Below are 57,671 nucleotides of genomic sequence, written 5' to 3'. Positions count from 1 at the left end.
ATCCATGGCCGGATCTTCTACTTTTAAACCACCGGCAATATTAAGGAACACATCTTTTACACCAAAATGAAAACCGCCGCGCTTCTCCAGCACCGCCAGCAACAGTTGCAGTCTTCGAAGGTCCATTCCACTGGTGGTTCTTTGCGGAGTGCCGTAAACAGATTGTGTTACCAATGCCTGTATCTCTATAAGTAATGGTCTTAACCCTTCTATCGTTGCGGCAATAGCAGTACCACTCAGGTGCTCTTCTTTTTGTGTGATCAAAATTTCGCTTGGATTACTCACAGCTCGCATACCACTTCCTGTCATTTCATAAATGCCCAATTCTGCCGTACTGCCAAAACGATTTTTCAAGGTGCGCAGAATACGATAAGCATAATGTCGATCACCTTCAAACTGCAACACGGTATCTACCATGTGCTCCAATATTTTTGGACCGGCAATGCTGCCATCTTTGGTGATGTGGCCAATTAAAAAAACCGGCGTATTTGTTTCCTTCGCAAATCGCTGGAGCTCGGCCGCGGTTTCCCTGATTTGCGAAACGCTTCCTGCCGATGATTCAATAAATGGTGTATGCAATGTTTGAATAGAATCGATAATGATCAGCTGCGGGCGCAATTTTTTTATTTCCTGGAAAATGATCTGAGTGGATGTCTCTGTCAGCAAATAAAAATCTTCATTGCTGGCCTTCAACCTGTCGGCACGCATTTTAATTTGCTGTTCGCTTTCTTCGCCGCTCACATACAAAATGGAAATGCCCTTCATATGCAAACCATTTTGCAGAAACAATGTGGATTTACCAATGCCCGGTTCGCCAGCCACCAACACTATGCTTCCCATCACGATACCACCACCCAGCACCCTGTTGAGCTCTCCATCTGTTGTAACAATTCTTTTTTCTTCGCTGCTTATTATTTCGTTCAGCGGAACTGTTTTATTTTTTCGTTCACCGTTGTAAGATTTCCAATCATCGTTTCCACCCTTCGACTTTTCCTTTTGCACCAACTCTTCCACAAAAGTGTTCCATTGTTGGCAAGAAGGACACTTGCCTAACCACTTTGCACTTTCATATCCACAGTTCTGACAAAAAAATGCTGATTTCGTTTTGCTCATGGAATAAAGATCGGGAACAATTTGAAAATTTGAGAATTTGAAAATGTCTTAAGTACGTGCTTTTGCATTTATCATTTAGTGTGCGAATACTTGGAGAGTTATTTTGAAAAAGGAAAAATTGCACAAAAGGAATTTTCAAATTCTCTCATTTTCAAATTCTCAAATTAACATGTCATCAATCAGATGAAATTAATGCGATGACATTAAACAAGAGAAACTTTCATTGATGAAAGATGAGTTTTGTACATCAACTTTAATTCAAAGCGAAAAAAAATTCAGGAAATCATCAACTCAAAGAGAGAAACTTTTGTTTTTGAAGAAGAGAATTTGTGAAGAATAAAACTTGAGTTTTTATAAAGTAAAAGGGCCAGCAAAACTGCTGACCCCTTACTTACTAACCCATTAAATTCTTGCACTAAATTACAAATTAGCGCCACATAACAAAATTATTTTTTGACCCTGTGAATAACTTTTACGTTTTTAAAAGCCTTATTTTTCGTTGCAATTAATTGGTTTACAGACGATTAAAAATCTGTCAAAATTTATCCGAAACCACGTCTTTGTCAAAATGGCAATTTAATTTTCGCTTCATGACAAAAAGGCGTCAAAAATTCAGGTCACTAAAATGGCAGTCTTATTGCTCATTTATTCATTAAAATTTAAGAGAAAATGACACCTTCTATCATGATTGTTTCGATCGGATTTGTGATTCTTAGTATGCTGATTTCCTTAGTGTTGAAGAGTAAGTTTGCCTCTTACAGCAAAATCCCTCTTTCCAGTGGATTATCGGGTAAAGAAGTGGCAGAAAAGATGCTTAAGGAAAATGGAATATATGACGTTCAGGTAATATCTGTGGCTGGATTCCTGTCAGATCACTATAATCCGGCCAATAAAACCGTAAATCTGAGCCCGGATGTGTACAATGGGGTGAATGTTTCGGCGGCGGCGGTTGCCGCCCACGAATGCGGCCACGCGGTACAGCATGCGGCAGGATACGCCTGGTTGGGACTGCGGTCAAAACTTGTTCCTGCTGTGCAGGTCAGTTCAAGGTTGGTCCAATGGGTACTTTTGGCCGGAATCATCCTGATTAACCGGTTTCCGCAGCTTTTACTGGCTGGTATCGTCCTTTTTGCGATAACTACGCTGTTTTCGCTCGTTACCCTTCCGGTGGAGTTTGACGCAAGCAGAAGGGCTCTTGCGTGGCTCAACCGCACCAACGTGACCACCCAAACGGAATACCCCAAAGCCAAAGACGCCTTAAAATGGGCCGCGATGACTTATGTAATTGCCGCTCTCGCATCATTGGTAACGTTAATCCAGTACATTATGGTTTATCAAAATAGAAACAGGTAGGTTTATTTAGTTGAGAGTGGAGAGTGGAGAGTTGAGAGTTCTTTACAGTTAAAGATTCGACACTTAAGCCTAACTGGCGTATCTTTAACGATTGTATTTTTCTCAACTCTCAACTCTCAACTCTCAACTCTCAACTCCTAAAACCAACTCTTCTTCTTACTACTCCTTCCACCCAGGCCCAACGCACCAAGCAAACTCCTGGTGATGATGCTGGCGGCCGTTCTGCCTACTTGTTTGGTGATGGGATTATCGAGCACTTCGTCTATCACTGATTTTTCTTGTGGCGCCTTCTTGCCGGGAGCAGGAGCTGTTTTACTTTTTTCTTCGGCTTCGTTCAGTTTTGCCGTCAATATTTCGTAGGCGCTTTGTGAATCTATCGCCTGGTTGTATTTTTTAACCAGTTTAGATTGGCTTATGATATTGTCAATTTCGGCCGGCGTGAGTACATCCATGCGGCTGCGCGGCGAACACAACATGACTTGTGCAAGCGGTGTAGGAATACCTTTTTCATTCAGCATTGTTACCAGCGCTTCGCCTATACCGAGTTGCGTGAGCAGATCATCCGTTTTATAAAATTTTGTTTCGGGATAGTTCTCCGCGGTTTGCTTGATCACTTTTCTATCCGCAGCTGTAAAGGCACGCAAGGCATGCTGCACTTTCAACCCAAGCTGACCAAGAATAGACGCTGGAACATCCATTGGATTTTGTGTACAGAAAAATATACCAACGCCTTTTGAGCGGATCAGTTTGATGATGGTTTCTATTTGCTGTAACAACGCATCACTTGCTTCCTGGAAAATCAGGTGCGCTTCATCTATGAAGATCACCAGCTTTGGTTTGTCCATATCGCCTTCTTCCGGGCAACTTGCATACAACTCAGCCAGCATCTGCAACATAAACGTAGAGAACAGTTTCGGACGATCCTGTAAATCAGTAACACGCAAAATGCTTATCATACCACGACCGTCGCCGCTAATGTGCATTAGGTCATTTACGTCAAAACTTATTTCACCAAAGAATGTGTCTGCTCCTTGTTGTTGGAGTTCGACCACTTTGCGCAAAATAGTTCCTGTGGATGTAGTGGAAACTTTTCCGTAAGCTTTTTCCAATTCTGCTTTTCCTTCGTCACTTACATATTGCAACACTTTGATAAAGTCTTTCAGATCAAGCAAAGGCAATTTATTATCATCACAGTATTTAAAGATCATTGCTACCAGGCCGCCTTGCGTATCATTCAGGTCCAAAATCTTACTTAACAAAACAGGACCGAATTCACTCACGGTTGCTCTTAACCGAACACCTTTTTCGTTGCTCAACGTCAACAACTCCGCGGGATAAGCAGAAGGCTTGTATTCAAGACCCAGTTTTTGGTAGCGTTCTTTCAATTTGTCATTCTCTGTTCCTGCTGCCGCAATGCCGCTAAGGTCTCCCTTGATATCCATGAGCAAAACAGGCACGCTGTTATCGCTAAGTATTTCACTGATCACTTGCAGGGTTTTTGTTTTACCAGTACCCGTAGCACCGGCAATCAATCCGTGACGGTTCATTGTTCGCAGCGGCAAAAAAATATCTGCGCCCTGCACCACTTCACCATCCAGCATTGCCACTCCAAGTTTTGGAGCATCGCCCTTAAAAGTATAACCATCTTTTATCGCTTGTAAAAACTGAGAAGCATCTGCCATAACAAGTAATTGAATGATTGATTTATTGAATTATGGAAGAAAAGGTAGGAAGAAAAATGCTTCAAAATATGCGAAGAGAAAAAAATCATTCGAACAACGCAAATGACAGTAACTGAATAACCGATTAACTGAATAACTGAGTGTTCATATTCGAAAAGCCTGTTCGACTTTCAACCACTCAGTTATTCAGTTATTGAGTTATTCAGTTATTCTGGCTGCAACCCCAATAGCGCTTCCAGATTCGCTTTATAATTATCACTCAACGGAATTTCGTGTTGTGCTACTACAACAAGTCCACGTTTTATGGCGGAAATTTTAGGAAGGGAAACGATATATGATTTATGTATCCTGGCAAATTGATGCACGGGCAGTTTTTCTTCCATTGCCTTCATGCTCATGCGGGTGAGAACGGGTTTTGTATTGGCCAAATGAATGCGTATGTAGTCTTTCATGGCCTCTACAAAAATAATATCGTCATTATTAATTCTTACCTGGTTGTATTCTACGTTTACAAAAAAGTAATCGCGTTGTATAATGGAATTGCTGAACAATTGCCTGTGCTGAAGCTGGTAAAGATCATATGCTTTGTTGCAGGCCTTTAAGAATCTTTCGAAAGAAACAGGTTTCACCAAATAATCCACCACATCAAGATTGAAGCCTTCTATTGCATAGTTTTCATAAGCAGTAATCATAATGGTAAGCGGTTTTACCGATAAGCTTTTCAATAATTGAAAGCCCGTTACGCCGGCCATCTGAATGTCGAGAAACATAAGATCTACTCTCTCACGTTTCAGTACATCCATTGCTTCCATCGCGTTCTTGCAACGCTTTACCAGTTTTAAAAAAGGTATTTGCTTAATGTTATCTTCCAGCAGATCGAGCGCTAGTTTTTCGTCGTCTACTGCAATGCAATGCATCATCTTAATTGAAGTATTAGGTTAATGTAAAACCAGTTATTGTTGTTACTAATTGTGAGCTTGTGTTCATTTCCATACAATAAATTCAACCGCCGTTCTACATTTACTAGACCAATTCCGGAGTGCTTATCGTTGCTTCCCTGGTTTGCCGGATTGAATTTATTTTTTACTTCAAAATGCAGTTCACCCGCCCGCTCTTCCATTCTAATGTGAATTTCCGGCTTGTCTATAAAGCCAATACCGTGCTTGAATGCATTTTCAACAAAGGGTATGAGTAACATGGGTTCGATAAGATAGCTGTCGAAACTTCCGCTGCTGGAAAATTCTATGTGCACACTATCTGCAAAGCGCAGTTGCTGCAAATCAATATAGTTCTGAAGATACTCCCGTTCCTTGGTCAAACTTACTTTATCTTCATCGGATTCGTACAACATGTAACGCAAAAGATGTGATAATTTTATTAAAGTTGGCTCCAGTTGCGTTGATCGTACCCTTGCAAGTGATACGGCGCTGTTCAGCACGTTGAACATAAAATGCGGACTCACCTGTGAACGCAGAAAAGATAGTTCAGTTTTCAGATGTTCCGTCTGTCTTTCCTTTAAGTTTCGCTCATTTTTAACATTATCAATAATGAACCGGTAGGTAGTGCTGATTGCCAAAATAAACAGGGTAGGAAACACAGATATAAAAAACGGTACGCGCCACGGAATGCTTTCTACATCTTCATAACGGTTTACCATTAGCATGACCAGCAACACCACTGCAAACACTCCGACGAGACTAACTATATACCACGCCACTTTTTTCTTTTGCAGTAGAAATGGAATGAGGATATAAGCATTCAAATAAAACACCGCTATGAGCAGCAATCTAAAAACCGCCTGAACGCTTGGTGGTTGCGGCACACGGCGCACGTGTGTTGTTGCTGCTTCAATATTCGGACGTAAAAAAAACGGGATAGAAAAGATCAATACCCACGACGTTACGTGAAACAGCACCGCAAACATGGGCTGCTGGTACCACTTTAATCCGGGCTTATATTTGAGCGTAAACACAGGAAGTTTTGAGTTTTGAGTTGAGCAGAATTACTACCGCTGAATGGAGCGTCGCAACGGCTGTTTAATAGTTGTACTACTGTCTGGCCAACAAAATGTTGCTCTTTATGCCATGCAGCTTTTTTACTTTTTATTTTTTACTTTTTATTTCGCTTTAATCCGCCACCCACACCATCATCAGCGGGCGAAATAATTTTCCGTGCACCTTAAGATGAATTGGCTTTTCCTTTTCAAAAACAAATGGCAATGTCGCGGCATCTCTTGCCAAAATGGAGATAGGACCATCCAAACGCATGTTGTGTTTGAAATCAACTTTGCCGTTTCCGTACCACTTGAACACAGCCTCTTTTGCGCTCCACATTAGCGCAACAAGTTGCAAATGCACATGTGGTAAATAGCTCCAGTTATCAAGTGTCTGCCTCTCATTTTCATTCAAAAATTTGGAAGAAATAGTTTCCAGTCTTGATGTTACCAGCTCTACATCTATACCCACACGTCTCTTGGTGCTTACAATAGCAGCGGCAAAATTGCCACAGTGGGAAATGGAAAAGTGAAATTTCTCGTCGGGCAAAAATGGCTTCCTGGTATCTGCTATTTCTATCTCGGACAAAGGAAAATCGGCAAAAAGCGTAGGTAACAAATAGCGCCCTGCAAGGTGTTGCAGCCGCTTGTAGGGATGCGAAACATCTTTCTTTAATGGTACTTTTTGCAGGAAAAAGTCTTCTGGTTCTTCTATGCGCCAAATACCCAATTTGGTATTTTCGTCTATAATTTGTTGATAAAAAAGAGGCATAATTTCAAAAATGACGGTTACTTTGCCGCTTACAAATTGACAATAAAAAACTGACATTCAAAAATGATACTCTCCGATACCAGAATACTGGAAGAAATTGAAAAAGGAACCATCAAAATAACCCCGTACGACAGAGAATGCCTTGGCAGTAATTCCTATGATGTGCATCTTGGAAAATGGCTGGCAAAATATAAGGACGAGGTGCTGGATGCCCGCAAACACAACCAGATTGAGTATTTTGAGATCCCAGAGGAAGGTTTCATTCTGCAGCCACACGTATTTTACCTCGGCGTAACGGACGAGTACACGGAAACACATGCGCATGTGCCTTTTTTGGAGGGGAAGTCTTCCACCGGCCGCCTGGGTATCGATATCCACGCAACAGCGGGTAAAGGCGATGTTGGTTTTTGCGGTAACTGGACATTGGAGATTTCGGTAAAACAACCAGTGCGCATTTACAAGAACATGCCCATCGGCCAATTGATCTATTTCCCGGTAGATGGTGAGATCGCAGTAAAATACAATCAAAAACAAAATGCGAAATACAGCGGCCAGCCAAACAAGCCGGTTGAAAGCATGATGTGGAAGAATAAATTTTAAAAAATGAACAATCCGAACGACGAAAAACACATGCTAGTTCTTAGAGCTAGCGAGGATATTTCCAATGCTGAAATCGTTAACATTTGTAGTCAAATAGCCCAATACGGTATTAAAGCAGATATCGAGGAAATTGACGGTTTAGAAAAACTAACGACAGTTTTTAAGTCTGGAAAACAATATGACTACATATATCTTGCAACTCATGGTTGTGAATCCTCTTGGGGAAACATCTCCGGTTCGGTCAGCATAACTTGGATAGAATTTGCTGCTCTCACTTGCATTACAGACGTATTAAAACCTGGAGCGATTTTTTTACATTCATGCTGTCGAGGCGGTCTAAATCAAGTTGCTTGGCAAATGTTTGCTTGTTGTGAAAAAATCGAATTCGTTTGCGGTCCAAGACATAATCTACTTGCTGTTGATTTGACAATAGCCTTTAACTTATTTCTTTACAATTTGGAAATAAAACGCATCGATCCCGTTAGGGCAGCCGAAAAGGTGTTGGATGCAACTGACATTCGATTAACTTGCTTCGACAAGGTTGAAACGGTTTCAGATATTGCTTACGTCAATCATTCGAAACAAATAACAAATTCAATCGACCAAGCACTCACTAAATTCGGTTTCGTTAACTTACAAGTTCAGGCTGAGGTAATCGACAACGTAAAAAATTAATCAATTTTCTGGCATAATACATTTTTACAGCGCTTGCATGCCGTACTTTTTCGTGTACGCGATTATCATTCCCACCACTTCATTATACGACATCATTCCTACAGGTTGTTCGTTTGCTTTTAAATATTGTCCATACATTTTTGTGATCAATGGCTCAAATGGGTTGGCATATTGTGCATAGAATTTTCTCAGCTCCAGAAAATCATTTTTCACGCCCGGCAGCAATTCCTTTTTCAACCTATTGCCAATAACGGTATCGCGACGCAGCAGATCACGCATGCAGTAGCTGTACAAATCAAAATACAGGGAGTATAAAAATGCAGAATCAGAAGAAGCTTTTGCTGAAAGAAATCCCGCGAAATTCGCTTCGTTTTCTTTGGCGTAACCCATTTGGTGGCCCATTTCATGGCAAGTTGTAAATGGCTGTACAAATAACGGAACGGTCGTGTTTACCTGTGCTTCTCCGCTGAATGGATTGTAGTAACCTGTGAACCCAAAATAATCTCCGAAATAACTGTAAATAGAAGGCTTTACAGATTTTGTCTTGTAAGTAAGAAACGGATAATCTTTCGATGTAGCATCATATGCTTCGAAGGCTCGCTTAAAAAGCGTCCGCTTTTTGTGCATATCATTTCTCGTTTGCAGGCTTGCATTGTACGTGCCATTCAAACGATGAATGATAGTATCTGTAAGCGTTGTGAGATCTTCGGTCGAATATTTCTTTACTTCTATCTGCAATTGGTCTGTAATGCCAAGACGGTTATAGTTTAGCCCCCAAGCAAGGTTAAAATAAACATACACTACCAGCCATGCATAAACGAAATCCAAAACAAGTTTATAAAAATATTTCCGGGTTAATTCTTTTCTGAAAGCCGAACGAATGAATCTTACAAACATCACCACCAAATACAAAGCAATCACTCCGTAAAAAATATCTCCAATGCTAAAAGGAATCCAGCCTAAAAGGAGCCGCTGTATCCTTGATATGAAGGGATAAAAGCCAAGCGAATAATATTTCTCGACAAATGCAGGAAATAAACTAATGACCTTAATAACGATTGCCAATGCCAACAAAACGATCCAGCCGATTTTTCTTTTTAATGCCATGTTGATAAAAGTAAAAAATCAAAAGTAAAAAGTAAAAAAAGCAACTGTTAATAACAGATAAATACATGAAGCGTCAAAAATATTGTACCATTCTTTATAAGACAACCATCACGCAACTAGAGCACGGGGCGGGATAAGGTGACTTTTTTCATTTTGACTTTCGATTTTTTACTTTTTACTTTCCTATCTTACAACTATAATCTGCTTGCCATGAATCTTGAACTGAATAAGAATGAAGATGCTATGCAATTGGCCGTTAGCCAGCTTAAACACCGTTACGAAAAAATAACATTGGGAGGCGGTAAAAAAGCGATTGAAAAACAGCACGCAAAAAATAAATTAACAGCCCGCGAACGAATCGATTACCTGGTCGATCAAGACAAACCATTTACAGAAATAGGCTCCTTTGCGGGTTACGAAATGTATGAAGAAGACGGCGGCTGCCCTGCCGGCGGTACCGTTGGCGGTGTGGGATATGTAAGCGGCAGGCAGTGTGTGATCGTTGCCAACGACCAGACTGTAAAGGCCGGCGCATGGTTTCCTATCACGGGCAAAAAGAATTTGCGCCTGCAGGAAATTGCCATGGAAAACAAATTGCCGATCATTTACCTCGTTGATAGTGCAGGGGTTTATTTGCCCATGCAGGATGAAATTTTTCCCGACAAAGAACATTTTGGCCGCATTTTTCGCAACAATGCGCAAATGAGTGCACAGGGCATTACGCAAATATCTGCGGTGATGGGCGCTTGTGTGGCGGGTGGCGCATACCTGCCTGTAATGAGCGATGAAATGCTGATGGTAGAAGACAATGGCTCGGTTTTTCTTGCCGGCCCTTATCTCGTAAAAGCGGCGATTGGCGAAGATGTAGATGCAGAAACGCTTGGCGGCGCCTCGATGCACACTTCTATCAGCGGCATTGCGGATTATAAATTTAAAACAGAACAGGAGTGTCTTGACTACATCAAAAGCCTGATGAGCAAGCTGGGACATAATCCAAAAGCGGGCTTCGATAGAATTGCCGCAAAAGAACCCGCCAAAAATGCAAGCGATATCTTTCAAATCGTTCCACTGGGAAATGCAAAAGCTTACGATGTTATAGAGATTATTGAAAGGCTTGTTGACGATTCCCAATTTGAACAATACAAAGAAGATTACGGTAAAACGATTGTATGTGGCTATGCCCGCATCGATGGATGGGCAGTTGGCATCGTTGCCAATCAACGCAAGATCATAAAAAGTGCGAAGGGCGAAATGCAGATTGGTGGCGTGATCTACAATGACAGCGCTGATAAAGCAGCTCGTTTTATTTTAAACTGCAATCAGAAAAAAATTCCTTTGATCTTTTTGCAGGATGTAACAGGCTTTATGGTAGGTAGCCGCAGCGAACACGCCGGCATTATTAAAGACGGCGCTAAAATGGTGAATGCTGTCGCCAATTCTGTTGTGCCGAAAATCACCATAATTATAGGCAACTCGTTTGGCGCAGGTAACTACGCCATGTGCGGAAAGGCCTATGATCCACGTTTTATTTATGCATGGCCCAATGCAAAAATCGCTGTGATGGGCGGAGAACAAGCGGCCAAAACATTATTACAAATACAGGTTGGCTCATTAAAAGCAAAAGGTGAAACGATTACAGCGGAAGCAGAGAATAAATTGCTGAATGAAATAAAAGGCAGGTACGAAAAACAAACAACGCCTTACTACGCAGCAGCAAGACTATGGGTAGATGAAATCATCGATCCGCTGGAAACAAGGTCAAGAATTTCAGAAGCGCTGAATGCGGCTAATCACAATGCAGACATACCTGCATTGAAGACGGGAGTCTTTCAAGTATAAGGAATTGAAAATTGAAAGTTGAAAATGAAAATCTATTCGGAATGTAGAGCCGCCATTTTCAACTTTCAATTTTCAATTACCACTCCCTATCTTCGCTGCCATAACATTTTTTACATTGAACAAAGAACTAGTCATATACACGGATGGCGCTGCACGCGGAAACCCAGGACCAGGAGGGTATGGAGCAATTTTGAAATGGGGAGATACCGAGAAAGAATTTTCGCAGGGCTACCGTTTGACAACCAATAACAGGATGGAATTGCTGGCTGTAATTGTGGCATTGGAAAATCTGAAGAAAGATGGTTTGCCGATTACCGTTTACAGCGATAGCCAATATGTGGTTAAGGCAGTTGAACAGGGTTGGTTAAAAAAATGGATCGCTACCAATTTCGCTGGAGGCAAAAAGAACCGCGATCTCTGGATACGTTTTCACGAGCTAAGCAAAAAGCACCAGGTAAGATTTAAATGGGTGAAAGGACATGCGGACAATCCTTACAACAACCGCTGCGACATTCTTGCAACAACAGCCGCAGATGATAAAAGAAATTTATTGGTGGATGCGGAATATGAAGCGGAAAACAGGAGATAATTGAAAATTCCTGCCCGACTGAAGTCGTTCGGGCGGGGAAAGTGAAAAATTGAAAATGGGTTGATGCTGTTTGGCTAGCATCCTTTAGTTAGCGAGAAGGCTTCGACAAGCTCAGCCTGACAACGCGAAAGGACTGTCAGGCTGAGCTTGTCGAAGCCCGTCCGAACCGGCTTCATCCGGGCGGGCCTTGTTAAACAGGAACGGTGATTGCAAAACATTTCTGAAATAAACTACATTGAATCTCAAATTGCTAATTTCAAATCTTTCATATGGCAACAAACAAAACAACACAAACCGACGAAAGCGTGTTGGCTTTTATTGACCGGATTGAAGATGAAACAAAGAGAACTGATGCGTTAACTATAGTTAAGTTATTTGAAAAGCAAACTGGTCTTAAGCCAAAAATGTGGGGACCGAGTATTATCGGGTTTGGTGGCTATGCCTATAAATACGACAGCGGCCATGAAGGCACTGCTCCATTGCTGGGCTTTTCTCCAAGAAAAACCTCACATGTATTTTACCTCAGTGCTGGTTTTGAGGGCCGGGAAGAACTTTTGAAAAAATTAGGAAAACAAAAGACCGGCAAGGGCTGCGTGTATGTGAACAAACTGGCCGATATCAATCAGGATGTGTTGAAAGAAATGATCGATGCTTCTCTGGCAAATATTCACGGGCAGGTTAAAAAGAACAATTGGAAGTTGATATAATTTTCTGAACGAGGCTTCGACAAGCTCAGCCTGACAGCTTCAACGGAGTGTTAGGCTGAGCTTGTCGAAGCCTTCTTGGCAACACAACGACTTAGTCGGATACGCGCAGCAACAAAAAAAGGGAAGCGATGCTTCCCTTTTTTTATATTTTATTATCTCAACAATTATTCTGCGAATGCAGTGTGTTGAGCAACGTTCTTTTTTGTCAACAGGTAGTGGCTGCCGAAAAGTACAGCACCAAAAACCAATGTTCCTAATACTTCACCTTTAAAGAATGGCAAAGCATCAGTGTAACACATCATCAACCCAGCGAATGTTTTTGGACGCTGAAGACCTGCTCCTGCTGCCCAAACCAAAAAGTTGGACGATAAAAAGAACAAAACCGGAGCCAGCAAAGAGAACCCTAAAACATTAGCAATGGTCACGCGTTTCATTAAGAAACCAAGACAAGTTAACAATGCAAACAATACATAGTTAGCAATTTGTCCTTCGTAAAAACCAGGGATCGGACTTACTCCAGCGCTATACAAAACCTGGTATAATACATCTGATAAAAACATGGAGAACAATGGCAGAGCCAATGCCCATTTCTTATCCTTAATGACTGCACCACCGAAAATAGCCATCGCGATTTGCGGCGTAAAGCCCCATGGACGGCCCGGAATAGCGCGGTAAACTGCAGCTATCACAATCATTAGAACCAATGACCAAACTAAAGATTTATTCAATTTCATAATTATTGCGCTTGAAGTCAACAAAAATAATAAAAAAGCCTGTGAATCGGAATTAAATGCCATTGTTTATACCCCTGGTACAAATGCTCTGTATATTTCGGCGTTTTCCAAAGCTTTTACTGTTACGGTAGCGCCGGCAAATGTCACAAATGCCTCCCCTTTTTTCAGTGCAACTTTCTTTTCTTCATTGCTGATTTCTACGCAGCCGGAAAGTACCAGCACAATTTCAGCGCTTGTAGCATGCAAAGAAAATTCTTCATTGCTCTCAAGGCTCACGGTGCTGAGTTGAAAATCAGGAGCCGGAGAAACGAATACCTTTTCTTTTGTAGCAGTTGCTGAACCAGAAATTACGTTGGGAACAACTTCTTTGAAGCTTACATGTTTCATCAATTCAGCCACATCGATGTGCTTTGGCGTAAGACCACCGCGCAAAACATTGTCGCTGTTTGCCATGATCTCTACATTCTGTCCTTCAAGGTAAGCGTGTAAAATGCCTGCATCCTGGAAAATAGCTCCGCCTGGATGTATGTGAACAAGATTTAATAAATAAACGGAGAAGATACCCCGATCAATATTATTGCCTTCGTTGAAAGTTAGCGCCGCACGTGCCGCCCAAAAATCAGCATTGTCTTTTTTCAGCTCATTGTTCTTGTATTGTGGAACAATGCGGTCAAGCAGTGGTTGCAAATGTTCGTTTACTTTCTGCTGATCCATTTGCATTACTTCTTCGTACAGTTTTGCATAGTTATTACCTTCAAAATACGGCAACAAAAATGACAGCTCTGGAACAGATGATAATGTTTTACGCATAAGTTCTGGCGTTTTAAAGCCATGCAGTAAATAGAACTCGCTCAACGCCGCCATTAGTTCAGGCTTGTGGTTATCATCTTTATAGTTGCGGTTTGGCGCATTTAGTGCCACACCTTTTGCGTTTTCTTTTGCAAACTCTTCTACCGCCGCCTTTTTTGTAGGATGCACCTGGATAGATAACATGTCTTTTACATCCAGAATTTTAAGCAGGTATGGAAGTGCTTTAAAATTGTTGTACACTTTTTCGCCAAGAGCAGCAGTATTTGCTGCGATGTATTCATTCAGCTTTGAAGGCTGCGCACCTTCAAGTTCTGCCGGCGCGTTAACATGCGCGCCCAACCAATATTCTGCAAAGGGCTGTTGTTTATCATTTGCCACGCTCAACAACGCGGGTATGTAGTCGTAACCGCCCCATTGATAATGCTGAATTTTTCCGGTTAGCTTATAGAAGTTATTTTTAGTGCTCATAGTATTATTTTTCGCGCACCAAAGAAAACAAAAAATTGTATGTCATATCATAATGAACTGGGAAAAACCGGAGAATTATTTGGAGCAAAATTTTTGGAAGATAAAGGCTTCACGATTATTGAGCGTAACTGGCGCCACGGGCGTTACGAAATTGACATTATCGCTTCGTTAAAAGACACCATTCATTTCATCGAAGTAAAAACAAGAAGCAGCAAAACGTTCGGCTTGCCAGAGGAAAGTGTTTCTGCCGATAAAGTCAAACGATTGTCTGTTGCAGCAAATGCCTATTTGCAAATGAATACAGGCTGGAAATGGGTGCAACATGATATTCTCTCTATCACCCTCGTTAACGGACACGATCCGCAATTTCATTTTATGGAGGATGTTTGGGTGGGCGCGGGAAATGTGCGGATTTGATGTTCTGTAGAGACGCGTAAAAACGCGTCTCCTGAAATACAGCGTTTCCGAAAGTTTGCAGCGTCGTTGATTGCGCGGAGATGCGTTTTCACGCGTCTCTACGGAGATCATTCCAATGCCTTATCCAGCGCACTTTCCAGCGATTGTAATTTTTGCAGCATTTCCCCTTCTACAATTTGTTGATTGGTTTGCGGAATTTGCAGTGTGGCGTACCAAACCATAACCATGGCCACATAATCCTGCATGTCTTTACCTGCAAAGTTCGTTTTGAACTCAACAATTTTATCGTTGATAATTTTTACAGTGTGCCTTACCGCTTCTTCATCTTTTGTATCGATCTTAATACGATAAGTTCTGTCGCCGATGACTATGTTGATGGGAATGAGTTGATCTGACATCTTGGGAGGAATTAGAAATTAGGAATCAGGATTTAAACGAGTGTAAAATGCATTTCTTGTCTGAATCCCTACTCTTGTAACATGGCTATGCATTTATCAATTTCCTTGAGGTATTGATTGATGCGTTTTTCGAAGTCCTTTTTATCTTCTTCGCTCATACCGCTTTTGGCCGCTTTTAAAAGCGATACCTGTTGGTTGAGCTCATCTATTTGTTGATGTTGAATACTCTCTTTTTCCTTTAACAGGCTCAATTGCAATGAAAGCTTTTCATTTTCTTTTTGCAATGCGCTGTATTGCTTCACCAATTGCTGAAGTTTTTCTTGTATGCGCCTGATGTGTTCCTGTAGTGGTTCCATAGTTGGTGTCGTAAGAGAGTTGTTAGTTGTTGGTTATTAGTTGTTAGACATTCTGTGCTCATATAAAAAGTATGTTTCCACCTTTTCCTGTATGCAACACCTTAAGTCTAACAACTAACAACTATAAACTAACAACTCTATTTTCTAATCTCAGCCTGCAGTTCCTTTTCAACAGATGCCATGATCTTGCTCATCATGCTGTCGATTTCCTTATCGGTAAGTGTTTTTTCTTCGTCAAGGAAACTGAAACTTACGGCCATTGATTTTTTATTTGTACCTAGCTTATCGCTTTCAAATATATCAAACAAACTAACGTTTTGCAATTTGGAAGCCTTCGCATTCTTCACAGCTTTTTCCACAGCTTCAAATGGCAAAGATTTGTCCACAATGATGGCAAGGTCACGCTGAACAGGTAGTTGCTTTGGTAATTCCGTGAAAGAGATTTGCTTTTTCGCAACAATTTCACGCAACAATTTCCAATCGAAATCAGAAAACAACACTTCCTGCTTGATATCAAATCTTTCGCGTGTTTTCTTTGCAACAGTGCCCAATGAAAGCAAATGTTTGCCATTTACTTTTGCTGCAAGGCCTTCAATTTTTCCATCGTTCAATGCTTCAAATGTAGCATTCTCAATTCCTGCCAATTTCAAAATAGATGCGGCCACACCCTTCAATCTGTAGATGTCAGATTTAACCGCTTTTTGTTTCCAGCTATCTTCACTGGCATTGCCACTGATGAACAAGGTAAGATGCTCTTGCTCGTCATAATGACCAACGCCTGAAGTAGAGTATGTTTTACCGAACTCAAAAAAGCTCAGGTTATTGTTTTTCCTGTTGATATTGTGCGCTACGCTTTCCAAACCTGTTTCCAGCATAGCAGGACGCATAATATCCAACTCAACGCTTAGGTTATTCATGAGTTTTACGGTGTGTTGCAAAACTTCTTCAGAATAATATTTGCTGTTTGTAATGGAGTTTGTCATGATCTCGCTAAAACCTTGTCCTACCAGGTAATTAGCCACTTTCGTCCTGAAAGACTCCTTCACGCGATCTGCTTCTACCGCCGGGCTAATGGTAATTGCATGCGGAATGGTTACGTTATCCAATCCGTCAATGCGCAAAATTTCTTCCACGATATCGGCAGGAATGGAAATGTCCGGTTTGCTGTAAGGAACCAAAAGGAAAAGTTCGTCGATGCCATCTTTTACCACTTCAAAACCCAGAGCTTCCAGTATTTTTTTAACTGTATCGCTGTGGTAGCTTTTACCGCTTAATCTTCTCAGGTAGTGATATTTGATAGAAACCGAAGTCTTGTCTTTGGGCTGCGGGTAAACGTCAACAAGGTCAGATGAAATTTCGCCGCCTGCAACTTCTTTAATCAGCAAAGCTGCTCTTTTCAAAACATTTACAGTCGCCGAGATGTCCACGCCTTTTTCAAAACGTGTGGCGGCATCTGTACGCAAGCCGTGACGGAACGATGTTTTACGAATGCTGGTCGGGTTGAACCATGCGCTTTCAAGGAAAATATTTGTTGTCGTTTCCTTCACACCGCTTTTCAAACCACCAAATACGCCTGCAATACACATTGGTTCTGTTTCATTGCAGATCATCAAGTCCTCGCTGCTTAATTTTCTTTCTTTCTCATCAAGTGTTACGAAAACGGTATCCTGCGGCAGATTTTTTACAATTACTTTTTTGCCGGTAACTGCATCCGCGTCGAAAGCGTGCAGAGGCTGTCCTGTTTCGTGCAGTACAAAGTTGGTGATGTCAACAATGTTATTGATTGGTCTCAAACCGATGGCTTGCAATTTGTCTTTCAGCCATTTCGGAGATTCTTTGATGGTAACGCCAGAAATGCTTACACCAGCGTAACGCTGGCAAGCCGTTTTGTTTTCTATTGTTACAGAGATCGGCAGATTATGATTTTCTACTTTAAAAGCGTTTACTGAAGGCGCTTTTACACGCTGATCACCTTTGTCGTGGTGCGTTAGGTACGCACATACGTCGCGGGCAACCCCCAGATGGCTCATTGCGTCCATTCTGTTTGGCGTAAGGCCTATCTCGTAAACAAAGTCTGTGTAAGGCTGGAAGTATTCAGCAGCAGGCATTCCTACTTTCACAGTAGCAGGTAATACCATAATTCCCGCGTGGCTCTGGCCCATGCCCACTTCGTCTTCTGCGCAGATCATCCCGTAGCTTTCCACTCCGCGAATTTTTGCCACTTTCATGGTCAGCGGATCGCCGGTGGAAGGGTAAATAGTTGTGCCAACGGTTGCCACCACTACTTTTTGTCCCGCAGCCACGTTTGGTGCTCCGCAAACAACCTGCAGAGGATCGCCGCTTCCTATGTTTACTTTGGTAACTTTTAGTTTATCGGCGTTTGGGTGCTGCTCGCATTCCAAAACTTCGCCTATTACAAGACCTTCAAGGCCGCCTTTTACAGATTCGTATTTTTCCAAACTTTCAACTTCTAGTCCTATGGAAGTGAGGATCTTAGACAATCTTTCCGGCTCCAGGGATACCGGTAAATATTCACTCAGCCAGTTATAACTTATCGTCATCGTAGTATTCTCTTTTTCGAGGGCTCAAAAATACGGAAAGAGAGAGGAAAGGCAATAACTGAATGACTGAATAACTGAATAACTGATGTTTAACGACAATCCTGCGCTAAAAAGCTCAACCGGGCCAATAACCGAATCATTGAATTATTGAATAATTGAAATTCGAACGCAAAGTCGCGCCTGAAACCTCAGTTATTCAGTTATTCAGTCTATTCAGTTATTATTTCAGGCTTATCATCGAAGTCAGCGGATAGCGCAAATTCCTGTACCCCATCATGTCCACTTTTACGCTTCCCACGCTGATGGGGCTTTCTACTCGCAGTGGAATATGGTTGCCGTCGTCGCTTACCCAAACGTTCATTTTTTCACCGCCTTCGAATATGGTGCCTTTGATGAGGAGCGGTTTGAACTTGATGGCATTGAAGGTGCCGTATTTCGTTTTTATTTTTTCCTTTCCTAAATAACGAACATACAGGTTGTACACTTCGTTGTCCAGAAACATACTGAAAGGAATTTTATCTTCCGGTTTGTATTTGTTGAAATCTATATTGCGGGCATAATAAATGGCGCTGATTACGTCCTGTATGCATGCGGGCACTTTAAACACTCCATTGTTGGTAACTGCGGTGTTCGCTGTTTTATTGAAGGTTACATTTTCGTATTTTTTATAACCACCCTCGTTTATGTTCCGTATGAATTTTAAAGGTTGCAGCGTTGCCGTATCCACATAACTTTCGTACCTGTCGCGCACTTTAAAAAAATTGTCATAAAAACTGTATGTGGAGCCATCCCCTACAACGTGGTAAACCGGTCTGTTATTAAATTTTTCAAGTGAAACATTAAAGTTTGCTTCCCCTGCCGCCACATATACGCCAAGTGTATAGTATACTTTATAGTTTAAATATTCACCGGTATTAAAGGCTGTATTCTTCAGGCCACAAAAATCATCACCCGCATTGAGTGCATTAGTAAGAGGTAAAACAAATAAGGTTATCAGAGCAATTAAAAAAAATTTACGCATCTGCCGGTTTTTTATTTGATCCCAGGCTATTGGTCCTTGCCTGAATATATTTTGATTCCTAAAATTAATAAACTACCCACTATCGCCGGAACTACAAGGTTAATAAACCAAATACCAATGGTTCCCGCAATTACGCCCACATTATTTGTGGTAAACAATCCAAACAATTGTATGCTTAGCTGACCGCGAATGCCAACTTCTGCCAATGCTATAGTCGGAATAAGGGCCAAGATCAAAAACATTACACTCACGGTCCACGCAATTTGCCAGCTGTTCATGTCAACATCCATCAATTGCAGTATCAATATATATTGAAAAATGAATACGCAATAACGGATGAATGACAAAGCAAAAACTCTTAACAATCTCGTAACACCCAACTCTTCTAAGATAGCGATTTGATGAATTCGCTTTCCTATGCGAGGTATTTTTTCTATCGATTTTGTTAACCACGACAGACGGAAGTATAATAGCAAACATAATACCGTTACAACAGATCCGCCTGCCAAAGTAATTCTTATCCAAAACTGATAAGACGGCCAACTCTTAGATATATTGTGTGGCACAAAGTTTAAAAAGTAAACAAGTCCAAAACAGCCCATCATGAATGTAATGATCAATTGGCTGAAACTTCCGGCAATGGCAAGTGAAACAGCCTGGATGCGGTGCCCTTCTTTTACGTACAAAACCCTTCCGCCATATTCACCGATTCTGTTAGGTGTGTTGATGGCAAATGCCACGCCCGACAATGAAGCTTTCATTGCGCGCCACCACGTTGTTTTTTCAAGCGTGAGCATTAGTATCTGCCACTTTCTTGCTTCTATTCCCCAATTCACAAATGTGAGAATAAGTAACAGGTAAAGTTTCCATGAATCACTACCTGTTAAGGAGAGTTTCATGTTGTGTAATGAGAGTCCAAGATCGGGCTGATTTTTAATTTGTCGGTATAAAGAATATGACAACCATACAAACAATATGGGACCTAAAAAATAATTGACAAACTTTTTGATATTTTTGTGGCTATATATCGACATTCTCTTCAAAAATAAACTCCTATTTGCAAAAGGCTCCGAAAATAATTTTAGGTATAGATCCTGGTACTCTGGTAATGGGATATGGCATAATACATGTTACCGGTAACACTATCCGTCTTGTTGAGATGGATGTTCTTTCTTTAAGCAGCAAGAAACATATGTACCATCGCCTGGAAATGATTTACCGCAAAGTTGCAGAAATTATTGTTCAGCACAAGCCGACTTCTTTTGCAATTGAGGCGCCCTTTTATGGTAAAAACGTACAAAGTATGCTCAAGCTGGGACGTGCGCAGGGTGTGGCCATTGCCGCCGCTATGCAAGCCGGGCTTGAAGTTTGCGAATATTCTCCCAAAAAAGTAAAGCAATCCGTTACCGGAAATGGTAATGCGGATAAAGAACAAGTTTGGAAAATGGTGCAGCGTATTGTCACTATTGAGGATAAGCCTAAGTTTTTTGATGCTACCGATGCGCTCGCTGTTGCAATTTGCCACCACTATCAAACTTCCAACCCACTTATGGCCGATGCGAAAAAAATGAAGGGTTGGGAAGATTTCATTAAACAGAATGCGGATAGGATTAAGATAATGTAGGGTGCTACACCTGAGTTCACCACTAAGGCACTAATGACACTAAGCCTCACTAAGAGATAATTCATTTTTTAACCGCGAAGAAAGTACACCCTGACTGAAAGTAAATTCATAAAACGCAAAGGAAACGAAGATATTATCAACTTGTCTTCGTTTCCTTTGCGCAGAACTTTGAGTCCTTTGCGGTTACAGTTCCTTCACAATCTTTTCCTGTATTTTCTTAAACTCTTCCGGAGACAGTTTCAGTTTTGCGTTCGCGAAGTTCATATCATTTGCACTGTTGATGGGAATAAGATGTAAGTGCGCATGTGGCACTTCAAGACCTACAACGCTTACGCCTATACGATTACAAGGAACGGCTTTTTCTATTGCGTGTGCAATGCGTTTTGCGAATATGAGGTATTCACTCATGTACTCATCAGCCACATCAAAAAACTTATCTGTTTCTACTTTTGGTACTACGAGCGTGTGACCTTCCACCAGGGGGAAAATGTCGAGGAATGCATAAAAATTATCGTTCTCTGCAATTTTATAAGAAGGAATTTCGCCGGCTATTATTTTTGAAAAGATGGTCATGGTGACGTGAGTTTGAGTGTTGTCCAAAATTAATCGTGAAAGGTGAATCGTCAATCGTGAATGGGTGGTTTATTTTCGCTGTGCGAAATTAGCTTGGACAGGTCTGAGATTCACCGGCGATAACAAAAAAGCTTGTCACTATTGATGACAAGCTTTTTTTTGTTTCATTTGTTGAATGAATTAATTTTTCGGAGGCCAATTCACGTTTCACGATTGACGCTTCACGATCATTATAACATTCCCTTAATCGCTTCTACCAATTCTCCTTTTGTAATCGGAACGCCCATGATCTTGTTGTAACCTTTGGCGTCGATCAGGAATTGTTCGCGGATGATTTTTATTAATTGACCATTGTTGATTTCTGGTATCAATACTTTATCAAACTTCTTGATGAGATCACCAAGATTTTTCGGGAACGGACGAAGGTATTTTATGTGCGCATGACTTACTGCATGGCCTTCGGCTTGAATTTCCGATACGGCACTCTTAATCGCACCATATGTGGAACCCCAGCCTAGCACCAGCACTTTACCTTTTTCAGGACCGCTGTCTAGTTGTTGGTCTGGAATATAGTCTGCAATTTTATCTACTTTCTCCTGGCGAATCTTCACCATCAGCTGGTGGTTCTCAGGATCGTAGCTTACGTTACCAGTAATATTTTGTTTTTCCAAACCTCCGATGCGGTGCTCTAAACCGGGTGTTCCGGGAATGGCCCATGGACGAACCAGTTTTTCATCGCGCAGGTATGGTTGGAATTTTTCTTCTTCATGACCAAGTTCTGTTTTGAACTTCACTTTTATTTCCTGCAGGTCATCAGCTTTTGGGAATTTCCAAGGCTCGGCACCGTTGGCAATATAACCGTCGCTTAGGAAAATAACCGGTGTCATGTGTTGCACTGCAATTCTCACCGCTTCGTAAACAGTCGCAAAACAATCGCTCGGTGTAGAAGCAGAAATTACAGGCATCGGGCATTCGCCGTTACGTCCGTAATACGCTTGCAACAAATCACTTTGTTCTGTTTTTGTTGGCAAACCTGTGGAAGGGCCTCCGCGTTGAATGTTCACAATCAGCAAAGGAATTTCCAGCATCACTGCCAGTCCCATTGCTTCTGTTTTCAATGCCATACCGGGACCAGAAGTTGTTGTTACACCTAAAGAACCACCATAAGCAGCACCGATCGCGGCGGTAATACCGGCAATCTCATCTTCTGCCTGGAAGGTGCGCACGCCAAATGACTTGTGACGGCTCAACTCATGCAAAATATCTGAAGCTGGTGTGATTGGATATGTTCCCAGGAACAAAGGCAACCCGCTTTTTTGCGAAGCCGCTATCAAACCCATTGCTACAGCCTGGTTGCCCATGATGGAGCGATAAGTACCGGGCTGCATTTTCGCTTTTTCTACACGGTAGGTAGTAGTAAACGTTTCTGTAGTATCACCAAAGTTGAAACCTGCCTGCAACGCTTTGATGTTGCTATTCAGGATAACTTCTTTTTTACCGAATTTATCTTCAAGGAATTTGATCGAACTGTCCATATCGCGGTTGTACATCCAGTAAAGGAACCCAAGCACAAACATGTTCTTTGCACGGTCCTTTTCTTTTGTACCCAGTTCATATTCTTTCAGCGCTTCGCGGGTCATTTTGGTTACATCCATTTTAATAACCTCATAACTGCTCAGGCTGTCATCGTTGATGGGGTTTACACCGTCAGGATAATTGGCAAGACGCAAATTTTTCGCATCAAAACCATCGGTGTTTACGATTATTTTACCGCCTTTTTTCAGGCTTTTCAAATTTGCTTTTAGGGCCGCGGCATTCATGGCCACCAGCACGTCGCACTCGTCGCCGGGCGTAAATACACGGTCGCTGGAAAAGCGCAACTGGTATCCACTCACACCTGGCAAAGTACCTTGCGGCGCACGTATTTCGGCTGGAAAATCGGGGAATGTGGCTAAGTCAATTCCCATCAGGGCCGTATTGTTGGTAAACTGCGTTCCTGTCAGCTGCATCCCATCTCCACTGTCTCCGGCAAACTTTATCACTACGTCCTGTAATAATTCTTCTTTACGACTCACGTTTCAAAATTTTCGCAAATTTACATAAGAAAGGGACGCGAAGGGATGATTGCGCTTACGGAATGCGATAAAAAAAGTTGTTAGCTGATGGTTGTTAGTTGTTAGACCCTTTAAAAAGAATATTCTTTGTAAAACATTAACAACTAACGTCTTAAAGTCTAACAACTATTAACGAACAACTATTTCCCCAACGCTGCAATAATCTCTTCTGCATGCTGCTTATTCTTGGGGCGCAAAAAGATCTTTTGGATCTTGCCCTTCTCATCTATTACAAAGGTGGTGCGATGAAGCCCCATGTATTTGCGGCCATAAAGTTGTTTTTCGCCCCACACACCATATTTGTCAATAATGGCGTGATCTGTATCTGCAATTAGCGTAAAAGGAAGCTGATGTTTTTCCCTGAATTTTATGTGTGATTTTTCGTCATCCGGACTTACGCCGATGACTTCAAAGCCTTTTTGTTTTAACAGGCTATAATTGTCACGAAGATTGCATGATTGTACGGTGCAGGTGGGCGTAAGGTCTTGCGGGTAAAAATACAACACCACTTTTTTGCCTTTAAAATCTGAAAGTGAAACCTTTTTACTGTCCTGATCAATTCCTGAAAATGCGGGAGCTTTATCTCCCTCTTGTAGTTGAATCATAGGGCAAAATTCAATTAAAAATTAATAATTAAGAATTAATAGGTGCTGCATGCGAATATTTTTTAAACAGACTTTATGCTAATAGTATGCGGACTGCCGCCTTCTTAATTATTAATTATTAATTATTAATTGCTGTTTACTAGCTTGCAGCAAATACAATCACCATGAAACGTATATTTCTTCTTGTGTTGCCCGTTGCGCTTTTTTCCTGCGGCAACAGTACTGAGCAACGCAAAGATGGATTTTCCCAGGCGCCTACAACAAAGGAAGATTCTTTGTATGAAGAAGTGATGAAAGGGCATGATATCGGAATGGCCGCGATGGGAAAAATAAAGGGTTATCAATCCCAATCGCAACGTGCACTTGACAGCGTTGCGAAATTGCCAAATCAAAAGCTGGCAGAAGCTTACAAACAAAATGTATTGAGCGTTCAGCAAGCACTCAACCACGCGGATAGCAGCATGAATGACTGGATGGAAAAATTCAGTCCCGATTCTTTTGAAAATGACAAGGCGAAAAGAGTGGAGTACTTAGAATCTGAGAAAAATAAAGTGAATGATGTGAGACAAATGATTTTAGGAAGTTTGAAAAAGGCGGATTCATTGTTTAAGAAATAGGAAATTGCCACAGAAACACAGAGAACACAGAAAATAAGTTCACTTTATCAAACTCTTTATTCTCTGTGCCTCTGTGGCAAAAAAACTACCAGCCGTCGCCATCCAGCATATTGCCTATGCCTCCGAGTATGCTGCCTTCTTCTTTTCTGTTAGTTGTGCCGTAGCTAAGAACGCGGCTTGCCAGCCTGCTTATTGGTAGTGTTTGAATCCACACTTTTCCCGGACCGCGAAGGGTCGCGAAGAAAAGACCTTCTCCACCAAACAATGTGTTTTTTATACCACCCACAAATTGAATATCGAAATCGATACCTTGTGTGTACGCCACCAAACAACCGGTATCTAGTCTTAGCAATTCACCTGGCTGAAGCGTGCGTTCAAACACGTGACCTCCGGCGTGAACGAAAGCCATGCCATCGCCTTCCAGTTTTTCCATAATAAAACCTTCCCCGCCGAATATGCCGGTGCCCAGTTTGCGCTGGAACTCGATGCTGATGCTAACACCTTTTGCTGCACACAGGAATGCATCTTTTTGAGCAATAACTTTATTACCTAGTTGCTGAAGATCAAGTGGAATAATTTTTCCTGGATATGGTGAAGCAAAACTTACATGCTTTTTGCCCATGCCCACATTTGTAAATGCTGTCATAAACAAACTTTCGCCAACAAGCATTCGTTTGCCCGCAGAAAAAAGTTTACCGAGCAAACCATTGCCTTGTTGCTGCGAACCGTCGCCGAAAATGGTTTGCATTTGAATGCCATCTTCCATCATCATAAAAGCGCCGCTTTCGCCGATTGCGGTTTCACCCGGATCAAGTTCTATTTCTACATATTGCATTTCTTCTCCGTAAATGCGATAATCAATTTCATGATTGCTAATAGCCATGTTTGTAAAGTTTAAATGGTAGGTTAAAGGTATTACAAAGAAGAATTAAGTTGGGGGTTGAAAGTCAAAAGGAAAAATTAAAAAGTAAAAAACATTTCCTCATCGTACTCCAAACATCGGACCCTGCCTGGGCATAGATTTTTAATATTAACCTAAAAGCAGTCATGCCAGAAGGACCTTCCATAGTCATATTCAAAGAGGAAGTACAAGGGTTTAAAAGAAAAAAGATCATCGCTGTGAGCGGCAATACAGCAATTGAAAAAGAAAGAATGCTTAATCAAACGGTTGTTGATTTTAAGAGCTGGGGCAAACATTTTCTAATCTGTTTTAAAGCGTTTTCATTACGCGTTCACTTCATGCTGTTTGGCAGTTACAGAATCAATGAAAAAAAGGATGCACCTGCGAGACTGAGTCTTCAATTTACCAATGGAGAAATCAACTTCTATGCATGCTCAGTTCAGTTTGTAGAAGGAAATGTAAATGACACTTATGATTGGTCGGTAGATGTAATGAGCGATGAGTGGGACCCAGTCAAAGCAAGAAAAAAGTTAAAAGCAAATCCTGATATGCTGGTTTGTGACGCATTGCTCGACCAACATATTTTTTCAGGCGTTGGCAATATTATCAAGAATGAGGTGCTATTTCGCATTAAGGTTCATCCCGAAAGCAAAATCGGAAACCTGCCGCCTAAAAAACTCTCCGAACTTATTAAAGAAGCACGCGTTTACAGTTTTCAATTTTTAGAGTGGAAAAAAGCATTTGTCCTTAAAAAACATTGGCTTGCTCATACAAAGAAGATATGCCCTCGTGACCATATTCCCTTCATTAAAAAACATTTGGGCAAAACACATCGAAGAACATTTTATTGCGAAATGTGCCAGGTAAGGTATTGATCAGTCATCAGTAAAATTTCACGCAAAGGCGCAGAGGGGCAAAGGCACAAAGGCTATAGAAAAAAATCAGAGTAAATCAGCTAAATCAGTGCCATCTGCGTGCTGGCTGTTATTGCATGTAGTGCAGCCTCAATTCTCTCGCCAAATTCAGCGACGCTCCTTTTGCGGCATTATTTCCCGCATTGCAAAAAACCACTATGGCAAGATCCTTTTCTTTATGTACTTCGATATGTACAAAAAATGTAGTGAGGGTACCGTCGCTCTCGGCAATGTGATTGCCATCTACTTCCAAATTTCCCCAACCCATGGAATAATCAGGATAAGCATACTGCAGCAATTGGTAAGCACGCTGAGGCATAAGCGCTTTTTTGTTCTCTAATCCACGAAGATTATCGATGGCGAATTTCGCGTAATCCTGTATTGACAAATTTGCATCAATAGGTTCTAAGCCGGGAGTGATCAGCAGTCCCCACCAATCATCCGGAGGCACACCCTGAAACACACCTGCAATGTTTGCATGTCCCCATGTATCTTTAGCATCATTTCTGTTGGGAAACCTGAATTTCACATTTATGCCCAACGGTTTGTTTACATATTCCTCCATTAACTGCTTGTAAGGTTTCCCGCTAACTTTTTCCAGCATGGCGGCGGCAACAATACTGCCGGCGTTGGTATATCTAACGGGCTTTCTGCCTACAGAATCTGCGAGACCTCTTTGTTTCGTTATCCACGATAAAAAATCTTTGCGTTGTGTTGTCCCATCTTGCCCCCTCAACACGGGCATTTTACGTATTTCATCAACAGTATTAAAAGAAATTAATCCCGCTCTTTGGGAAAGTATATCTGCCAACGTGATGTTACTATATTCTGCCCTGGCGGTTTTCATTATGTCGGGAAAAAGCGTTGCCAGTTTTGTGTTCCACATTATTTTTCCGCTTGCGACAAGTTGTGCGGCGATGTAAGCTGTTAAACCTGTTGTATTATTTCCAAGATGATAGCGGCTTTTAACAGTGGCCGAATCGCGTGTGCGAAGTTTCTTAACCCCAACAGCCGCCATTTCTATGATGCTGTCAGAACTCATTACCGCGTATGCAAGGGAAGGAACAAAACGACTTTTTCTGATGGAGTCGGCCACTTGCGCCATCTCTTGCGCCTGTGTTGATAAAAAGCCAAACAAGAAAAGTACGGGCAGAATTTTTTTAGTCATAAGTGTGTATTCACCGGGTAAAGACAGTGAATGGCAGAACCAAATTAAACAAGCGGAGGATAAAAAGCAAATGCTGTAAAGCCGAACGCTTAATGCCTAACGCTTAACGCAGCGAGTAGCACTGCGCGTTAAGCGTTAGGCGTCTAGCGTTAAGCCTAATAGTCTGTCTTTATATTTTTATTAAATGGTAGTTTCAACTGGTACATCAGCTTCTCATCGGTTTCATCATCCAATACATCGAGACCGTAGCGAAGGGTAGATGGGTCGGTGTATGCAAATGTGCCAAACAGCCTGTCCCACAATGAAAAAATGTTGCTGTAGTTAGTGTCTGTATAGGGCCGCATATAGTGGTGGTGCACTTTATGCATATTCGGGGAGACGAAGATCCAGCTTATAGGCCGGTCGATCCACTCAGGCACAATAATGTTTGCATGATTGAAATGGGTAAACAAAGCAGCGCAGCTTCTGTAGAGAAAATACATCCATATCGGCATACCCATAACAACAATTCCAATGATCATAAAAAACTCACGAAACAGCCACTCGCCGGGATGATGCCTTGTGCCTGTGGTGACATCCACCTTCGTATCGCTGTGATGGATCATGTGAAATTTCCACATCCACTTTACGCGATGCATGAGCCGGTGTGGTATGTATTGGCCAAACAAATCGCCAATCAATAAGCACACAACAATCACCGCCCAAACAGGTAAATGCAGCCAATGAACGAGGCCGAACTTGTGTACTGTAACAGCATCGCATACGCGAATGGTAACAAGCCCGAATATCAGGTTTAATATCAGTGTAGTGAGTAAAAAGATAAGATTTACACCTGCGTGCCTATATCGTTTAAAGGAAAAACGAAACAAAGGATAATAGCCTTCGAGCAACCAAAAGAAGATCATTCCTCCCATTAAAATGAGGATACGATGGGCAGAGGGGATGTGCTCCCAGTATGCAATGAATTTGTCCATACAGGCAAGAATGTTACTTGTAAGTTACAATTTGCCGATCGATCAACAATCAGATTTAATAATTATTTGAGCGGGATCAATCTTCGTTTGAAGTAAGGGAATAGCTGGTACTACGCCCCCCAGAAGCGTCCTTGATCAATATCCCTTTCGTGATCAAATCCTGTATGTCTCTCGCTGCAGTATCCTGTGAGCATTTGGCGATTTTTGACCACTTGGAGGTGTTTAGTTTGCCTTCAAATCCATCCATCAGCCTATTGAGCATTAAGCATTGACGTTCATTCAGGGAAACGGTTGAAAATTGATCCCAGAATTTCGCTTTCTGTACCACTTTTTTAAGCGTTTCATTTGTCGCTTTTAATGCACGATCAAGGCACTGCAGGAACCATTCGAGCCAATCAGTAATGTCTAATGAATCTTTTTGCGTTTTTTCCAGCACATCGTAGTATTCTTTTCTATCGATCCTTATTTGGGCCGACATGCTGTAAAATCGCTGCGCGCTTTCATCTGCCTTTGCCAGCAACATATCTGTTATTGCCCTGGCTATGCGCCCGTTGCCATCATCAAAAGGATGTATGGTTACAAACCAAAGATGAGCGATAGCCGCTTTTAATATGGGATCGTTTTCCTCATTGGAGTTGAACCAGTCGAGGAACAATTTCATTTCCTTTTCCAAAACAGAAGAATCGGGCGCCTGAAAATGCACAACTTCTCTACCTGATGCACCCGACACGACTTGCATGGGATCAGCATCGGCATTGTCCCTCCAGCCGGCAACCACTATTTTGTGAATGCCACTATAGCCAGTGGGAAACAGTGCTGCGTGCCATCCGAAAAGTCTTTCGTCGGTTAACGGTTGGTCGAACTTTTCTATAGCATCCATCATCATATCTACTACGCCATCCACATTTCTATCTGAAGGAATTAGTCCAGCTATATCCATTCCTAAACGTCTGGCTATGGATGACCGAACCTGCTCGGCATCCAATACCTCCCCTTCAATTTCACTTGACTTTATGACCTCAAGGGTAAGAACATCCAAGGTTGCTTCTCTTTGCTGTTTAAAGCCGAATCCTGACATCTTACCCAACAATATTCCCTGCCTGTATCGAAGGGATGCAAGCAAAGGGCTTATTATTTTATCGTCCCAGAATTTGGGCCAGTCCTTTTTCTGATAGATATAAACTGCCATTTTTCGCAGGTTTGCGGTAAATATACAACTTATTCTCCGCACATTATGCGGAGATTACTATGTTTATTCTCCGCAAATTATGCGGATATTAGACAATAGATTCTCCGCAAGGCATAAAAAAGGTTGTCAGCCATCAGTTGCAAAGCCGCACTTTTGGCCTAACAACTAGCAACTAACAACCAACAATTTTATTTATCAATGAATGATGGCAGCCTACTTTTTTCCTTGCATAAACCCATACTGGGCCAAAATATCTTTCAGCATTTTGATGCGAACTGCAGAAACGTCGAGTGGTTTGCCGGTAGAAGCGATTTGCAGCACGAAAAAGTAAGGATGTTTGTTTTCCTCGATCCAGCCTACGATCCAGCCGATTGATCTGCTGTCTTCTGTATATCCCCAACCGGTTTTGTAACTCAATTCATAGTTGGCATTGCTCTCCATGAGCATCATGCTGCGAACAATGCGTTGTGTTCTTTTCTGGAAAGGCAGTTGATCAAAGTATAGTTTTTTTACAAGGCCCAATTGCTCGTCAGCCGTAATTTTTACAGAGTTGTCAAGCCAAAAAGTATCGATCTTGTTGATCGAGGGTTTTGAGTAGCGGCGGCCGTAACCCAATGTATCGATCCAGCGCTGCATGGTGTCTTTTCCTATTCTTCTCGCCAATTCCTGGAACCATGGCACACATGAAAGACGGAATGCATTGTACATGCTTAGGTCCTGGTTCCACTGAGGGTTTGATCTTGTTACTCCATCCCATTTTATTACTGTGCTGTCATCCTTTACACGACCCGTTTCTATGCCGATCAGCGAGTTTACAATTTTAAACGTACTTGCCGGTAAATAAGCGCTGTCGCGAAAAGCTTTGCGGTTATATATGGTAAAATGGCCCTGTCCGTTGTCGAACAACCCGAAGCTCCCCGTTACATTATTTTCATCGAAATATTTCTTCAGACTGTCGTCGTTCGTAACATTATTAGAGGTGCAGGCGCTAAAGCAAATAGACGCGGCCACCAATAAATAAGCAAAAAGTTTCATGAGATGTACAATTGAAGCGCAAATGTAGCGTGAAACGACACTTTTTTTGCAAAGAAAGTCCCGACAATTATTTTCCGGGATAAACGTTATTGGAAAACGCCGGTCTGAGTTTATCCGGTAGCATTAAAAAACCAAACAGTACATTATGAAAAATCTTTGGATAGTAGCCGCTTTCGCCGCAGCAGGTTTAACCGCTTGCCAAAAATCCGACTCTACAAGTCCAGACTCGAAGGGAAGCGACACTGTGAATACAGCGACTGCAAATATTATATTCAAATTTAAATTCGATTCTACACAAGTGCGTTTGAACAACGTTGGGCAGCCGTCCACCATTCCTTCTGATCATGGAGCTCAAAGCCCGGTGATGAACTCTATGAGTGCTCACTATATTGAGATTACGCCAAATGCACTGACCGCTTTGGGGAAAGGCGCCATTTTATATAAAGCTGACGAAACCACTGCCGGCGGCGAATCTGCCATTGATTTCGACAAAGCTGCAAAAGCGGGCGATGGGCAGGTTTTTTATACGGCACCTATCAAAAACATTCCAATTGGTACTTACGAGTGGATCCGCGTTTCTTTGGCATACCAAAATGCAACAGCCTATTTTCACGTAGATACTACCATCGGTGGTTTCCCTGTAAAGCAAGAGGTTGCCGGAACCATTGCAGGCTTTATTGGTTACAATACCTACATAAAAAATTTCAAGATCAAAGATTCCACATTGACTGTTAACGCTAATAAAAAGCAAGGCTTCTGGGGCTCTGAAGCGGCAATTACAGCATACGGTTACACTTTTGGCAGAACGATAACGGGTCAATCTGCCGGAACCACAACGGTTGTGAACCCCATCTTTGCTACATCACCCATTCCTGCGGGAAGCTGTGTAGTAACAGCAGCATTTGCACCTGGCAAACTGACCATTACGGGTAAAGAAACCAAAGACATCGTGGTTGAGCTCTCCTTCTCTACTAAAAAAAGTTTCGAATGGCAGGAAGTGATAAAAGACGGCTTGTGGGAGCCTTCGAAGGGTGAGAATTTAGTGGACATGGGAATTAGAGGGATGATTCCGACTATCAAGTAATTGGCACACAGATGACACGGATTAGACGGATTTTCACTGATCTTTTCATTTAGAAAGCCGGCATTGTTTTGAAGTCGTCGCATCTTTGCTTCGCCGCGCCGCTGCCTGAAATCCATCTTATAAAATCCTTGCGAGAAATAAAGCCGATACCTTATTTTTGCTAACAATTGTTAGTTTTTAAAATAAGTTATCGGCTTTTTATATGGCAAATACTCCAACTCAAAAGATCAGAATTGTTACTGCAGCCAGTTTATTCGACGGACACGATGCGGCGATCAACATCATGCGACGCATTTTACAAAGCAAGGGCGCCGAGATCATTCACCTGGGACATAACAGAAGTGTACACGAAATTGTAGAGGCAGCTATTGAAGAAGATGCCCATGGAATTGCCATTACCAGCTACCAGGGCGGCCACGTGGAGTTTTTCAAATACATGAAGGATTTACTGGATCAAAACGGCTGCGGTCATATCAAAATATTTGGCGGCGGGGGCGGCACCATTTTGCCCGAAGAAATCCGTGAACTGCACAGCTATGGCATTACCCGCATTTATAGCCCTGATGACGGCAGACACATGGGCCTCGAAGGCATGATCGAAGATCTTTTGCAAAAAAGTAATCCGGAGAATGGTGCTCCGCAAGGATCTGGTTACTGGAAGGCGGCGGAGAAATGGAACGGCAAATTGCCGCTTGGAGAGAAGAAGGACATCAGGAGAATTGCCCGTCACATTACACTTGCTGAAGCAGGTGAACCGTTCGATAAACAAGAAGTTGCTGCTGGCTATCCAGTTCTGGGAATAACAGGGACAGGCGGCGCTGGAAAATCATCTGTAACAGATGAAATCGTTCGCAGATTTTTAAACGCGTTTCCAGATAAAACCATTGCGGTTATTTCTGTGGACCCATCTAAGAAAAAAACGGGCGGGGCACTGCTGGGCGATCGCATTCGCATGAACAGCATCAGTTCCCCACGTGCATATATGCGCTCGCTTGCTACTCGAGATAGTGATGTGGCGCTAAGCGCATACGTAGAAGAAGCTTTGAATGTTGTGAAAAATGCTGGCTACGATTTAGTCATTCTTGAAAGCGCCGGTGTTGGCCAAAGCGATGCGTCTATTCTCGATTATTGTAATGCCAGTTTGTATGTGATGACACCGGAATATGGTGCGGCTTCGCAACTTGAAAAGATCAACATGCTGGACTATGCCGATGTAATTGCCATCAACAAATTTGATAAGGCCGGTGCGTTGGATGCGTTGCAGGATGTACGTAAACAATACAAACGAAATCACGGTCTGTTTACTGCGAAAGATGCTGATATTCCTGTTGTAGGAACCATCGCTTCGCAATTCAATGATGCGGGCATTAATGAGTTGTTTGAAAAATTGATCACCGTAATTGAAAAGAAAAGTGGCGTCTCTTTTGGAAAAATAGAATTGCATCAACATACTTCTGACACGACAAATAAATCACAGGTTATTCCGGCAAAACGCGTTCGTTATTTGTCAGAAATATCTGAATCCAACAGAGGTTACGATAAATGGGTGATCGAGCAAAGTGAGGTGGCGACAAAGTTGTATCAGCTGGATGGTGTGATGAAATTTGCCGAAGTGGAAAAAGAAGGCCTTCAAAAATTGCAACAGCAATTGAAGGACAAACTTTCTGTCGAAAACAAGAAACTGGTGGAGCAATGGCCGAATTTGCAGAAAAAATATGAGGCTGATTATTTTGAATACCAGGTACGTGATAAAGTTATCAAACAAGACCTTACAAGCACATCCCTAAGCGGAACAAGAATTCCGAAAGTTGTTTTACCTAAATACAAAGACTGGGGCGATATTTTACAATGGCAACTGCAGGAAAATGTTCCTGGAGAGTTTCCATACACAGCTGGCGTGTTTGAATTAAAACGTACCGGCGAGGATCCTACCAGGATGTTTGCAGGAGAAGGCGGGCCTGAAAGAACCAACAAACGCTTTCATTACGTATCACTGGAGCAGCCTGCGAAGCGTTTGTCTACAGCCTTTGACAGCGTAACCTTATATGGTGAAGACCCAGATCATCGTCCGGATATTTATGGCAAAGTGGGTAACTCCGGCGTAAGCATCGCAACAGTGGATGATGCAAAAAAACTATACAGCGGTTTTGATCTTTGCGATCCTAAAACTTCTGTGAGTATGACCATCAATGGCCCTGCACCAATGTTGCTTGCATTCTTTATGAATGCAGCCATCGATCAGCAGTGTGAAAAATGGCTCACAGAAAATAATCAATGGTCGTTGGCTGAAGAAGCATTCAAAAAGAAATATGCGCATGCTTCCAAACCCTTATACTACAACCCTTCTGCACCTGAAAGATTGCCTGATGGCAACAGCGGCTTAGGATTGCAATTGCTTGGCTTGAGCGGCGATGAAGTGTTGCCTAAAGATGAGTATGAAAAAATTAAAGCGAATGCATTGTCAAGTGTTCGAGGAACAGTGCAGGCAGATATTTTAAAAGAGGACCAGGCGCAAAACACTTGTATTTTTTCTACAGAGTTTGCGTTGAAGTTGATGGGCGATGTGCAGGAATATTTCATCAAAGAAAAAGTGCGCAACTTTTATAGCGTGAGTATTAGCGGCTATCACATTGCAGAAGCCGGCGCCAATCCTATTACGCAGCTCGCATTTACATTAGCAAATGGATTTACCTATGTAGAATATTATCTCAGCCGCGGTATGCATATTGATGACTTTGCACCAAACTTATCTTTCTTCTTCAGTAATGGCATGGATCCTGAATATAGCGTTATCGGACGTGTAGCAAGAAGAATTTGGGCAAAAGCGATGAAATTAAAATATAACGGTAATGACCGTTCGCAGAAACTGAAATATCACATTCAAACAAGTGGTAGAAGCTTGCACGCGCAAGAAATAGACTTCAACGACATCCGTACAACGCTGCAAGCATTGTATGCGATTTACGACAATTGCAACAGCCTTCACACAAACGCGTACGACGAGGCGATCACCACACCAACGGAAGAAAGTGTTCGCCGCGCAATGGCCATTCAGTTGATCATTAACCGTGAATTAGGAACTGCTAAAACTGAGAACTTTACGCAAGGAAGTTTTGCCATTGAAGAGTTAACGGATTTAGTGGAAGAAGCCGTACTTGCAGAGTTCGACCGCATTACAGAACGTGGCGGTGTGCTCGGTGCAATGGAAAGAATGTACCAGCGAAATAAAATTCAGGAAGAAAGCCTGCATTACGAAATGCTGAAACATACAGGAGAATTTCCAATTGTTGGCGTAAACACTTTCCTCAACAAAAAAGGAAGTCCTACTGTCATTCCAAACGAGGTGATCCGCAGTACAACAGAAGAAAAAGAACAACAAATTCAAAACTTGCAAGCCTTCTGGAAACGCAACGAAAACAAATCTGCAGAGGCATTGAATAAATTGAAATCTGTTGCCATTGCAAATGGTAACCTGTTTAATGAATTAATGGAAACGGTGAAGTATTGCTCGCTGGGACAGATCACTCATGCCTTGTATGAAGTGGGCGGCCAGTATAGACGCAGCATGTAGTTACCATCTGATACAATTAATCTTTTAGACTTAACTTTAGAACTTTTACGAATCCCTCACAGTGCTGTGAGGGATTCTCGTACTCCCATTAGTGTTAGGAATACTATTGACCAAATAGAAGCCTCAACAACAAGCAAATCAAAATTTAAAATTCTGAAAGGCAATGGGAGTTAATTACATCGCGGAGATTAAACACATTCTATCCGAAGCAAGAACAAAAGCATACGCAGTTATTAATACAACTATGGTGGAAGCCTACTGGCAGATAGGCAAGCGTATTGTTGAAGAAGAACAAAAGGGCAAAGCACGGGCGGAGTATGGCAAGGAAATAGTTGAAAATTTAGCTAAGGAACTCAGCCAGGAATTTGGAAATGGGTTTTCGAGGAGAAGCATTTTCCAATATCGACAGTTTTATCTGCTGTTTCCTCCGGTAATTGTGCGAACAGCGTTCGCACAATCTCCTATGAAGGAAATCTCCCTAAAAACGAATAAGGGAATGAATCAACTTCATTCCCTTATTCGTTTATATAAAAGTAAGAACTCTTCAAATTTCCCGCACCCCATTTTCAAATCCTCAAATTTTCAAATTACCTAATTTCTTTCACCACATTCTGTATCACCTTCGGCTTACCCAAAGTGTAGTAGTGCAACACAGGCACACCAAATTTTTTCAATTCTCTACTTTGCTGGATCAGCCATTCAGTTCCGATGATCTCTACCTCTTCGTCTGTTTTTGCTTTCATGATAGCATTTGACAAGTCAGTAGGAATATCTACGTGGAATATTTTAGGAAGAATGTTCAATTGCTTTTTATTCGTGATGGGCTTCAATCCCGGAATGATAGGAACTGTGATGCCATTTTCGCGGCAAAGTTTTACGAAGTCGCAGTATTTCTGGTTGTCGAAAAACATTTGCGTCATGATGTATTCCGCGCCTGCATCTACTTTGGCTTTCAGGTAAGCCATGTCAGTAGAAAGGTTTGGCGATTCGAAATGCTTCTCGGGATAACCCGCAACACCCATACAGAAGTTTGTTTTACCGCCATTGGTAATATCTTCTTCCAGGTAAATACCGTGGTTAAGATTGCCAACCTGTTTCAACAAATCGATCGCATAGCGATGACCGTGCGGATGTGGTTCGAAGAAAGCTTCATTCTTTGCAGCGTCTCCACGTAGAACCAAAACGTTATCAATGCCCAAAAAGTTAAGATCGATCAATGCATCTTCCGTTTCTCTTTTGCCAAAACCGCCACAAATAAGGTGAGGCACAGCGTCTACTTTGTAGTAGTTCATGATGGCCGCACAAATACCAACTGTTCCCGGTCTTTTTCTTACTTCTACCTGCTCGAAAGTTCCGTCGATCTTTTTCTTAAACATTGTTTCGCTACGGTGGTAAGTAACGTTGATAAACGATGGTTTAAACTCCATCAGGGGATCGAGGTGGTTATATATAGCGCTGATGTCTTTTCCTTTCAGGGGAGGCAAAATTTCAAAAGAAACCAGAGTGTCCTTTGCCTGGTTAATGTGATCGATAACTTTCATCTTGTGTAATATGTTTCGCGTAAGCAGTAATTACTACGTTGGCGATGTTTTAAGGCTTATGAAGCTTTTTAAAATATCCGCAAACATAGTTCGCGAAAGTTACAAAACAAAATGGATTGAAGGCTGAACGCTCAGTGCCTAACGCTTAAGGCAGTCTGCCGGCGACAATAGCTGTCGGTATAAACCGCGAAAACCCGCGTTAAGCGTTTAGCGTTAAGCATTCTGCGTTCATCGTTAAGCTTATTTTAACTTTGATATTTCCCCGTTTTGATTACTTCCGGTATTTTTGCGCCAAAGCTTTAATAATTGAGTTTAAAAATACATACCAACGAGTTAGTTAAAACCTATAGCAGCCGTACTGTTGTAAATCACGTGTCCGTGAATGTAGAGCAGGGAGAGATTGTGGGTCTGCTGGGGCCAAATGGTGCCGGTAAAACTACTACCTTCTACATGGTGGTGGGCCTTATCAAACCAGATGAGGGCAAGGTTTTCCTTAACGAGGAGGATATTACAAAACTGCCAATGTATAAACGCGCCCAGCTGGGCATTGGCTACCTTCCGCAAGAGGCTTCGGTTTTTCGTAAGCTGACTGTAGAGGACAATATTAAAGCGGTGCTGGAAATGACAAAACTCTCCAAACAACAGCAAAAACAAAAGCTGGAGGACCTGTTGGATGAGTTCCGCCTGCACCACGTTCGTAAAAACAATGGCGACAGCCTGAGTGGTGGCGAAAGAAGACGTACTGAAATTGCCCGTGCACTGGCCGTTGACCCGAAATTTATCTTACTGGATGAACCTTTTGCCGGCGTTGACCCTATTGCGGTAGAGGATATTCAAACAGTAGTTGCCCGCCTGAAATACAAGAATATCGGTATTCTTATTACCGACCACAACGTAAACGAAACACTTTCTATTTGCGACCGCGCTTATTTGCTGATCGACGGAAAGATCTTCAAACACGGCACTGCCGAGCAATTGGCGGAAGATGAGCAGGTAAGAAGGCTTTATCTTGGCCGTAACTTCGAGCTTCGCCGTAAAGATTATTTACATGCGGAAGTAATGAAGGGTATTGGCGATTTCCCGCACATGGAAGAGAATAATCAGTAATATCGAATTGCTAGAGACAAGGCATTGCCTTGTCTGTACGGGCAATGCCTTGTCTCTACCGAACGAATCCGCGATTTTCCGCATTGATATTGATATTTTGCACAATTATTGCTGCTTCTCTGCCGTCAATTTCTTAAATTGCGAGTATACACATATGAAAATTCTATCTCCCGCCATATCACGGTTAGCACGGCTTCGCTTGTGGCAGGTTCAGGAGTGGACACAAAATCCAATTCTGGCTCAACGGGAGGTATTGCAGCATTTGATCACTTCAGCGCAATACACAGAATTTGGCCGCAAATACAGTTTTGATCAGCTTTTCAATATACGTCAATTCAAGCATACGGTTCCGGTACATGAATACAATGACCTGAAGCCTTACATCCAGCGCATGATGGAAGGTGAGGAAAATGTACTCTGGAACACGCCCGTTAAATGGTTTGCTAAAAGCAGCGGTACAACTAGCGACAAAAGCAAATTTATACCCGTAAGTGAAGAAAGCCTGGTGGAAACGCACTACCAGGGGGCGAAAGACGTGCTGACCATGTATTACAAATTCAATCCCGAATCAGATTTGCTTACCGGGAAGGGACTTGTGGTTGGCGGTAGTCACCAGGTGAACCAGGTAAATGATGAAGTAAGTTTTGGAGATCTTAGTGCGGTGCTTTTACAGAACTCTCCCTTCTGGGGTCATTGGCTACGAACTCCCGAGTTATCCATCGCATTGATGGATGAGTGGGAGAACAAAATAGAGCAACTGGCTGCGAATACCATTCCTGAGAATGTTACCTCTATTTCCGGCGTGCCTACGTGGACATTGGTTCTTTTTAAACGCATTCTCGAAATAACGGGCAGAAGCTGCATTAAGGACGTGTGGCCAAACCTTGAGCTATACATTCACGGCGGTGTTTCATTTGTTCCATACAGGGAACAGTTCCAGAAAATAATCGGCGGAGACATCAATTACCTGGAAATGTACAATGCCAGTGAAGGATTCTTCGCAGCCCAGGACAATCCTGATGAAGAAGGAATGCTGCTCTTTACACAGCATGGTATTTTCTATGAATTCATGCCGCTGGAAGAATATGGCAAAGCGTTTCCGAAAACAATTGGCCTGAACAAGGTTCAGAAAGGTGTTCACTATGCCATGGTAATTACCACGAATGGCGGCCTGTGGCGCTATATTGTAGGCGATACGATTCAGTTTACATCACTCAATCCTTACAAAATAAAAGTAACCGGCAGGTTAAAACACTACATGAATGCCTTTGGCGAAGAAGTGATCGTGGAAAACGCAGACAGGGCCATCAGCATTGCATCGGAACGGACAAGCGCCATTGTGAATGATTACACTGCGGCTCCTGTTTATTTCAGCGAACAAAATAATGGCGCGCATGAATGGTTGATTGAGTTTGACCAAATGCCTGCGGATATAAAGCAGTTTACCTACGAACTTGATAACGCACTAAAGAACATTAACAGCGACTACGAAGCAAAACGGCATAAAGACATCGCACTACGTATGCCCCTGGTGCATTCGTTACCAAAGGGCGTATTTACGCAATGGCTTCGACACAAAAGCAAACTGGGCGGCCAGCATAAAATCCCAAGACTAAGCAACGAGAGAAAAATATTGGAAGAAATCAAAAGCCTCTTTCTTACAGCTCAGTTCCAATAATCACCAGTATTTCACGCAAGGCACAAAGGAAACAACAAAGTTCGCAAAGATCCGATTTGTTTCACGCGGCGATCGCAACGGAGCAGCAATGCAACGGGTTGTAATAGTTCTCCAAACGATACTTGCTAATAAAAGAAGAATAGTCGACCATCAACAAAAAAATCAGCGTAAATCAGTCTAATCTGTGTCATCTGCGTGCCATCAAAAAAATCACCTAAATAAACAGGAATAGTTTTTGCCTGATTAACTTTGTACCTCGAAATTATCATCTATGCGTTCACCTTTATGGGTATTAATGTTGCCCGCCGTGCTTTCTTTTCCTGATTCATTCGCCCAAAAGATCAAAAAAAATGATAAGCCTGTTGTAGACAATCTGCAAAAGCATATTCGTTTTTTATCAAATGATGATCTTGAAGGACGCCGCAGTGGCAGCAAAGGTGAACAAGTCGCAGATAGTTATGTTTCTGACCAATTCAAAACGATTGGTTTACAGCCAAAGGGAACCAACAGCTCCTGGTTGCAGGATTTCGAAATCTATGATGGCAAGGATTACAGTGCCAGCGCATTAACATTCGAAGGAGAATCCATCAGCACAAATGATTTTTTTCCATTCCCTGCTTCACCACAGAAATCAGTAAAAGAACAGCCTTCCATTGCCCTTCGTGAAAAAGGAGTTCCGTGGTTTTTAGATCTTAAAGAAATTTTAACCACCAGCGCCAACAATCCGCATTTTGATGTATGGGGATTTGTAGAAAAAATTTCGAAAGACTATGCAAAGAAAGGCGCGACAGCTTTGTTTGTGTATAACACTTCTACTTACGAAGACGGTCTATCATTTGAGCCAAAGTCAAAAGGCGCGACACTTCCAATACCTGTGGTGTGCGTAAACAAAAATGTAACAACCAAATATTTCGCTGATGAATCCGCAACAATAGACGTTGACCTTAAAGTTGCATTTACAGATAAAAAACGTGTTGCCCACAACGTCGTTGGATACGTTGATAACGGTGCCAAACAAACGATTATCATTGGTGCACACCTTGATCATCTTGGTCATGGCGAAGATGGAGGCACGTTGGGCACAAATGCCGGTAAAAATGAAATTTATAACGGCGCTGACGATAACGCAAGCGGAGTAGCGGCTGTTATTGAATTAGCAAGAATGTTAAAGGCAGCTAAATTTAAAAACAACAATTATCTCTTCATCGCTTTCTCTGGTGAAGAACTTGGCTTGCTGGGTTCTAAATATTTCACCGAGCACCCTACCGTTGATCTTTCTTCTGTCAATTATATGATCAACCTCGATATGGTGGGCAGATTGAATGATAGCAACAAGGCTTTGATGATCGGCGGTTACGGCACTTCTCCTTCATGGAACAAGTATCTGACTTCTGTAAGTGACAGCAAATATTTCACGGTGAAATATGATTCAAGCGGTGTAGGCCCAAGTGATCACACCTCATTTTATAGAAAAGATATTCCGGTGTTGTTCTTCTTTACGGGATTGCACGGCGACTATCACAAACCTTCTGATGATTTTGATAAGATCAACTATGATGGGGAGTTTTTCATTGTAAAATATATCTATAACGTTATTGGAGCAACGAATAAAGAGGCGAAACTTACTTTTACAAAAACCACAGAATCGCAAACCTCTACGAGCGCCAAATTCAGCGTTACATTGGGAATTATGCCAGATTATAGCTTCAACGGAAATGGGGTAAGGCTAGACGGGGTAAGCGACGGAAGACCTGCACAAAAGGCAGGACTACAACCAGGTGATGTAATTACAAAACTTGGTGCTGATTCTGTATTGTCGCTTGAAAATTACATGCAGGCACTTGGCAAATACAAGAAAGGCGATAAAGCTCCATTGAAATATAAGCGCGGCGATAAGGAAATAAGCACAGAGGTTACTTTTTAAAAAATAAATCAATTCGAGAAATAGCCATCTTTCGTCAAACCAGCACTGAAAGAATTTCCCCCGCCTGCCTACATGGATAACAATTCGAACGGGAATGATTAGTCGGGCAGGAAATTAGCATATTTTCAAATTTTCAAATTGATCCTGGCACTATAATGAAATTAAAACTTAACATGGATGAAATGGCGGAGGACTTCTTTGAAGACACCCGTCTGCTGGGCATTGTAGCGCCTATTAAATCATATCAATTTTGCTGGCAACTCAATCATTTGTTCAGGCTTAATTTTCGCATAAATCCGGATGTGGAAATTCCGCTTACCCGCAAAGGAAGACTATACTATTTCGCAGTTTTTGAATACCGGGAACCAAACAGTTCATTGTGCCATTATTTGTACAACAATCAAAACGATGGTGAATATTTGTTACCCGAATTTAAACATCTTGATTTTTTGTGGCTGATGAAGGGAGATGTTGTTGGCGACGCCACATTGCACAATGTGATCAACTCTATTAAAGCAATCAACGCTGTTCAATTGGTTACAGAGCTTACGAATGAAAAGATCAAGAACAAAGGACATTTGATCTTTTAATTGTTGATTGATCGGAGGTTAAGTCCTGACAAGTTTTAAAAACCTTTCAGGTCTGGTACCCTGTCGACCATGGCGGTCAGGCATTATAATTGAAACGATTTGCATTTAAACATACATTCATTTACTTTAAAACACTTGCCTTATGTGGGAAGAAAAAGATAACCAGCTATATAAGAAATTTAAATTCAAGGACTTTTCACAGGCTTTCGCTTTCATGACAAGAGTCGCACTGGAAGCAGAAAAAATGGACCACCATCCGTTGTGGAAAAATGTATACAACGAAGTTGAAATCTGGCTCTCCACGCACGATGCGGGAAATGTGGTGACGGAGAAGGATAGGAAATTGGCGAGCAAGATCGATGCTCTTTAATTGAGAATGGAGAATGGAGAGTTGAGAGTTCTCTAAAATTGAAGATTCACACTGCAAGGCAAAATCCTGTATCTTCAGCAATTACTTTTTTCAACTCTCAACTCTCAACTCTCAACTATAACTTCGCGTGCCAGTCGCACCAAAATGTAAAGTTCTTATTCTGATCTTTGTAGAGATTAAAATATTGTTCGCGGTGTTGAAGCAATAGTTTTTTTGCTTCTTCATAGTTGTACCATTTGCTGCCACCAAGGCTTTCACCGAAGGCACCAGATGCACCGGTGTAAAAAAGATTGTACTTCACGCCATTTTTATGATCGCGGATAAAATTGTAGTGGAAATATTTATTCTTCAACCTGTTCAGCTTATCCCACGTGCCGCCGTAGAAAGGCTTATCCAACTCCAGTACAGCAAGTGTTGTCTGGTCAACAAGTTTAAACTGGCTATAACCTATTGCTTTTAATGTGTCAAGTGTTTTAAGCATGCCTGCTTCATCAAGCACTTCATTTTCACCAATACATTCTGTTTCCACTGAAATATATTTTGGCTGAAGCTTTGTTCCTTCCAGTGTTGATACGCAGATCGCATCAAAGCCTTCAATGTCTACTTTGCAATATAATGGCACACCATATTGCGCAAACAAAGTAGAGAGCTTGCGGCTCTTTACAATGATCGACTCTTTAAATGTATCCAATCTGCCTGCAACTTCAGGTTTTAATGAATTCCAGAATGCATACTCACTAATGTTGAAAGAAAGGTCCTGATCATCCTGATCGGATAAAGCGAAATTCAAAATAGAAAGCTGGTCCTTATCAATTGCTTCTTTAAAAGTTTCAGATGCTTTTTTTACCAGTGTGGGATCTGCCTCAACCGCAATGACTTTGTAATTATTTTTCAAAAAGTAACGGGTATCGATGCCATCAAACATTCCAATATCGAAAATCAAACCATCAAATTGCATTTGTGAAATTTTTTATAAATAAAAACATTAATAACTACATGTCATAGAGAGTTGTACGATTTTTTTTAAAGATAATGAATGTTTAACGCCTAATGCCTAACGCAAAACGCTTGGTGCGCAATGCTTTAAGCGTTTCGCATTGAGTATTCAGCAAAAAAAACGCAGCTAACAACTGTTAACTGCGTTCTATATTTTGATTGATGATTTTCGCCGGTGTGCCTGAACAGTATACTCTTCTAACAACTACCAACTAACAACCAACAACTTTTACCTATTCATGCTTGCCAAAAACTCTTCGTTGCTCTTCGTGCCACGCATACGTTTCAGCAATTCGTTCATTGCCTCTTCCGTATTCATGTCTGTAAGGAACACGCGGAGTAAGTTCATGCGTTGCAATACTTCTCTGTCAAGCAACAGATCGTCGCGTCTTGTAGAAGATGAAACAAGATCAATTGCAGGGAAAACACGTTTGTTTGCCAAACGGCGATCCAGCTGAAGCTCCATGTTACCAGTACCTTTGAACTCTTCAAAGATCACCTCGTCCATTTTACTACCTGTATCGATCAATGCTGTTGCAAGAATGGTTAATGAACCACCGTTTTCAATTTTACGCGCAGCACCAAAGAATTGTTTTGGTTTCTGCATTGCGTTTGCTTCCACACCACCACTCAATACTTTACCACTTGCAGGTGCTACGGTGTTGTGCGCACGAGCCAAGCGGGTAATAGAATCAAGAAGGATGATTACATCGTGGCCGCACTCTACAAGTCGTTTAGCTTTTTGCAAAGCAACTGTAGACACTTTTACGTGTTTTTCAGCAGGCTCATCAAATGTTGATGCGATAACCTCTGCTTTTACGCTACGTTCCATATCTGTCACCTCTTCCGGACGCTCGTCGATCAATACGACCATCAGGTAACAATCAGGGTGGTTTTGCGCAATTGCGTTGGCAATCTCTTTCAGCAATACTGTTTTACCGGTTTTAGGTTGCGCCACGATCAATCCACGCTGTCCTTTACCTATTGGGGTAAACAGGTCTATGATCCTTGTGCTGTAGTTGCTTGGTGTAGTAAAGAGATTTAATTTTTCGTAAGGGAAAAGCGGTGTTAAATAATCAAAAGGCACGCGGTCACGCACTTCTTCAGGGCTTTTACCGTTAATGCTTTCTACTTTTAAAAGCGCGAAATATTTTTCACCTTCTTTTGGTGGCCTTACGGAACCAGTAACGGTGTCACCGGTTTTTAAACCGAATAATTTTATTTGTGATGGAGATACATAAATATCATCCGGAGAAGATAAATAATTGTAGTCAGAAGATCTTAAGAAACCATAACCATCGGGCATCATTTCCAAAACGCCTTCTGCCTGTATAATACCGTCAAATTCTATATTGAAATAGTCGTTGCGACGTTGTTGAGTTTGTTGAAAATTACGTCCGTGATGTGCAGGTCTTGCATGTTCCTGAACGGGTTCTGCAACTGCATCTGCCTGGATGTTCTCGTTCTCATTCTCGTTTTCTTCTATAGCTCCGGACATATCATCATTCTCCTCATCGTCAATTGAAGAAAAGTCGTTATCGTCCTGCAATGGTAAAGATGGTTGTTCAACCTCTTCTTCGGCCGCTTTTTTCTTAACAAGCTTTTTAGCTGGTTTTTCTTCTTTTTTAGGTGCTTTTTTAGCTTCAGCCTTAGCTGGTGCTGGCTTTGGAGCTTCCTCGCTTTCTACTATTGCTTCTTCTGTGGAGTTAGCAGTGGTGGTTTTTACAATTCTTTTGCGCTTAGCTTTTTCTTCCTGGGGTTTACCTGCGGTTGATTGAACAGCCTGGCTGTCGAGGATTTTGTAAATGAGGTCTTGTTTTTCCAATTTCTTAGCGTTGGAGATTTTAAGTTGCTCAGCAATATCAAGCAACTCTGGAACGAGCATGTCGTTCAATTGCAGAATGTCGTACATAAAATACTTGTGTGTTAATCAGATTTAAATGAACCAACCTTGATTGTTAGAAAGTTTGAAATGAATTTTTTTGAGCGGAATGACTATGACTGAACGCGCTTGTGAGCTAGGGAAATCGACCTGATCAGCTAATATTCCGTTGCAATGATACGCAAAAAGCAAACGGGAAAAAAATATTTTGCCAAATTCTTTAAAAGTTTTAAGATTGGCTCACAGTTAACACTTTTTATGATGTTTTCCCTCGTATATATCAGCAAATCTGCGTGTTGTAGTCTTCTGTAATATCTGTAATAATAGCCGGACTAAGTATTATTTTTGCAAACCTTAAACGGGATTTCTACCAAATTATGAGCCAGTTAAAAGTCTTCAATTCTTACACGCGCCAAAAGGAAGTATTCAAGTCGATAGTGGACGGTCATGTGGGCATGTATGTGTGCGGCCCTACTGTTAGCGGCGAAAGTCACCTTGGTCACGCGAGGCCTTATATCACGTTTGATATCATTTACCGCTACCTTATGCATCTTGGTAACAAGGTGCGATATGTGCGCAACATAACCGATGCGGGCCACTTTGAAGAAGAGGGGCGCGAAGCAGAGGATAAAATTTCAAAGAAAGCAGTTATCGAAAAACTTGAACCAATGGAGTTGGTGCAAAAGTACACCAACCTTTTCCACTGGGCCATGCTGCAATTCAATAATGTCGAGCCAAACATTGAACCTACCGCAACGGGCCACATTGTGGAGCAACTAAACATGATCGAAAAGATCATTGAAGATGGCTATGCCTATGTGGTTAATGGTTCTGTTTATTTCGACGTAAAAAAGTATGCCGAAACGCATGAGTACGGCAAACTAAGCGGCAGAAAAATTGATGATCTTCTTGAAACTACGCGTGAGCTGGAAGGGCAGGATGAAAAAAGAAACAAGCAGGATTTTGCTCTTTGGAAAGCAGCACCACCAGAGCACATTATGCGCTGGAAAAGCCCGTGGGGCGAAGGTTTCCCCGGTTGGCACATCGAGTGTTCTGCAATGGCAACAAAATACCTGGGTCACGAGTTTGATATTCACGGCGGCGGGATGGACCTTCAGTTTCCGCACCATGAAAGCGAAATTGCACAGAGTACTATTTGCAATGGCCACGCTCCCGTTCGTTATTGGTTGCACAACAACATGATCACAATAAACGGCAGGAAAATGGGCAAAAGCTATAACAACCAGATCATGCTTACGCAAATGTTCAGCGGGGATCATCCTTTGTTGGAGAAGGGCTATAGCCCAATGACCATTCGCTTCTTCATATTGCAAACCCACTATCGCAGTACGCTTGATTTTGGCAACGAAGCGTTGCTGGCTGCAGAGAAAGGTTTGAAGAGATTGTGGGAAGCTTATGAAACATTACAAAAACTTCCTGCAACTGACAATGCAACTCCTGCGGATGCTGAGCTTGATGAGAAAGTAAAAAAACTGACTGGCGAATTTGAAGAGTTCATGAACGATGATTTCAATACCGCAAAAGTGTTGGCAAATATGTTTGAGCTTGTGCCTGTGATCAATGGTATTAAGGACAAACATATTGCCGCGAATGCCATGAGTGCATCAACTTTTGCATTGCTGAAAAGTTCCTTCAAAACATACCTCGAAGACATTCTTGGCATGCGCAGTGAAAATGAAACCAATAACGGCAAATTGGATGGTGTAATGCAATTAGTGATCGACATGAGAAAAGAAGCGAGAGGCAAAAAGGATTACGCGACATCTGATAAGATCAGAAATCAATTGCTTGAAATGGGCATTGTGCTGAAGGATGAGAAAGGTGGAGAAATGAGTTATTCTTTCGAATAATTGAATAACTGAATGACTGAATAACTGAACTTAAATAGCGATCTTCTATCAATTATTCAATTATTCAATAATTCATAAAAGCAAGAGGTCCGCATGATATATGCGGACCTCTTGCTTTTATGAACTTTTCCCTATGTCGTCGAAATTATATTTGGCGGATTGGATACAAAGGGATGTTTGCTCGACTCTTTTTCTTTGCCTGGCACAAACAACGCTTTCAGGTTAAGATTTACAAGCATTAACGACCCTATCAGCAATGGTACCCATAAACGGAACTCGATCAGCAATCCAATGAACGGCAATACGATTATGTAAGGCAGTGTCATGAGGATATAGTTCATCATCAATTTTTTACTCATCTGGCTGGTTGTTGCTTTAGCCATCAGATAGAACACAACTACAGTCATCAATATGCCTGCATAAGAAGCTGGATGCGAAAAATCAACGTTCTTGAACCATGTGAATTTTTCTGCAATAGCAATAGGCTCATTGATGTACAGGAGCCTTAGTCCAGCATAGGTGATAAGGAAAAACACTGTCGGCAAAACCAGTTTTTTTATCCACCACATTTGGAAGCCGTACAGTGTAAAATAAAGGGCGGCAGCGAAGCTCAATATCAATGCGGAAGATTCTCTTGCCATAGTCGCTATAGATATCAACGCACAGAACGCAAGCATGGTGTACCATTTGTTGCTTTGCATATAGGATACAAAAACCGTAAACGCCAACACTTCGAGAAAGTAAGCCAACACATCATACGGTGTCACCACAAACTGTGTTATGCAGATGATCAGTGTAAGGAATGAAGTGGCAAATATTTTCTGCCTTTCATTCATGTGATACAAACTTTTTCTATCAAAAAGATAGAGTAAGCCCAAGGCAGTTAAAATGGTAAATGTTGTGTTTAAAATAAAGTAGGCGAAGTAAAAAACCTTGTCTGCGTTGGGGTCCATTACATCAAGACGTTTTGAATAGACTTCCATTTCGCCCACATGCCTCGAAAAGTTTTTTGCCTTCAGTTGATGGTAAGTCCATATCTGTAGCTCGCGTCCGAGAATTCTATATCTGAAAACTGAATTTTCATAGAACTCCGTGAAGCTTTTTTCTGAGAATACATTCGGAAGGTAATTGCCCGTGAATCGGTAGTATGCAACGTATTGCATGAGGAATGGGAAAATAATGCCAATCAGCAAATACCGGGTTACAGTGGATGCACGCATAATCGGATCAAATTTTGGAAAGGTTTAAAAGCGAATACATTAAAGGTTTCGTGTGCTGAATAACGAGCAGGCTTGAAATTCAAACTCGCTATTGTCAAACGATTTTCTGAGCTAACTTCTCATCTGGTACTTGCTACGGTTAGATAAACTTGACTTCGGTGTTCATTAACACGGGTTTACGGGAATTTGAACGGGGGGTTATTTGGCTATAATCAAAGCGCGACTGCAACCAATATGAGATTGGATATAAATGTATTCATCGCAAGCAATAAGACTAACGGGTGGTTTGGGGGAATAATGCAATCTGTTGAGTAAAAGATTTCTATAAGGTGAATTCAGCGGATGCAAAATGAATTGCATAACCACAAAATACACATTTCATCTTTTTGATGCAATAGTCTTTTATAAAGTTTTTGTAGTCAAAATCATTGAGGTAAATTTTGCATTCACCTCAATAAAAAACCTGTTATTTCCTGGTGTATTTTAGTTCCATGGTTTTAAAATCTTTGCCATCAGGCATAGTAACATACATTTCCATTATTCTGGTATTGTTGTCTATTATCTTGTAAACTTCTTTCATTTCCATGTCCTTGCCAGATTCAGGATCCGGAAATTTCCCTTTGGAAACAATAGCTTTTTGTGCATCGTCCCATGTGCCTTCCATGTACATAAGGCCCGTTCCAAAGTTGTCGATCCAACTGCTTACGAAGACTTTCTTTGCATTGTCGTAGCCGATGGTTCCCCAGCCTTCAAATGGCATACCCATCATTGTGGCTGTGTGATGCGTTTCGAGGAAGCGACCATCTAGCAACATTCTGTTGGTGCATGAGCCGGTAGACTTGGAAGGCGCACTGCCGGGCTCCATCCATGCAGTAGCTTCGGTTTTCCATTCGCCTACGTCTGTCGCCAGCATTTTGTGAATATCGCCTGGAGTTTTATAAGCCATCCAGGCTTTTTCAGCAGTGCTGTTGTCCTGGGAGTAACCGGAATAAGAGATAATGCATAGACATAAAAGCGCCGTCATTAAAGGCAAGTGTTTCATAAAAAGCGTTTTAGGTGTTGAATAACTTTTTTTGGAATCGTGATTTTTGGAAGGCGATCAGATTTGTAGCAGCATTCACTTGAACGGAGGAGGTGTCAAGATACAAAATTGAATTATGGATGTCAACTGGGAGGGAATGAATTTAACGTTATGAGGTAAGTAACACCCACCTAAATGTCAGACCCACAAACGTACGGGCGGAACTTTAGCCGGCGGCCAAGTTTTTACGATTTGGGTATTTTGAGATGCTACTACTGCTGCTATTAGTAATGAATGTCGCACATCCCCTCCTGGGAGGGGCAAGGGGTGGGTTAGAGCCTTGTTCGTTTTCGAAGTATCTCATCGTCCACCCCGTTTCTTTCTTCATATTCTAATATCCAGTTCTCAATAGTCCTTTGTGCGTTCTCAATATCATGTACAACATCCAAAGCATTGAACCTTAAAAAGGAAATTCCCAGTTCTTCAATTTCTCTTTGGCGAATTTCATCTTTCCAAACTGCGATTTCACTTGCATGTGTAATTCCATCAACTTCTAAGGCCAGTTGCAAATCCTTACAATAAAAATCAACAATATAGTTTTTAATGGGTCTTTGTCTATCAAAATCATAACCTAGCATTTTCTTATTTTTTACAACGTTCCAGAGTTTAACCTCCGAGAATGTCATGGATGATCGCAATTTCTTTGCGAGTTCTTTGAGGAGGGGATTGTAAGGGTGAATTATTCTTCTTTTCATGGCTAGTTTCATTTAGTGCATGAGTCTACCCACCCCTGCCCCTCCCGGGAGGGGATGTGCAACTCACTGCTTAGTTCGTAAAACTTTCTAGCTGGACTATTCAATCATTAAACAGGCCACCGGAAATTCCGGCGGCCTGTTTGCATTCTTAGATTAACAAAAAAGCTCTTATTTATAGTTCTGTAAAACCATTTCTACTCTTCTGTTCTTTTGACGACCCACTGCTGTTGTGTTTGGTGCTATCGGCATAGAGTCGCCGTAGCCAGCTGATGTTATACGGTCTTCGCTGATGCCTTTCTTCACCATATAAGCTTTTACAGCATCTGCTCTTTGCTGGGAAAGCTTTTGATTTGCTTCGGCTTTGCCAACATTATCTGTGTGTCCTTTAATGTCAAGATAAAGTGATGGATCTGTATTCAACACTTTCACAATTTCGTTTAGTTGGGCATTTGACTTTGGAAGAATTGCTGCTTTGCCAGTTTGGAAGAAAATGGCGTTTGCAGCTTTTTGCACTTTGGCAATTGTCTCTTTTTTAATTTCAGGACAACCATGATTCTCCCTTGTTCCAGCTACAGTAGGACATTTATCTTGTTCATCATTAATGCCATCGTTGTCAGTGTCAGGGATTGGGCAACCATGATATCTTGCTACGCCAGAAATATTTGGACATTTGTCTTCTTCATCATTTACTCCATCGTTATCTGAGTCAGGAACAGGACAGCCCTGATATTTAGCAACGCCCGGAATATTAGGACATTTATCTTCTTCATCATTTACGCCGTCGTTATCTGAATCAGGAATCGGACAACCATTGTATTTTGCAAGGCCCGCCATGTCTGGACATTTATCCTTGCTATCAGGAACGCCATCGCCGTCAGAATCAACAGCCGTTGGCTTAGAAGGTACCGGCACCACAATTGGAGCAGCCTTAACTTGTTTTCCAAAAAGTTTGAACTTTAAACCAGCCTGAAACCCTTCATTGTAAAATGTAGGTGTTCCGCCGTCAGCAACATTCTGGAAGCCGCGATAGTAACGACCATAGAACGTAACTCTGTTTCTCGGGAACACTTCAAAACCACCTGTTGCAGCGATATCAGTGCTTTTCATGTATTCTTTGACATCTGCACCAGAGTTAACCTCTCTTGCTTTCATTAAGAAATCGAATTGAGGACCTGCAAAAACGTCAAAATTTCTACCAATATTGAATTTGAAAAGAACGGGGACTGAGATATAATCAGCTCTTAGATCATCGTTAGCTGGATTTGCAAGTTTGTCTTTATATAAAAACTGCCCACCCACTCGATTAAACATCACCTGTGGTTCAATAGAAAAAGTTTTTGTTACAGGAACACCAAAGTAGAGGCCCGCATTCCATCCGAATCTGTACGCGTTATCAAAGTCACTTTGTTTGTCACAAAAGAAATAATGCGAATAATTACCGCCTCCCAGTACACCGCCGTAAACAGTATAACGGCCTGTTTTCTGAGCCTGAGACATAAACGAGAATACACAAACACTGCTTAAAAGCAGCAATAATTTTTTCTTCATAAAGAAATGATTGATTAAAAAATGCTTCAGGTAAATAAGTGGCGGGACACTTTTGCAAGTGCGTATAGGTTGCAGCGTTAGTCCAAAACTAAATTGACCATCGCGTAGTGCAAAGATGAAGTTTGAAAAAGTAATGTTGCATCGTTCACAAAAAAAACATCCACCCTTATAGATAAAGGCAAAGACTTTTTTGAACAACCACTGTAACGTTTAGTCGCACACGTCTGTGATTAATGAAAGTTTAGTTTGAAAGAATTGCTTTTTTTGAATAATAACGTTTGCATATCAGTGACAGCGGAATACCTATCATCACTATTAAAATAGATGCTTGTAAAAGCACACCGGAAAGTTTAAAACTGAACTTTCCAATCTTACTTAATGGAACTACGATCACATTCATTGCTATCCAAATTAAGATGCCGTATGCAATACCTATTAGGAACGCGTTGTATCTGTACAACTTCATTTTGGGATAAATGATGAAAAAAATAATGGTGAAAATATAAGCGATGATGAAATGAAATATCAATCCAAGGATGGGCATCAATGATCCGCCGCTGTATGCTTCTTTGCCAAAAACTGCACTGGCGATATACTGAAAAATAAGAACCGGATCTTTGCCTGTGGCAATTTTAAAGTTGACTATCGCAGCAAGTATATCTAAAGAGCCTACTAGCAACCCCGCCCATGCAATGGTCTTAACGGGCAAATAAGAATTTTTTTTCTTTGAAATAATATCATTCATGTGCTGCATTTGCACATAAAATAATTATTGTTTTTAATACTTAATAGCGCGACTTCATAATAGTTACAAAACCGGGCTTTGCATACCGCGTAGTTTTACGCATTCAAAATGTATTGGGTATGACGTTCTTGTCTAAACGTCGTTTCAACAACGATTAAATATTGGCACTACAATTGATCTGTAATAACAACTCCTTTACAAAGAAATATTACCCGCCCGTTAAACTTCTCTATTGCTGCACGGTCTTTAGAAACCGTTAATGGCTTTAACAATTTAGTACCTCAAATATTTATTTATGAAAAAACAAACCATTTTCCGCGCCGCCTTGTGTATAGGCATTTTCTCTCTCATTTTTATCGCATGTTCTAAAAACAATGATGGCAGCAGCGATCAAACAGTGCCTAACGGCAAACAAAACTTATCATTATTTCTAACGGATGCTCCTGGTTTCTTTGACAATGTTTCTGTAGACATTAAATCTGTACAAGTGCTTGTGGACACCTGCGGGAACTCCTCATTATGGCAAGGCATTGCAAGTGGTTGCCAAACCTGGGAAACGCTGGCAATCAAGCCGGGTGTATATGACCTTCTTGCTTTGAGAAACGGAACAGACACTCTTCTAGCTCAGGGGAATGTTATTAACGGAAAAGTTGTGTTGGTAAAAATTGAATTGGGAACGGACAACAGTTTGATCAAAGACAGCGTAAAATATCCGCTTCACCTCACAAAACTTACAGAGCCTTATATCTACTTAACGCTTACAGGAAATGAGTGGGAAAGATATGAAAAGAATAAATCCCGCTTGTGGCTTGACTTTGACGTGGCGAGATCTGTAGTTGTAATCGGCAATGACTTTTTCCTGAAGCCTGTTATTCACGTCTTCGTTAAATCAACAACTGGTGCTGTGGGTGGCGTTGTAAGTCCAATGGCTGCATTCCCTGTGATTAGTGTTTACAATAGCAAGGATACCGCATATGCGCTTCCTAACCGCGACGGACGTTTCCTTGTAAGAGGATTGCAACCAGGAACGTACTCACTCAACGTAAATGCGTCGAACGGTTATCATGATACAACAATAACCAACGTCAATATAAAAACGGGAGAGTTGAATCTTGAAAAGATTGTGTTGAAAAGACAATAACTGAGCGTAACGTTTAATGCAAAACGCCTAACGCGGGAGACCTGCGTTAGGCGTTTTGCATTAAACGTTCGGCAAATTTTGCTATTTCCAAAGCGACTGCAACACCGCCTCATTCACCTTCACCGGATATTTCTTCTTTAATGAAATGATCCATTCTTCCTCCAAATAATTTTGATAATCATTCAGAGCGAATCCGCGGGCATCTTCGAAGTTGCGATGCTCTTTTGTGCCATGTTTTTTAATCAGATATAAGAAGGTATAACTATTGTCAGATGCGTTTTTGATAGGAGCCGTCACAAAATCTTCACCCAACTTATCTGCGCCGCTGATGGGAAACTGGTTGTATTCAAATCTTCCGGAATCTGCCTGCACAATGTTCTCATATTCCTTTGCTATGCTGCGCCAGTTGCCTTTGTCTGCATCCACTTTTTTGTATAGTTCGCTAATGCTTTTTTCGTCGTTGCTGCTGAAAAATACTGCATCAGCGCCCGGTTGCCACCAATATCTGTTATAGTTGTTATTGTAATATTTTCTTAAGCCCGCAGTATCATCATTTGCCTTTGTCCAAACGTTTCTTTGCATGCATTCAAATAACAAATTGCCGTTTTTAAATTCTTCCAGTTGATGAGCAAACGCGTTATTGTAACGCTCAAGATTGCTGCGGTAATATTGCTCTGCACTTGCATCTACATATGTTTGCAACAACTCTTCTTTCGATTTTCCAGACACCAGTTCAGGAACATTTCTAATGGCTTGCAGATAATTCTTCCAATCATTCAGTGTGTATTTTCTTTTATCGAAAGAGAACAAAACTGTTTTGGAATTGAGGTCGGCATATTGAGGTGGGTTGCTTCCCCTAAGCACGCTGTCTGCATAGGCCCATAAATGAGCTTTGTTCACCGGTGCACGTTTATACCCGATGCGAACCAATATCTTTTGCATCATGGATTTTGATGCAACCTGCATTCTGGTATCAGTTGATACGCGCTGCTTTAACTCTGCCATGTAAGCAGGTGTTTTGGTTGCAGAAACCGGATGGACAGAAATTCTTTTTAAAATATGATAGCCGTAAGAAGTCACGAAAGGCTTTGTAATTTCTCCATTCCTTGATAACGAGAAAGCTTTTTCTTCGAAGAAAGGATCGTATCTGCCAACGCCAAATTCAGGCAATTGTCCGCCAACTTTATAGCTTTGATTGTCGTTGCTGTATTGCAATGCCAGGGAATCGAAAGAGGCGCCCATGGCGGCGGCGGCGTAAATTGAATCTATGGTAAATTGCTGTTTTGAAAGTTGTTCAGAGGTCGGTCGTACGGGCGTTGTCAATAAAATTTGCGCAACAGAAATTTCACCAACTGCTTTTCTTTCACCCAAATTCTTGAAAATGTGATACCCCTGTTTGCCTTTCAATGGCTTTGAAAAGCTTCCTGGTTTGAGTGAATATGCAAGGTCTTCGAGATTATACGGCAATGTAAAAACGGTTATATAACCTGCGTCGCCTTTGTTTGCAGCTACGTCGGGATCATTGGAATAGGTAGTGGCAACGGTTCCAAAATCTTTCCCCGATTGCAATTCTTTATATGCTGTTGTTGCGAGTTTATATGCGTCGGCTGTATCTGTCGGGCTATTAAACCGGATAAAAATGTGTGCAAGGTGAATGTCTTTCTGGCTTCTGTCAAATGCCTGGTCCACCAGCGCCTGTATCGCTTCATCATCCACCAGGTAATTTCCCGCCACCTGTGTTCTGAAGTTGTCCAGCTCTGCTTTTTGAGAACTAAGTGTGTCCAGCTTTTGATCGTATGCTGCCTGTACTTTCAGTTTATATCTTGTATACAATTCCAGGTAGTTGCGAAACGCTTTCTCGTCGCGGGTTCCGGCAACATTGTTTTTATTAAATGCTGTAACAAACTCGTTCTTGGTTACAGGATATTTTCCGTAAGTGAATAAAGCTTGACCAAAACTATTTTGTACAACCATTAAAGAAAGGGCTACAATTAAGGACCCTGGTGTTACTTTCATATCGATATAAGGTTAAAGTTAAGGCACATGACATTTTTGGATGGCTGATTTTAGCTAACAGGCTTTCAAATCCAATTTGAAAATTTGAGGATTTGAAAATTTGAAAATGCTCCGGGTTCGTCATTCTGAATTTATAATTAACTCTTGAGCATTCAGAGCATTAATTCAAAAATTAAAAAGTTACACTGAAAGAATTTTCAAATTTTCAAATCCTCAAATTTTCAAATAAAGCACAGTTTTGAATTCACATTATCAAAAAAATGCCATGCACCACGTCAATTTTATTGTTTTTTAAGCTTCAGTTGTAAAACTTCCTCTACCTGGTCGTAGCTCAGCTTTTTTGCAATAATGCGTTTGTCTTTGTCCAGCAGGTAAAGCACCGGTGTCTGAAAAACATCATAAAGCTGTTTGTAGCTTGGCTTTCCCGCTTTGCTCACTTCATCTTTTTGTTCGTCAGTTTCATATGCGTGGATCCAGTCTTTCAAGTTGTTCTCGCGGATATAATTTAACCACGCTGCCTTACCTCCGTCTACCATTACACCAAATATTTTAACGCCTTCCTTCTTCCATTTGTTCTGATACATGGAGTCCAGCTTAGGCACCATTTCTTTACAGTGGCTGCAGGTTGGGTCCCAAAAGCAAATAACTGTGTAATCAGCTTTTACCTCATACAGCGTTTGTACTTTGCCCGAAGTATCCGTCATTAAAAGATCCTGTGCCGGAAGGCCAATCAAATTTGCCATCAGGCTGTAGGCCCTGTCGCTCATGTATTTTTGATACTTGTCTGTGAACCAGTCAACCTTTGGATTATTGTTGATGTATTTTTCGAACAAGTGCACATACACCGCATCAAGCCCCATGTATTTGGGATTGATGTAATCCTGGATAAAATGCGTAAGCAGGTATTTGAACATTTCTTTGTTGCCATTGGTCGCATCCAGCATTTTATCAACTTCTTTAATAATGGAGTCTGATACAGGTGGCACCAGGTTTTCATAATACTTGTTAAGCTTGCCTTCAAAAATTTGCTCAGGTGTGCGTATGAGGCGCTCGTCTGCAAAAGAAACGCCATCCCAGTAGTGTGATTTGTAAAAATTATAGGCGTAAAGAGAGTCATATTTTCCGCCCGGCATTTTTGATGCTTCGGGAATTTTTGGCTCCTTCATTGACCTCAGCAAAGCAGCGAGAAAAGAATTTGGGTTCTTAGCTTCCACGTCGCTTCTGTACGCCTGCATGCGGCCATTTGCTTTCTGCCATTCGTCCTGGATCTTTGCAGAGTCTGCTTTGCTGTTTGCTTTGGCTAAGTTGTTTCTCAACGTATTCATCTCAACGCCTATTTTGTTAAGCGTTTGCGAATAAGTTTGAAACAAAGTGTTATCGGGAGAATTTGTAAAAACGGCTTTATCTGGCGTGGTAGAATCTGCTGAAATAGAAAAATTCTGTTGTTTATCGATCAGCAGTTCAAACAATATCTGTTTGCTGGGCGACACTACAAAATAGATGCCTCCCTGCAATTTTTCTTTTCCTTTAAAAACGCCTTTACTGTTGGCGTCAAGTTTCACGCTATCTGCGAGGGCCTTGATCTTCCCGTAATGATAACCTAGATACACATATTCGTTCTTGTACGGTTTCATCGTAATGTTAATGGCATAGCCATTTTGTGCAAAGGATGAAATACACAGGGCACATGCAAGTAAAAAAA

51 protein-coding genes (2 of these 51 running past the window's edge) are annotated in these 57,671 nt (G+C 41.6%); 20 read left to right on the top strand and 31 right to left on the bottom strand.

From position 1 onward, the window contains the following. Positions 1-1,113, bottom strand: partial view of a DNA repair protein RadA gene (gene radA / locus KTO63_RS05045; protein WP_217790138.1) — the 5' portion only. It extends 264 nt beyond the left edge of the window; 1,113 of the gene's 1,377 nt are visible here — the first part of the coding sequence; the start codon lies at positions 1,111-1,113; its stop codon lies off the left edge, out of view. Positions 1,114-1,782: 669 nt separating this feature from the next. On the opposite strand from radA, the gene KTO63_RS05040 reads away from it, so the two are divergent. Next, complete coding sequence (locus tag KTO63_RS05040) at positions 1,783-2,466, top strand: zinc metallopeptidase (protein WP_217790137.1); 684 nt, start codon at positions 1,783-1,785, stop codon at positions 2,464-2,466. A gap of 137 nt (positions 2,467-2,603) precedes the next feature. Here the strand turns inward: KTO63_RS05040 and KTO63_RS05035 are convergent, their stop codons facing one another. The 4 genes from KTO63_RS05035 to KTO63_RS05020 form a co-directional block, all read right to left on the bottom strand. Then, positions 2,604-4,148 (bottom strand): helicase HerA-like domain-containing protein, encoded by a 1,545-nt coding sequence (locus KTO63_RS05035; RefSeq protein WP_217790136.1) that lies wholly within the window; start codon positions 4,146-4,148, stop codon positions 2,604-2,606. A 206-nt stretch (positions 4,149-4,354) separates the two neighbouring features. After that, positions 4,355-5,068 carry a LytR/AlgR family response regulator transcription factor gene (locus KTO63_RS05030; protein ID WP_217790135.1) on the bottom strand — a complete coding sequence of 238 codons (714 nt, stop codon included), beginning with the start codon at positions 5,066-5,068 and terminating at the stop codon, positions 4,355-4,357. Beyond that, positions 5,065-6,120 (bottom strand): sensor histidine kinase, encoded by a 1,056-nt coding sequence (locus tag KTO63_RS05025; RefSeq protein ID WP_317195738.1) that lies wholly within the window; start codon positions 6,118-6,120, stop codon positions 5,065-5,067. The genes KTO63_RS05030 and KTO63_RS05025 overlap by 4 nt, the downstream gene beginning before the upstream one ends. 154 nt (positions 6,121-6,274) lie before the next feature. Next, the gene (locus tag KTO63_RS05020) at positions 6,275-6,970 is read right to left on the bottom strand and encodes a 4'-phosphopantetheinyl transferase family protein (RefSeq protein WP_232373027.1); all 696 of its coding nucleotides are present in this window, start codon (positions 6,968-6,970) and stop codon (positions 6,275-6,277) included. Positions 6,971-6,976: 6 nt separating this feature from the next. On the opposite strand from KTO63_RS05020, the gene dcd reads away from it, so the two are divergent. Both dcd and KTO63_RS05010 read left to right on the top strand, forming a co-directional pair. Further along, positions 6,977-7,513 carry a dCTP deaminase gene (dcd, locus tag KTO63_RS05015; RefSeq protein WP_217790134.1) on the top strand — a complete coding sequence of 179 codons (537 nt, stop codon included), beginning with the start codon at positions 6,977-6,979 and terminating at the stop codon, positions 7,511-7,513. A 3-nt stretch (positions 7,514-7,516) separates the two neighbouring features. Beyond that, a complete protein-coding gene (locus KTO63_RS05010; protein WP_217790133.1) occupies positions 7,517-8,188 on the top strand; it encodes a hypothetical protein in 672 nt (223 codons plus the stop codon). 24 nt (positions 8,189-8,212) lie between these two features. Here KTO63_RS05010 and KTO63_RS05005 read toward each other — a convergent pair whose 3' ends face one another. Then, entirely contained in the window at positions 8,213-9,295 is a 1,083-nt protein-coding gene (locus KTO63_RS05005; RefSeq protein ID WP_217790132.1) for a DUF3810 domain-containing protein, read from the bottom strand. Positions 9,296-9,505: 210 nt separating this feature from the next. Here KTO63_RS05005 and KTO63_RS05000 point away from each other — a divergent pair, with 210 nt between their 5' ends. From KTO63_RS05000 to KTO63_RS04990, 3 genes are all read left to right on the top strand, one after another. Beyond that, the gene (locus tag KTO63_RS05000) at positions 9,506-11,134 is read left to right on the top strand and encodes an acyl-CoA carboxylase subunit beta (RefSeq protein ID WP_217790131.1); all 1,629 of its coding nucleotides are present in this window, start codon (positions 9,506-9,508) and stop codon (positions 11,132-11,134) included. A gap of 115 nt (positions 11,135-11,249) precedes the next feature. After that, entirely contained in the window at positions 11,250-11,723 is a 474-nt protein-coding gene (rnhA, locus tag KTO63_RS04995) for a ribonuclease HI (RefSeq protein WP_217790130.1), read from the top strand. A 269-nt stretch (positions 11,724-11,992) separates the two neighbouring features. Next, the gene (locus tag KTO63_RS04990) at positions 11,993-12,430 is read left to right on the top strand and encodes a DUF1801 domain-containing protein (protein WP_217790129.1); all 438 of its coding nucleotides are present in this window, start codon (positions 11,993-11,995) and stop codon (positions 12,428-12,430) included. Between the two features lie 164 nt (positions 12,431-12,594). Here KTO63_RS04990 and KTO63_RS04985 read toward each other — a convergent pair whose 3' ends face one another. Beyond that, positions 12,595-13,164 carry a DUF6580 family putative transport protein gene (locus KTO63_RS04985; RefSeq protein WP_217790128.1) on the bottom strand — a complete coding sequence of 190 codons (570 nt, stop codon included), beginning with the start codon at positions 13,162-13,164 and terminating at the stop codon, positions 12,595-12,597. Between the two features lie 66 nt (positions 13,165-13,230). After that, a complete protein-coding gene (manA, locus tag KTO63_RS04980) occupies positions 13,231-14,442 on the bottom strand; it encodes a mannose-6-phosphate isomerase, class I (protein ID WP_217790127.1) in 1,212 nt (403 codons plus the stop codon). Between the two features lie 39 nt (positions 14,443-14,481). Between manA and KTO63_RS04975 the strand changes: the two genes are divergently transcribed. Next, a complete protein-coding gene (locus KTO63_RS04975) occupies positions 14,482-14,859 on the top strand; it encodes a YraN family protein (RefSeq protein ID WP_217790126.1) in 378 nt (125 codons plus the stop codon). A 107-nt stretch (positions 14,860-14,966) separates the two neighbouring features. Here the strand turns inward: KTO63_RS04975 and KTO63_RS04970 are convergent, their stop codons facing one another. The 5 genes from KTO63_RS04970 to KTO63_RS04950 all read right to left on the bottom strand — a co-directional run bounded on the left by KTO63_RS04970 (position 14,967) and on the right by KTO63_RS04950 (position 20,094). Next, positions 14,967-15,257, bottom strand: coding sequence for a cell division protein ZapA (locus KTO63_RS04970; protein ID WP_217790125.1), 291 nt, complete (start codon positions 15,255-15,257; stop codon positions 14,967-14,969). A gap of 68 nt (positions 15,258-15,325) precedes the next feature. Beyond that, positions 15,326-15,613 carry a hypothetical protein gene (locus KTO63_RS04965; protein WP_217790124.1) on the bottom strand — a complete coding sequence of 96 codons (288 nt, stop codon included), beginning with the start codon at positions 15,611-15,613 and terminating at the stop codon, positions 15,326-15,328. A gap of 137 nt (positions 15,614-15,750) precedes the next feature. Next, positions 15,751-18,174: a phenylalanine--tRNA ligase subunit beta gene (gene pheT, locus KTO63_RS04960; RefSeq protein WP_217790123.1), complete on the bottom strand. Its 2,424-nt coding sequence runs from the start codon at positions 18,172-18,174 to the stop codon at positions 15,751-15,753. Positions 18,175-18,394: 220 nt separating this feature from the next. Next, positions 18,395-19,195 (bottom strand): DUF3108 domain-containing protein, encoded by an 801-nt coding sequence (locus KTO63_RS04955; protein ID WP_217790122.1) that lies wholly within the window; start codon positions 19,193-19,195, stop codon positions 18,395-18,397. 26 nt (positions 19,196-19,221) lie between these two features. Then, on the bottom strand, positions 19,222-20,094 hold the full coding sequence (locus KTO63_RS04950; protein ID WP_217790121.1) for a lysylphosphatidylglycerol synthase transmembrane domain-containing protein: 873 nt from the start codon (positions 20,092-20,094) through the stop codon (positions 19,222-19,224). 158 nt (positions 20,095-20,252) lie between these two features. Between KTO63_RS04950 and ruvC the strand changes: the two genes are divergently transcribed. Further along, positions 20,253-20,819 (top strand): crossover junction endodeoxyribonuclease RuvC, encoded by a 567-nt coding sequence (gene ruvC, locus KTO63_RS04945; protein WP_217790120.1) that lies wholly within the window; start codon positions 20,253-20,255, stop codon positions 20,817-20,819. Positions 20,820-21,002: 183 nt separating this feature from the next. Here ruvC and KTO63_RS04940 read toward each other — a convergent pair whose 3' ends face one another. From KTO63_RS04940 to bcp, 3 genes are all read right to left on the bottom strand, one after another. Next, complete coding sequence (locus KTO63_RS04940; RefSeq protein WP_217790119.1) at positions 21,003-21,392, bottom strand: HIT family protein; 390 nt, start codon at positions 21,390-21,392, stop codon at positions 21,003-21,005. A 230-nt stretch (positions 21,393-21,622) separates the two neighbouring features. Beyond that, positions 21,623-23,467, bottom strand: a complete 1,845-nt coding sequence (locus KTO63_RS04935) for a 2-oxoacid:acceptor oxidoreductase subunit alpha (protein ID WP_217790118.1) — start codon at positions 23,465-23,467, stop codon at positions 21,623-21,625. Positions 23,468-23,646: 179 nt separating this feature from the next. Next, complete coding sequence (gene bcp, locus KTO63_RS04930; protein ID WP_217790117.1) at positions 23,647-24,111, bottom strand: thioredoxin-dependent thiol peroxidase; 465 nt, start codon at positions 24,109-24,111, stop codon at positions 23,647-23,649. Positions 24,112-24,275: 164 nt separating this feature from the next. Between bcp and KTO63_RS04925 the strand changes: the two genes are divergently transcribed. Next, a complete protein-coding gene (locus KTO63_RS04925; RefSeq protein ID WP_217790116.1) occupies positions 24,276-24,728 on the top strand; it encodes a DinB family protein in 453 nt (150 codons plus the stop codon). An 85-nt stretch (positions 24,729-24,813) separates the two neighbouring features. Here KTO63_RS04925 and KTO63_RS04920 read toward each other — a convergent pair whose 3' ends face one another. Then, positions 24,814-25,611 carry a TIGR00266 family protein gene (locus tag KTO63_RS04920; RefSeq protein WP_217790115.1) on the bottom strand — a complete coding sequence of 266 codons (798 nt, stop codon included), beginning with the start codon at positions 25,609-25,611 and terminating at the stop codon, positions 24,814-24,816. Positions 25,612-25,775: 164 nt separating this feature from the next. Here KTO63_RS04920 and KTO63_RS04915 point away from each other — a divergent pair, with 164 nt between their 5' ends. Next, on the top strand, positions 25,776-26,504 hold the full coding sequence (locus KTO63_RS04915; RefSeq protein ID WP_217790114.1) for a DNA-formamidopyrimidine glycosylase family protein: 729 nt from the start codon (positions 25,776-25,778) through the stop codon (positions 26,502-26,504). 109 nt (positions 26,505-26,613) lie between these two features. Here the strand turns inward: KTO63_RS04915 and KTO63_RS04910 are convergent, their stop codons facing one another. From KTO63_RS04910 to KTO63_RS04895, 4 genes are all read right to left on the bottom strand, one after another. After that, positions 26,614-27,711 (bottom strand): serine hydrolase domain-containing protein, encoded by a 1,098-nt coding sequence (locus KTO63_RS04910; RefSeq protein WP_217790113.1) that lies wholly within the window; start codon positions 27,709-27,711, stop codon positions 26,614-26,616. Between the two features lie 155 nt (positions 27,712-27,866). Continuing rightward, positions 27,867-28,685 (bottom strand): sterol desaturase family protein, encoded by an 819-nt coding sequence (locus tag KTO63_RS04905; RefSeq protein ID WP_217790112.1) that lies wholly within the window; start codon positions 28,683-28,685, stop codon positions 27,867-27,869. 76 nt (positions 28,686-28,761) lie between these two features. After that, positions 28,762-29,874, bottom strand: coding sequence for a Fic family protein (locus KTO63_RS04900; protein WP_217790111.1), 1,113 nt, complete (start codon positions 29,872-29,874; stop codon positions 28,762-28,764). 213 nt (positions 29,875-30,087) lie between these two features. Next, positions 30,088-30,909: a penicillin-binding transpeptidase domain-containing protein gene (locus KTO63_RS04895; protein WP_217790110.1), complete on the bottom strand. Its 822-nt coding sequence runs from the start codon at positions 30,907-30,909 to the stop codon at positions 30,088-30,090. A 145-nt stretch (positions 30,910-31,054) separates the two neighbouring features. Between KTO63_RS04895 and KTO63_RS04890 the strand changes: the two genes are divergently transcribed. From KTO63_RS04890 to KTO63_RS04880, 3 genes are all read left to right on the top strand, one after another. Then, positions 31,055-31,993: a hypothetical protein gene (locus KTO63_RS04890; protein ID WP_217790109.1), complete on the top strand. Its 939-nt coding sequence runs from the start codon at positions 31,055-31,057 to the stop codon at positions 31,991-31,993. Between the two features lie 202 nt (positions 31,994-32,195). After that, entirely contained in the window at positions 32,196-35,564 is a 3,369-nt protein-coding gene (locus tag KTO63_RS04885; protein WP_217790107.1) for a methylmalonyl-CoA mutase family protein, read from the top strand. Positions 35,565-35,727: 163 nt separating this feature from the next. Then, positions 35,728-36,159: a DUF1016 N-terminal domain-containing protein gene (locus tag KTO63_RS04880; RefSeq protein ID WP_217790105.1), complete on the top strand. Its 432-nt coding sequence runs from the start codon at positions 35,728-35,730 to the stop codon at positions 36,157-36,159. On the opposite strand, the gene KTO63_RS04875 is transcribed toward KTO63_RS04880, so the two are convergent. Next, complete coding sequence (locus KTO63_RS04875; protein ID WP_217790104.1) at positions 36,152-37,105, bottom strand: methylenetetrahydrofolate reductase; 954 nt, start codon at positions 37,103-37,105, stop codon at positions 36,152-36,154. The two genes, KTO63_RS04880 and KTO63_RS04875, sit on opposite strands and share 8 nt — an antisense overlap. Before the next feature lie 306 nt (positions 37,106-37,411). Between KTO63_RS04875 and lptB the strand changes: the two genes are divergently transcribed. The 5 genes from lptB to KTO63_RS04850 all read left to right on the top strand — a co-directional run bounded on the left by lptB (position 37,412) and on the right by KTO63_RS04850 (position 42,774). Then, entirely contained in the window at positions 37,412-38,212 is an 801-nt protein-coding gene (gene lptB / locus KTO63_RS04870) for an LPS export ABC transporter ATP-binding protein (RefSeq protein ID WP_217790103.1), read from the top strand. A 154-nt stretch (positions 38,213-38,366) separates the two neighbouring features. Then, positions 38,367-39,890, top strand: a complete 1,524-nt coding sequence (locus KTO63_RS04865) for a GH3 auxin-responsive promoter family protein (RefSeq protein WP_217790102.1) — start codon at positions 38,367-38,369, stop codon at positions 39,888-39,890. 271 nt (positions 39,891-40,161) lie between these two features. Beyond that, positions 40,162-41,814, top strand: coding sequence for a M20/M25/M40 family metallo-hydrolase (locus tag KTO63_RS04860; RefSeq protein WP_217790100.1), 1,653 nt, complete (start codon positions 40,162-40,164; stop codon positions 41,812-41,814). Positions 41,815-41,969: 155 nt separating this feature from the next. After that, positions 41,970-42,404 carry an IPExxxVDY family protein gene (locus tag KTO63_RS04855; RefSeq protein WP_217790099.1) on the top strand — a complete coding sequence of 145 codons (435 nt, stop codon included), beginning with the start codon at positions 41,970-41,972 and terminating at the stop codon, positions 42,402-42,404. Between the two features lie 142 nt (positions 42,405-42,546). Further along, positions 42,547-42,774 (top strand): 4a-hydroxytetrahydrobiopterin dehydratase, encoded by a 228-nt coding sequence (locus KTO63_RS04850; RefSeq protein WP_217790098.1) that lies wholly within the window; start codon positions 42,547-42,549, stop codon positions 42,772-42,774. Positions 42,775-42,889: 115 nt separating this feature from the next. On the opposite strand, the gene KTO63_RS04845 is transcribed toward KTO63_RS04850, so the two are convergent. Together KTO63_RS04845 and rho are read right to left on the bottom strand one after the other, a co-directional pair. Then, positions 42,890-43,732 (bottom strand): FkbM family methyltransferase, encoded by an 843-nt coding sequence (locus tag KTO63_RS04845; RefSeq protein WP_217790096.1) that lies wholly within the window; start codon positions 43,730-43,732, stop codon positions 42,890-42,892. Between the two features lie 267 nt (positions 43,733-43,999). Continuing rightward, positions 44,000-45,682 (bottom strand): transcription termination factor Rho, encoded by a 1,683-nt coding sequence (gene rho / locus KTO63_RS04840; RefSeq protein ID WP_217790090.1) that lies wholly within the window; start codon positions 45,680-45,682, stop codon positions 44,000-44,002. A gap of 347 nt (positions 45,683-46,029) precedes the next feature. Between rho and cysS the strand changes: the two genes are divergently transcribed. Then, a complete protein-coding gene (gene cysS, locus KTO63_RS04835) occupies positions 46,030-47,523 on the top strand; it encodes a cysteine--tRNA ligase (RefSeq protein ID WP_217790088.1) in 1,494 nt (497 codons plus the stop codon). 131 nt (positions 47,524-47,654) lie between these two features. On the opposite strand, the gene KTO63_RS04830 is transcribed toward cysS, so the two are convergent. The 5 genes from KTO63_RS04830 to KTO63_RS04810 form a co-directional block, all read right to left on the bottom strand. Next, a complete protein-coding gene (locus KTO63_RS04830) occupies positions 47,655-48,743 on the bottom strand; it encodes a hypothetical protein (protein WP_217790087.1) in 1,089 nt (362 codons plus the stop codon). A 466-nt stretch (positions 48,744-49,209) separates the two neighbouring features. Beyond that, the gene (locus KTO63_RS04825; protein WP_217790086.1) at positions 49,210-49,785 is read right to left on the bottom strand and encodes a DUF1579 domain-containing protein; all 576 of its coding nucleotides are present in this window, start codon (positions 49,783-49,785) and stop codon (positions 49,210-49,212) included. A 311-nt stretch (positions 49,786-50,096) separates the two neighbouring features. Then, entirely contained in the window at positions 50,097-50,519 is a 423-nt protein-coding gene (locus KTO63_RS04820; protein WP_217790084.1) for an endonuclease domain-containing protein, read from the bottom strand. Between the two features lie 168 nt (positions 50,520-50,687). Further along, the gene (locus KTO63_RS04815) at positions 50,688-52,067 is read right to left on the bottom strand and encodes an OmpA family protein (protein ID WP_217790081.1); all 1,380 of its coding nucleotides are present in this window, start codon (positions 52,065-52,067) and stop codon (positions 50,688-50,690) included. A 241-nt stretch (positions 52,068-52,308) separates the two neighbouring features. Beyond that, on the bottom strand, positions 52,309-52,812 hold the full coding sequence (locus KTO63_RS04810; RefSeq protein ID WP_217790080.1) for a hypothetical protein: 504 nt from the start codon (positions 52,810-52,812) through the stop codon (positions 52,309-52,311). Between the two features lie 295 nt (positions 52,813-53,107). Between KTO63_RS04810 and KTO63_RS04805 the strand changes: the two genes are divergently transcribed. Continuing rightward, positions 53,108-53,953, top strand: a complete 846-nt coding sequence (locus KTO63_RS04805; RefSeq protein WP_217790079.1) for a DUF4382 domain-containing protein — start codon at positions 53,108-53,110, stop codon at positions 53,951-53,953. Between the two features lie 81 nt (positions 53,954-54,034). Here the strand turns inward: KTO63_RS04805 and KTO63_RS04800 are convergent, their stop codons facing one another. After that, positions 54,035-55,969: a peptidylprolyl isomerase gene (locus KTO63_RS04800; protein WP_217790078.1), complete on the bottom strand. Its 1,935-nt coding sequence runs from the start codon at positions 55,967-55,969 to the stop codon at positions 54,035-54,037. Between the two features lie 281 nt (positions 55,970-56,250). Next, positions 56,251-57,671: the 3' portion of a thioredoxin-like domain-containing protein gene (locus tag KTO63_RS04795; RefSeq protein ID WP_217790077.1), read on the bottom strand. It continues 16 nt past the right edge of the window; the window shows 1,421 of its 1,437 coding nt (coding positions 17-1,437); its start codon lies off the right edge, out of view; its stop codon occupies positions 56,251-56,253.

The sequence above is a fragment of the Pinibacter aurantiacus genome (genome assembly GCF_019130065.1).
Classification (GTDB): domain Bacteria; phylum Bacteroidota; class Bacteroidia; order Chitinophagales; family Chitinophagaceae; genus Pinibacter; species Pinibacter aurantiacus.
This window is presented reverse-complemented; position numbering and strand designations above follow the sequence as displayed.

Coding starts and splice junctions, on each gene's coding strand:
- KTO63_RS05000 (WP_217790131.1), top strand. CDS start 9,506: ATGAATCTTGAACTGAATAAGAATGAAGATGCTATGCAATTGGCCGTT.
- KTO63_RS04855 (WP_217790099.1), top strand. CDS start 41,970: ATGAAATTAAAACTTAACATGGATGAAATGGCGGAGGACTTCTTTGAA.
- KTO63_RS04970 (WP_217790125.1), bottom strand. CDS start 15,257: ATGTCAGATCAACTCATTCCCATCAACATAGTCATCGGCGACAGAACT.
- KTO63_RS04900 (WP_217790111.1), bottom strand. CDS start 29,874: ATGGCAGTTTATATCTATCAGAAAAAGGACTGGCCCAAATTCTGGGAC.
- KTO63_RS05020 (WP_232373027.1), bottom strand. CDS start 6,970: ATGTCAGTTTTTTATTGTCAATTTGTAAGCGGCAAAGTAACCGTCATT.
- KTO63_RS04955 (WP_217790122.1), bottom strand. CDS start 19,195: ATGCGTAAATTTTTTTTAATTGCTCTGATAACCTTATTTGTTTTACCT.
- KTO63_RS05035 (WP_217790136.1), bottom strand. CDS start 4,148: ATGGCAGATGCTTCTCAGTTTTTACAAGCGATAAAAGATGGTTATACT.
- pheT (WP_217790123.1), bottom strand. CDS start 18,174: ATGACGATAAGTTATAACTGGCTGAGTGAATATTTACCGGTATCCCTG.
- KTO63_RS04950 (WP_217790121.1), bottom strand. CDS start 20,094: ATGAAACTCTCCTTAACAGGTAGTGATTCATGGAAACTTTACCTGTTA.
- KTO63_RS04860 (WP_217790100.1), top strand. CDS start 40,162: ATGCGTTCACCTTTATGGGTATTAATGTTGCCCGCCGTGCTTTCTTTT.
- KTO63_RS04940 (WP_217790119.1), bottom strand. CDS start 21,392: ATGACCATCTTTTCAAAAATAATAGCCGGCGAAATTCCTTCTTATAAA.
- KTO63_RS04905 (WP_217790112.1), bottom strand. CDS start 28,685: ATGGACAAATTCATTGCATACTGGGAGCACATCCCCTCTGCCCATCGT.
- KTO63_RS04990 (WP_217790129.1), top strand. CDS start 11,993: ATGGCAACAAACAAAACAACACAAACCGACGAAAGCGTGTTGGCTTTT.
- KTO63_RS04880 (WP_217790105.1), top strand. CDS start 35,728: ATGGGAGTTAATTACATCGCGGAGATTAAACACATTCTATCCGAAGCA.
- KTO63_RS04800 (WP_217790078.1), bottom strand. CDS start 55,969: ATGAAAGTAACACCAGGGTCCTTAATTGTAGCCCTTTCTTTAATGGTT.
- KTO63_RS04975 (WP_217790126.1), top strand. CDS start 14,482: ATGTCATATCATAATGAACTGGGAAAAACCGGAGAATTATTTGGAGCA.
- KTO63_RS04915 (WP_217790114.1), top strand. CDS start 25,776: ATGCCAGAAGGACCTTCCATAGTCATATTCAAAGAGGAAGTACAAGGG.
- KTO63_RS04810 (WP_217790080.1), bottom strand. CDS start 52,812: ATGAATGATATTATTTCAAAGAAAAAAAATTCTTATTTGCCCGTTAAG.
- KTO63_RS05010 (WP_217790133.1), top strand. CDS start 7,517: ATGAACAATCCGAACGACGAAAAACACATGCTAGTTCTTAGAGCTAGC.
- KTO63_RS04830 (WP_217790087.1), bottom strand. CDS start 48,743: ATGCGTGCATCCACTGTAACCCGGTATTTGCTGATTGGCATTATTTTC.
- KTO63_RS04920 (WP_217790115.1), bottom strand. CDS start 25,611: ATGGCTATTAGCAATCATGAAATTGATTATCGCATTTACGGAGAAGAA.
- cysS (WP_217790088.1), top strand. CDS start 46,030: ATGAGCCAGTTAAAAGTCTTCAATTCTTACACGCGCCAAAAGGAAGTA.
- manA (WP_217790127.1), bottom strand. CDS start 14,442: ATGAGCACTAAAAATAACTTCTATAAGCTAACCGGAAAAATTCAGCAT.
- KTO63_RS04985 (WP_217790128.1), bottom strand. CDS start 13,164: ATGAAATTGAATAAATCTTTAGTTTGGTCATTGGTTCTAATGATTGTG.
- KTO63_RS04805 (WP_217790079.1), top strand. CDS start 53,108: ATGAAAAAACAAACCATTTTCCGCGCCGCCTTGTGTATAGGCATTTTC.
- KTO63_RS04850 (WP_217790098.1), top strand. CDS start 42,547: ATGTGGGAAGAAAAAGATAACCAGCTATATAAGAAATTTAAATTCAAG.
- KTO63_RS04925 (WP_217790116.1), top strand. CDS start 24,276: ATGAAACGTATATTTCTTCTTGTGTTGCCCGTTGCGCTTTTTTCCTGC.
- bcp (WP_217790117.1), bottom strand. CDS start 24,111: ATGATTCAACTACAAGAGGGAGATAAAGCTCCCGCATTTTCAGGAATT.
- dcd (WP_217790134.1), top strand. CDS start 6,977: ATGATACTCTCCGATACCAGAATACTGGAAGAAATTGAAAAAGGAACC.
- KTO63_RS04910 (WP_217790113.1), bottom strand. CDS start 27,711: ATGACTAAAAAAATTCTGCCCGTACTTTTCTTGTTTGGCTTTTTATCA.
- KTO63_RS04865 (WP_217790102.1), top strand. CDS start 38,367: ATGAAAATTCTATCTCCCGCCATATCACGGTTAGCACGGCTTCGCTTG.
- KTO63_RS04890 (WP_217790109.1), top strand. CDS start 31,055: ATGAAAAATCTTTGGATAGTAGCCGCTTTCGCCGCAGCAGGTTTAACC.
- KTO63_RS05030 (WP_217790135.1), bottom strand. CDS start 5,068: ATGATGCATTGCATTGCAGTAGACGACGAAAAACTAGCGCTCGATCTG.
- KTO63_RS04895 (WP_217790110.1), bottom strand. CDS start 30,909: ATGAAACTTTTTGCTTATTTATTGGTGGCCGCGTCTATTTGCTTTAGC.
- KTO63_RS05040 (WP_217790137.1), top strand. CDS start 1,783: ATGACACCTTCTATCATGATTGTTTCGATCGGATTTGTGATTCTTAGT.
- KTO63_RS05005 (WP_217790132.1), bottom strand. CDS start 9,295: ATGGCATTAAAAAGAAAAATCGGCTGGATCGTTTTGTTGGCATTGGCA.
- KTO63_RS04820 (WP_217790084.1), bottom strand. CDS start 50,519: ATGAAAAGAAGAATAATTCACCCTTACAATCCCCTCCTCAAAGAACTC.
- rho (WP_217790090.1), bottom strand. CDS start 45,682: ATGTACGACATTCTGCAATTGAACGACATGCTCGTTCCAGAGTTGCTT.
- KTO63_RS04875 (WP_217790104.1), bottom strand. CDS start 37,105: ATGAAAGTTATCGATCACATTAACCAGGCAAAGGACACTCTGGTTTCT.
- KTO63_RS04845 (WP_217790096.1), bottom strand. CDS start 43,732: ATGCAATTTGATGGTTTGATTTTCGATATTGGAATGTTTGATGGCATC.
- KTO63_RS04825 (WP_217790086.1), bottom strand. CDS start 49,785: ATGAAACACTTGCCTTTAATGACGGCGCTTTTATGTCTATGCATTATC.
- KTO63_RS04885 (WP_217790107.1), top strand. CDS start 32,196: ATGGCAAATACTCCAACTCAAAAGATCAGAATTGTTACTGCAGCCAGT.
- KTO63_RS04965 (WP_217790124.1), bottom strand. CDS start 15,613: ATGGAACCACTACAGGAACACATCAGGCGCATACAAGAAAAACTTCAG.
- KTO63_RS04815 (WP_217790081.1), bottom strand. CDS start 52,067: ATGAAGAAAAAATTATTGCTGCTTTTAAGCAGTGTTTGTGTATTCTCG.